The 54435-nt window shown below is 66.8% G+C and carries 58 protein-coding genes and 1 pseudogene (2 of these 59 only partly in view); 32 read left to right on the top strand and 27 right to left on the bottom strand.

From position 1 onward, the window contains the following. The 3 genes in view from EYZ64_RS30995 to EYZ64_RS30985 are tightly spaced (at most 33 nt apart) and all read right to left on the bottom strand, a layout consistent with a single transcriptional unit that may run on beyond the window. Nucleotides 1-396 carry the 5' portion of an SRPBCC family protein gene (locus tag EYZ64_RS30995; RefSeq protein WP_135459563.1) on the bottom strand. Its footprint begins 243 nt before the window's first position, so the window shows 396 of its 639 coding nt (coding positions 1-396); it begins with the start codon at nt 394-396; its stop codon lies beyond the left edge, outside the window. Then, nucleotides 393-746, bottom strand: coding sequence for an ArsR/SmtB family transcription factor (locus tag EYZ64_RS30990; protein WP_135459562.1), 354 nt, complete (start codon nt 744-746; stop codon nt 393-395). Before EYZ64_RS30990 ends, EYZ64_RS30995 begins: the two co-directional genes overlap by 4 nt. Nucleotides 747-779: 33 nt before the next feature. Beyond that, nucleotides 780-1442 (bottom strand): class I SAM-dependent methyltransferase, encoded by a 663-nt coding sequence (locus EYZ64_RS30985; protein ID WP_135459561.1) that lies wholly within the window; start codon nt 1440-1442, stop codon nt 780-782. 62 nt (nt 1443-1504) lie between these two features. On the opposite strand from EYZ64_RS30985, the gene EYZ64_RS30980 reads away from it, so the two are divergent. The 4 genes from EYZ64_RS30980 to EYZ64_RS30965 all read left to right on the top strand — a co-directional run bounded on the left by EYZ64_RS30980 (nt 1505) and on the right by EYZ64_RS30965 (nt 5265). After that, a complete protein-coding gene (locus tag EYZ64_RS30980) occupies nt 1505-2047 on the top strand; it encodes a hypothetical protein (protein WP_135459560.1) in 543 nt (180 codons plus the stop codon). Nucleotides 2048-2155: 108 nt separating this feature from the next. After that, nucleotides 2156-3556 carry a PepSY-associated TM helix domain-containing protein gene (locus EYZ64_RS30975; RefSeq protein WP_135459559.1) on the top strand — a complete coding sequence of 467 codons (1401 nt, stop codon included), beginning with the start codon at nt 2156-2158 and terminating at the stop codon, nt 3554-3556. Continuing rightward, complete coding sequence (locus EYZ64_RS30970) at nt 3549-4052, top strand: copper chaperone PCu(A)C (RefSeq protein ID WP_135459558.1); 504 nt, start codon at nt 3549-3551, stop codon at nt 4050-4052. Before EYZ64_RS30975 ends, EYZ64_RS30970 begins: the two co-directional genes overlap by 8 nt. Beyond that, complete coding sequence (locus tag EYZ64_RS30965; protein ID WP_135459557.1) at nt 4045-5265, top strand: Dyp-type peroxidase; 1221 nt, start codon at nt 4045-4047, stop codon at nt 5263-5265. Before EYZ64_RS30970 ends, EYZ64_RS30965 begins: the two co-directional genes overlap by 8 nt. A 2-nt stretch (nt 5266-5267) precedes the next feature. Here the strand turns inward: EYZ64_RS30965 and EYZ64_RS30960 are convergent, their stop codons facing one another. Continuing rightward, nucleotides 5268-6368 carry a helix-turn-helix transcriptional regulator gene (locus EYZ64_RS30960; protein WP_135459556.1) on the bottom strand — a complete coding sequence of 367 codons (1101 nt, stop codon included), beginning with the start codon at nt 6366-6368 and terminating at the stop codon, nt 5268-5270. 187 nt (nt 6369-6555) lie between these two features. Between EYZ64_RS30960 and EYZ64_RS32160 the strand changes: the two genes are divergently transcribed. Both EYZ64_RS32160 and EYZ64_RS30955 read left to right on the top strand, forming a co-directional pair. Further along, a complete protein-coding gene (locus tag EYZ64_RS32160) occupies nt 6556-6705 on the top strand; it encodes a hypothetical protein (RefSeq protein WP_167857650.1) in 150 nt (49 codons plus the stop codon). 50 nt (nt 6706-6755) lie between these two features. Further along, on the top strand, nt 6756-7424 hold the full coding sequence (locus EYZ64_RS30955; RefSeq protein WP_135459555.1) for a GNAT family N-acetyltransferase: 669 nt from the start codon (nt 6756-6758) through the stop codon (nt 7422-7424). Nucleotides 7425-7435: 11 nt separating this feature from the next. On the opposite strand, the gene EYZ64_RS30950 is transcribed toward EYZ64_RS30955, so the two are convergent. Further along, complete coding sequence (locus EYZ64_RS30950) at nt 7436-8026, bottom strand: TetR/AcrR family transcriptional regulator (RefSeq protein WP_135459554.1); 591 nt, start codon at nt 8024-8026, stop codon at nt 7436-7438. Nucleotides 8027-8146: 120 nt separating this feature from the next. Here EYZ64_RS30950 and EYZ64_RS30945 point away from each other — a divergent pair, with 120 nt between their 5' ends. The 5 genes from EYZ64_RS30945 to EYZ64_RS30925 are packed head-to-tail and all read left to right on the top strand — an operon-like array spanning nt 8147 to nt 13363. Then, on the top strand, nt 8147-9154 hold the full coding sequence (locus EYZ64_RS30945) for an NAD-dependent epimerase/dehydratase family protein (RefSeq protein ID WP_135459553.1): 1008 nt from the start codon (nt 8147-8149) through the stop codon (nt 9152-9154). Next, a complete protein-coding gene (locus EYZ64_RS30940; RefSeq protein WP_135459552.1) occupies nt 9151-11382 on the top strand; it encodes an acyl-CoA dehydrogenase family protein in 2232 nt (743 codons plus the stop codon). Before EYZ64_RS30945 ends, EYZ64_RS30940 begins: the two co-directional genes overlap by 4 nt. Nucleotides 11383-11391: 9 nt before the next feature. After that, entirely contained in the window at nt 11392-12612 is a 1221-nt protein-coding gene (locus EYZ64_RS30935; protein WP_135459551.1) for a thiolase family protein, read from the top strand. 5 nt (nt 12613-12617) lie between these two features. Then, nucleotides 12618-13040, top strand: a complete 423-nt coding sequence (locus EYZ64_RS30930; protein WP_135459550.1) for a Zn-ribbon domain-containing OB-fold protein — start codon at nt 12618-12620, stop codon at nt 13038-13040. 44 nt (nt 13041-13084) lie between these two features. After that, a complete protein-coding gene (locus EYZ64_RS30925; protein WP_167858039.1) occupies nt 13085-13363 on the top strand; it encodes a hypothetical protein in 279 nt (92 codons plus the stop codon). 30 nt (nt 13364-13393) lie between these two features. Here the strand turns inward: EYZ64_RS30925 and EYZ64_RS30920 are convergent, their stop codons facing one another. Genes EYZ64_RS30920 through EYZ64_RS30905 form a run of 4 tightly spaced genes read right to left on the bottom strand, consistent with a single transcriptional unit; the run spans nt 13394 to nt 18196 of the window. After that, on the bottom strand, nt 13394-14584 hold the full coding sequence (locus EYZ64_RS30920; RefSeq protein WP_135459548.1) for a cytochrome P450: 1191 nt from the start codon (nt 14582-14584) through the stop codon (nt 13394-13396). Continuing rightward, on the bottom strand, nt 14581-16128 hold the full coding sequence (gene mhpA, locus EYZ64_RS30915) for a bifunctional 3-(3-hydroxy-phenyl)propionate/3-hydroxycinnamic acid hydroxylase MhpA (protein WP_135459547.1): 1548 nt from the start codon (nt 16126-16128) through the stop codon (nt 14581-14583). The genes EYZ64_RS30920 and mhpA overlap by 4 nt, the downstream gene beginning before the upstream one ends. After that, on the bottom strand, nt 16125-17063 hold the full coding sequence (locus EYZ64_RS30910; RefSeq protein WP_135459546.1) for a fumarylacetoacetate hydrolase family protein: 939 nt from the start codon (nt 17061-17063) through the stop codon (nt 16125-16127). Before EYZ64_RS30910 ends, mhpA begins: the two co-directional genes overlap by 4 nt. After that, nucleotides 17060-18196 carry a VOC family protein gene (locus EYZ64_RS30905; RefSeq protein WP_135459545.1) on the bottom strand — a complete coding sequence of 379 codons (1137 nt, stop codon included), beginning with the start codon at nt 18194-18196 and terminating at the stop codon, nt 17060-17062. The genes EYZ64_RS30910 and EYZ64_RS30905 overlap by 4 nt, the downstream gene beginning before the upstream one ends. A gap of 144 nt (nt 18197-18340) precedes the next feature. On the opposite strand from EYZ64_RS30905, the gene EYZ64_RS30900 reads away from it, so the two are divergent. Further along, on the top strand, nt 18341-19012 hold the full coding sequence (locus tag EYZ64_RS30900) for a TetR/AcrR family transcriptional regulator (RefSeq protein ID WP_135459544.1): 672 nt from the start codon (nt 18341-18343) through the stop codon (nt 19010-19012). 4 nt (nt 19013-19016) lie between these two features. On the opposite strand, the gene EYZ64_RS30895 is transcribed toward EYZ64_RS30900, so the two are convergent. Then, entirely contained in the window at nt 19017-19673 is a 657-nt protein-coding gene (locus tag EYZ64_RS30895; protein ID WP_135459543.1) for an enoyl-CoA hydratase-related protein, read from the bottom strand. Further along, nucleotides 19670-20302: a TetR/AcrR family transcriptional regulator gene (locus EYZ64_RS30890; protein ID WP_135459542.1), complete on the bottom strand. Its 633-nt coding sequence runs from the start codon at nt 20300-20302 to the stop codon at nt 19670-19672. Before EYZ64_RS30890 ends, EYZ64_RS30895 begins: the two co-directional genes overlap by 4 nt. 102 nt (nt 20303-20404) lie before the next feature. On the opposite strand from EYZ64_RS30890, the gene EYZ64_RS30885 reads away from it, so the two are divergent. The 5 genes from EYZ64_RS30885 to EYZ64_RS30865 all read left to right on the top strand — a co-directional run bounded on the left by EYZ64_RS30885 (nt 20405) and on the right by EYZ64_RS30865 (nt 27597). Next, nucleotides 20405-21127 (top strand): TetR/AcrR family transcriptional regulator, encoded by a 723-nt coding sequence (locus tag EYZ64_RS30885; protein WP_135459541.1) that lies wholly within the window; start codon nt 20405-20407, stop codon nt 21125-21127. Beyond that, complete coding sequence (locus tag EYZ64_RS30880) at nt 21127-23706, top strand: ABC transporter ATP-binding protein/permease (RefSeq protein ID WP_135459540.1); 2580 nt, start codon at nt 21127-21129, stop codon at nt 23704-23706. Before EYZ64_RS30885 ends, EYZ64_RS30880 begins: the two co-directional genes overlap by 1 nt. Further along, a complete protein-coding gene (locus tag EYZ64_RS30875; RefSeq protein ID WP_135459539.1) occupies nt 23703-25439 on the top strand; it encodes an ABC transporter ATP-binding protein in 1737 nt (578 codons plus the stop codon). The genes EYZ64_RS30880 and EYZ64_RS30875 overlap by 4 nt, the downstream gene beginning before the upstream one ends. Nucleotides 25440-25489: 50 nt before the next feature. Then, nucleotides 25490-26941, top strand: a complete 1452-nt coding sequence (locus EYZ64_RS30870) for a 9-bladed beta-propeller domain-containing protein (protein ID WP_135459538.1) — start codon at nt 25490-25492, stop codon at nt 26939-26941. Nucleotides 26942-27096: 155 nt separating this feature from the next. After that, entirely contained in the window at nt 27097-27597 is a 501-nt protein-coding gene (locus EYZ64_RS30865; protein WP_135459537.1) for a hypothetical protein, read from the top strand. Nucleotides 27598-27604: 7 nt separating this feature from the next. Here the strand turns inward: EYZ64_RS30865 and EYZ64_RS30860 are convergent, their stop codons facing one another. Further along, nucleotides 27605-28867, bottom strand: a complete 1263-nt coding sequence (locus EYZ64_RS30860; protein ID WP_135459536.1) for an amidohydrolase family protein — start codon at nt 28865-28867, stop codon at nt 27605-27607. Nucleotides 28868-28939: 72 nt separating this feature from the next. Between EYZ64_RS30860 and EYZ64_RS30855 the strand changes: the two genes are divergently transcribed. Next, the gene (locus EYZ64_RS30855; RefSeq protein WP_286175219.1) at nt 28940-29758 is read left to right on the top strand and encodes an AraC family transcriptional regulator; all 819 of its coding nucleotides are present in this window, start codon (nt 28940-28942) and stop codon (nt 29756-29758) included. On the opposite strand, the gene EYZ64_RS30850 is transcribed toward EYZ64_RS30855, so the two are convergent. Both EYZ64_RS30850 and EYZ64_RS30845 read right to left on the bottom strand, forming a co-directional pair. Further along, on the bottom strand, nt 29667-30485 hold the full coding sequence (locus EYZ64_RS30850) for a DUF2127 domain-containing protein (protein WP_135459535.1): 819 nt from the start codon (nt 30483-30485) through the stop codon (nt 29667-29669). The genes EYZ64_RS30855 and EYZ64_RS30850 overlap by 92 nt on opposite strands. A gap of 27 nt (nt 30486-30512) precedes the next feature. After that, entirely contained in the window at nt 30513-31127 is a 615-nt protein-coding gene (locus EYZ64_RS30845) for an O-methyltransferase (RefSeq protein WP_135460347.1), read from the bottom strand. Nucleotides 31128-31201: 74 nt separating this feature from the next. Between EYZ64_RS30845 and EYZ64_RS30840 the strand changes: the two genes are divergently transcribed. The 3 genes from EYZ64_RS30840 (at nt 31202) to EYZ64_RS30830 (ending at nt 33347) form a co-directional block, all read left to right on the top strand. Then, nucleotides 31202-31909 carry a histidine phosphatase family protein gene (locus EYZ64_RS30840; RefSeq protein ID WP_135459534.1) on the top strand — a complete coding sequence of 236 codons (708 nt, stop codon included), beginning with the start codon at nt 31202-31204 and terminating at the stop codon, nt 31907-31909. 117 nt (nt 31910-32026) lie between these two features. Beyond that, nucleotides 32027-32314, top strand: a complete 288-nt coding sequence (locus EYZ64_RS30835; RefSeq protein ID WP_135459533.1) for a hypothetical protein — start codon at nt 32027-32029, stop codon at nt 32312-32314. Between the two features lie 106 nt (nt 32315-32420). Further along, on the top strand, nt 32421-33347 hold the full coding sequence (locus EYZ64_RS30830; protein ID WP_135459532.1) for a DMT family transporter: 927 nt from the start codon (nt 32421-32423) through the stop codon (nt 33345-33347). Between the two features lie 9 nt (nt 33348-33356). Here EYZ64_RS30830 and EYZ64_RS30825 read toward each other — a convergent pair whose 3' ends face one another. The 3 genes from EYZ64_RS30825 to EYZ64_RS30815 form a co-directional block, all read right to left on the bottom strand. Further along, nucleotides 33357-34508, bottom strand: coding sequence for an MCE family protein (locus EYZ64_RS30825; protein WP_135460346.1), 1152 nt, complete (start codon nt 34506-34508; stop codon nt 33357-33359). 232 nt (nt 34509-34740) lie between these two features. Continuing rightward, nucleotides 34741-35448 (bottom strand): SDR family NAD(P)-dependent oxidoreductase, encoded by a 708-nt coding sequence (locus EYZ64_RS30820; protein ID WP_135459531.1) that lies wholly within the window; start codon nt 35446-35448, stop codon nt 34741-34743. Between the two features lie 42 nt (nt 35449-35490). After that, the gene (locus EYZ64_RS30815; RefSeq protein ID WP_135459530.1) at nt 35491-36066 is read right to left on the bottom strand and encodes a TetR/AcrR family transcriptional regulator; all 576 of its coding nucleotides are present in this window, start codon (nt 36064-36066) and stop codon (nt 35491-35493) included. 105 nt (nt 36067-36171) lie between these two features. Here EYZ64_RS30815 and EYZ64_RS30810 point away from each other — a divergent pair, with 105 nt between their 5' ends. From EYZ64_RS30810 to EYZ64_RS30800, 3 genes are read left to right on the top strand one after another with little or no spacing between them, the layout of a single operon-like run. Continuing rightward, nucleotides 36172-36732 carry a carboxymuconolactone decarboxylase family protein gene (locus tag EYZ64_RS30810; protein WP_135459529.1) on the top strand — a complete coding sequence of 187 codons (561 nt, stop codon included), beginning with the start codon at nt 36172-36174 and terminating at the stop codon, nt 36730-36732. 1 nt (nt 36733) lies between these two features. After that, nucleotides 36734-38008, top strand: coding sequence for a cytochrome P450 (locus EYZ64_RS30805; protein WP_135459528.1), 1275 nt, complete (start codon nt 36734-36736; stop codon nt 38006-38008). Continuing rightward, on the top strand, nt 38005-38193 hold the full coding sequence (locus tag EYZ64_RS30800; protein WP_135459527.1) for a ferredoxin: 189 nt from the start codon (nt 38005-38007) through the stop codon (nt 38191-38193). Before EYZ64_RS30805 ends, EYZ64_RS30800 begins: the two co-directional genes overlap by 4 nt. Here the strand turns inward: EYZ64_RS30800 and EYZ64_RS30795 are convergent. After that, nucleotides 38190-40349 (bottom strand): elongation factor G-like protein EF-G2, encoded by a 2160-nt coding sequence (locus EYZ64_RS30795; protein ID WP_135459526.1) that lies wholly within the window; start codon nt 40347-40349, stop codon nt 38190-38192. The genes EYZ64_RS30800 and EYZ64_RS30795 overlap by 4 nt on opposite strands. Before the next feature lie 154 nt (nt 40350-40503). On the opposite strand from EYZ64_RS30795, the gene EYZ64_RS30790 reads away from it, so the two are divergent. Next, nucleotides 40504-41322, top strand: coding sequence for a hypothetical protein (locus EYZ64_RS30790; RefSeq protein ID WP_210115602.1), 819 nt, complete (start codon nt 40504-40506; stop codon nt 41320-41322). Here EYZ64_RS30790 and EYZ64_RS32820 read toward each other — a convergent pair. The 6 genes and pseudogenes from EYZ64_RS32820 to EYZ64_RS30765 all read right to left on the bottom strand — a co-directional run. Then, nucleotides 41261-41401, bottom strand: a pseudogene (locus EYZ64_RS32820) (hypothetical protein); the annotation flags it as partial. The gene EYZ64_RS30790 and the pseudogene EYZ64_RS32820 sit on opposite strands and share 62 nt — an antisense overlap. Continuing rightward, on the bottom strand, nt 41355-42104 hold the full coding sequence (locus EYZ64_RS30785; protein ID WP_135459525.1) for a hypothetical protein: 750 nt from the start codon (nt 42102-42104) through the stop codon (nt 41355-41357). The pseudogene EYZ64_RS32820 and the gene EYZ64_RS30785, both read right to left, overlap by 47 nt. Beyond that, entirely contained in the window at nt 42101-43207 is a 1107-nt protein-coding gene (locus tag EYZ64_RS30780) for a hypothetical protein (RefSeq protein ID WP_286175216.1), read from the bottom strand. The genes EYZ64_RS30785 and EYZ64_RS30780 overlap by 4 nt, the downstream gene beginning before the upstream one ends. A 183-nt stretch (nt 43208-43390) precedes the next feature. After that, a complete protein-coding gene (locus EYZ64_RS30775) occupies nt 43391-43675 on the bottom strand; it encodes a WXG100 family type VII secretion target (protein WP_135459523.1) in 285 nt (94 codons plus the stop codon). Between the two features lie 97 nt (nt 43676-43772). Beyond that, on the bottom strand, nt 43773-44201 hold the full coding sequence (locus EYZ64_RS30770; protein WP_135459522.1) for a TIGR03668 family PPOX class F420-dependent oxidoreductase: 429 nt from the start codon (nt 44199-44201) through the stop codon (nt 43773-43775). 34 nt (nt 44202-44235) lie between these two features. After that, nucleotides 44236-44649, bottom strand: coding sequence for a hypothetical protein (locus EYZ64_RS30765; RefSeq protein ID WP_135459521.1), 414 nt, complete (start codon nt 44647-44649; stop codon nt 44236-44238). 154 nt (nt 44650-44803) lie between these two features. Here EYZ64_RS30765 and EYZ64_RS30760 point away from each other — a divergent pair, with 154 nt between their 5' ends. The 4 genes from EYZ64_RS30760 to EYZ64_RS30745 are packed head-to-tail and all read left to right on the top strand — an operon-like array spanning nt 44804 to nt 48631. Beyond that, nucleotides 44804-45943 (top strand): ABC transporter substrate-binding protein, encoded by a 1140-nt coding sequence (locus EYZ64_RS30760; protein WP_135459520.1) that lies wholly within the window; start codon nt 44804-44806, stop codon nt 45941-45943. Nucleotides 45944-45951: 8 nt separating this feature from the next. Next, nucleotides 45952-46824, top strand: a complete 873-nt coding sequence (locus EYZ64_RS30755) for an ABC transporter permease (protein ID WP_135459519.1) — start codon at nt 45952-45954, stop codon at nt 46822-46824. Beyond that, on the top strand, nt 46821-47594 hold the full coding sequence (locus tag EYZ64_RS30750; RefSeq protein WP_135459518.1) for an ABC transporter permease: 774 nt from the start codon (nt 46821-46823) through the stop codon (nt 47592-47594). The genes EYZ64_RS30755 and EYZ64_RS30750 overlap by 4 nt, the downstream gene beginning before the upstream one ends. Further along, complete coding sequence (locus EYZ64_RS30745) at nt 47591-48631, top strand: ABC transporter ATP-binding protein (RefSeq protein WP_135459517.1); 1041 nt, start codon at nt 47591-47593, stop codon at nt 48629-48631. Before EYZ64_RS30750 ends, EYZ64_RS30745 begins: the two co-directional genes overlap by 4 nt. 105 nt (nt 48632-48736) lie before the next feature. On the opposite strand, the gene pyrE is transcribed toward EYZ64_RS30745, so the two are convergent. Genes pyrE through EYZ64_RS30730 form a run of 3 tightly spaced genes read right to left on the bottom strand, consistent with a single transcriptional unit; the run spans nt 48737 to nt 50559 of the window. Beyond that, entirely contained in the window at nt 48737-49306 is a 570-nt protein-coding gene (gene pyrE, locus EYZ64_RS30740; protein ID WP_135459516.1) for an orotate phosphoribosyltransferase, read from the bottom strand. Between the two features lie 33 nt (nt 49307-49339). Then, nucleotides 49340-50137: a HugZ family pyridoxamine 5'-phosphate oxidase gene (locus tag EYZ64_RS30735; RefSeq protein ID WP_135459515.1), complete on the bottom strand. Its 798-nt coding sequence runs from the start codon at nt 50135-50137 to the stop codon at nt 49340-49342. Nucleotides 50138-50169: 32 nt separating this feature from the next. Beyond that, nucleotides 50170-50559 (bottom strand): hypothetical protein, encoded by a 390-nt coding sequence (locus tag EYZ64_RS30730; RefSeq protein ID WP_135460345.1) that lies wholly within the window; start codon nt 50557-50559, stop codon nt 50170-50172. Between the two features lie 296 nt (nt 50560-50855). Here EYZ64_RS30730 and treS point away from each other — a divergent pair, with 296 nt between their 5' ends. The 3 genes in view from treS to EYZ64_RS30715 are tightly spaced (at most 18 nt apart) and all read left to right on the top strand, a layout consistent with a single transcriptional unit that may run on beyond the window. Next, nucleotides 50856-52604, top strand: coding sequence for a maltose alpha-D-glucosyltransferase (gene treS, locus EYZ64_RS30725; protein WP_135459514.1), 1749 nt, complete (start codon nt 50856-50858; stop codon nt 52602-52604). After that, nucleotides 52601-53923, top strand: a complete 1323-nt coding sequence (locus tag EYZ64_RS30720) for a maltokinase N-terminal cap-like domain-containing protein (protein WP_135459513.1) — start codon at nt 52601-52603, stop codon at nt 53921-53923. Before treS ends, EYZ64_RS30720 begins: the two co-directional genes overlap by 4 nt. An 18-nt stretch (nt 53924-53941) precedes the next feature. Continuing rightward, on the top strand, nt 53942-54435 hold the start of the coding sequence (locus EYZ64_RS30715) for an MFS transporter (RefSeq protein WP_135459512.1). Its footprint extends 991 nt past the window's final position; 494 of the gene's 1485 nt are visible here — the first part of the coding sequence; the start codon lies at nt 53942-53944; the stop codon falls past the right edge of the window.

The raw sequence follows: 54435 nt of genomic DNA, 5'->3' as shown, positions 1-54435 counted from the left end.
GAACTGCAGCCAGAACTCATCGTCGTCGCCGGAGTGCATGATGTGGTCCAGCGTGAAGGTGGCCCGATCCTCGCCCGCGGGAGTGATGGTGACCTCGACCCAGCTCGTCGCCCCCATGGCCTCCCACGTGGTCGTGAACGTGCGCGGCGGATCGCAGCTCAGCACCTCGCCGGACGCGTTACCTTCCAGCTGGAATCGGCCACCCAGCTGCATGTCGCCGGTGACGGGCAGGAACCAGCGGGGGATCCGCTCGATGCTGGTGCAGGCGTCCCACAGGTCAGCGGCATCGGTGTCGTAGGTCTGGCTGACGCTCACGACGCGCGCCTCGCGGGCTTCGAACGTCTTGCGCCCCACACTGCGGCGGACGGCGTTGAGCTGGTGTTGGACGTCGATCACTGGGAAGCCTCCTTGTTCGTGGTTCTTCTTCGTTCACGTTTGCCGCGCGCGATCTCGGTCGCCAGGGCATCCAGGTGCGGTGTCCAGTTGTGCCGGAACCGCTCGAGCCACTGGTCGACCTCGCGCAGTGGTGCGGTGTCGACGCTGTACAGACGACGGGTGCCTTCTGCCCGCACACTGGCGAAACCGTTGTCCCGCAACACCTTGAGGTGTTGTGAAACCGCAGGCTGGGTGATCGCGAACTCGGCTCGGATCACCTCGGTGATGGCGCCGGATGACATCTCACCCGCCTGGATGAGCTCGAGGATCCGCCTGCGCACCGGATCTCCGAGGATGTCGAAGGCGTGCACGTGCTCCAGAGTAAAAGTCTGTACTTATATAAGTCAAGACTGATTTTTCGGAACCGCGAGCCTGCGTGTGTGCGCGATGACCATCGCCTGCGCCGTGGGTTCATCGAGCTGGACCTGACGCGCCCGTTTGGTTGTCGCGTACACGGTGAATCCGGACGCCTCCAGGGCGTCGCACACCACGGGGATGTCGTGTCGCAGGAACGTCAGCGCCACATCCCGGCCGAAGGCATGGTCGTAGACCGCGGTCTCACCGTCGGTCTGGAAACCCAGTAGCAGCCACCCCGGATCGGTCAGGACCCGGCGGAATCGGGTGAACAGCTCGGACAGTGCCTCGGCGGGCGTGTGGATGATCGAGTACCAGGCGCACACCGCGTCGAACGCTCCCGCCTCATACGGGAGGTCGAACATGTCCGCGGTCTGAAACCGCACCTGCGGCCACTGCTGAGTGGCGAGGGAAACCATCGCCGGGGAGCCGTCGATGCCCTCGGCGCGCAGTCCGCAGGAAGCAAGTTCGGCGGCGGCCTCACCGGGCCCACACCCCACGTCCAGCACCGTGCTGCCACCGGACCGCACCACGTGGTCGGCGAAGGACCGTAATACCGCGCGATCGAACGGACGGTCATCGAACTCGCCGGCGAAGGTCCGGGTGTACTCGTTAGCGATCAGGTCGTACTGCTCATATGCCCGGCCATCCACGGCGCCAACTCTAGGTCCGGACGCCGGAAGCCCAGCTCAGGCCACACGGTAAGGTTCCGCAGGTGAGCACGTCAGCCAAGCACGCCGCGCACCTGCGCGGGGGTTTGGTCGGCGCGTGCTCGGCACTCACCGCAACGGTCGCGCACACCGCGGCCGGCGGCATGGCTCCGACGAGTAGCCCGCTGATCGTTCTGCTGCTGCTGTGCGCGGCGCTCGGAGCCGCCGTCGGCGGGCTGAACCCGCAGACGCGCTCGGCCCGGACGGGTGTGTTGGTCGCCGGGCTGGGCGCTGGTCAGCTCGTCGGTCACTTCGCACTGGCGATGTCCGGCGGGCATCATCATGCGGCATCACTTCTGACCGCACCCATGCTGGGTATGCATGTCGCCGCGGCAGTGGGTCTGGGCGTGGTGATCGGTATGGCCGAGTACCTGTTCGTGGTGTGCGCCTCCGTGCTGTGCTGGTTGCGGATCTTCGCCGCCGCCCGGCTCCGCCCGTTGGACCGTGCGCTCTGGTGGCCTTCGAATGTGGTTGTGGCGCGGCCTGTTCTGCTCCGCGCCGGTTTGGGAATGCGGGCGCCGCCGGCGGTGTCCGGTATGGGCTTCTGACGCCCACTACTTTCTTCTGAGCCCGTCGGACCGACGGGCTGTTAGCCGTTTGTGCGCCCGCGCGCACCTTTCTGGTTCTCTCAAGTTCTTTTCCGCGAAGGCGTTTTCATGACCACCACCCCCGACGATCAACTACGCGAGGAATCCCCTCCTCCCGTCAAAACCCGCTCCATCCGTCCCCTTCTGGTGCGGCTGCACTTCTATGCCGGCGTGTTCGTCGGTCCGTTCATCCTGATCGCGGCCGTCACCGGCCTGCTCTACGTGCTGATCCCGCAGATAGACACGTTCGTCTACCGGCACGAGCTGACGGTCGCGCAGGTTGGGACCGAGCGGCTGCCGCTGGCCGACCAGTTGGCCGCGGCGCGCCACGCCCATCCCGAAGGCACGGTGGAGAGCATCCGCCCGCCGGCGGCCCCTGACGAGACCACCCAGATCAGCCTGCTGGTGGGTCCGGAATTCAAGGACGTTCCGCCGGACTACTCGCGCACGGTGTTCGTCGACCCTTACACGGGTGAGGTGCGTGGGGCGCTCACCACCTACGGGCAGTGGATGCCGATGCGGGCCTGGTTCGACGAGCTGCACCGCAACCTGCACCTCGGCGCATTCGGCCGCAACTACAGCGAGCTGGCTGCCAGCTGGATGTGGGTGATCGCCCTGGCCGGGCTCGCCCTGTGGATCATGCGCCGTCGGGAGAACCGCGCGATGCGCGACCTGATCCTGCCCGACCGGACCGCCTCGGGCCGTCGACGCACGCTGTCCTGGCACGGCGCGGTCGGCGTGTGGACGGTGGCGGTCCTGCTCGCGCTGTCGGTTACGGGCATTACCTGGTCCCGTTATGCGGGCGAGACGGTCAACAGCATCCAGGCCCGGCTGAACACCACGGCGCCTGCCGTGGACACCTCGTTGTCCGGGGCCCCGGCCGCTGCCGCGGCACACCACGGACAGCAGGGTGGCCAGTCCGAGCTGCGCGGTGCCGACACCGTGCTGCGGAGCGCAGAGCAGGCCGGGCTGCGCGGCCCGACGTGGATGTACCCGCCGGCCGAGGCCGGTCAGGCCTGGAAAGTTGCTGAGCGTAAACGTGATTGGCCAACCCGTGCTGACGCGGTCGCGGTCGATCCCGATACCGGGGCCGTGACCGATCGAGTGAACTTCGCGCAGTGGCCCTTGCTGGCCAAGCTCACGGACTGGACGATCGATGCCCATATGGGCCTGTTGTTCGGCATCGCCAACCAGATCGTGTTGGCGCTCACCATGGTTGGCCTGATCACCGTCATCGTGCGCGGCTACCGAATGTGGTGGCAGCGCAGGCCCACTCGCGGTTCGGACTGGGCCGTGGGCCGGGCGCCGCTGCGCGGGGCGCTGCGTGATCTGCCGCCCTGGGGCAGCGTGGCGGTCGTCGCCGTCGCTGCCGTCATCGGGTGGTCCCTCCCGCTGTTCGGGTTGAGCCTGGTGGCTTTTTTGCTGGTAGACGTGGCTGTGGCGTGGTGGAAGGAAAGATCAAATGTCTAAGGTTGCAGCTGTTCTGACGGGGGCCGCATTGGCCCTGGCGGTAGGACTGGGCGCTTGCACACAGAGTCGTCACGACGAGACGATGGCCGAGAGGGTCAAGGTGAGCGAGCAGTGGGCCAGTGCGGCCGACGCGGGGATGACCGCCGTCTTCGGCACCCTCACCAACACCGGGCACCACGATGTGCGCATCGTCTCGGCGACCTCGCCCGCCGCCGGAATGGTGGAACTGCACGAGGTCGTCGGCGCCGGCGGGTCGAAAACCATGCGGCCCAAGGAAGGTGGGTTCGCCATTGCGGCCGGCGGTACTCATGAGCTGGCCCCCGGTGGGGACCACCTGATGCTGATGGATCTCAAGGCGCCACTGCAGCCCGGTGCCGATGTCCCGGTGTCCTTGGTGTTCGAGGACGGGTCCTCACTCCCGGTCACAGCCCAGGTGCGGGACTTTGCCGGCGCCAATGAGAACTATCAGCCGCCGTCGCCGCACGGGCATGGCTGATCCGTCCCGCCTGTCGGTCAACCGGCGGCGCCTCCTCACCGGCGCCGCCGCCGCGCTGGCCGCCGGTGCGGTGCTGAACCAATCCGGCGCGGCCCATTCCGCCACCGTGCAAAAGGGTTTCGGTGTCGACGTGGAACCCTTCTACGGACCGCACCAGGGTGGGATAGCGACCGCGCCGCAGTCACACGGGCTGTTCGTGGCCTTCGATCTGAACCATGGCGGAAAGGCCGAGACCGGGCGCACCGAGCGCGAGACTGTCGCCGCGATTCTACGGTTGTGGACGGCCGACGCGGCGCGGTTGACCCGCGGTGCGCCTGCGCTGGCCGATACGGAACCCGAACTCGCCACCCGTCCAGCCAGATTGACGATCACGGTCGGCCTGGGAATCGGGCTGTTCGACCGGATCGGTCCGGCGGGACCCCGGCCGGCCTCGGCCCGTGAGCTGCCGGTCTTTGACGTGGACCGGCTCGAAGACAGGTGGTCCGGCGGTGATCTGTTGCTGCAGATCTGTGCCGACGATCCGGTGACAGTGGCCCACGCAAACCGGGTGCTGACCAAGAACATCCGGTCGATGGCGACCCCGCGCTGGCGGCAGGCCGGGTTCCGCAACGCCCGCGGCGCCGACGCGACCGGCACCACCATGCGCAACCTGATGGGACAGGTGGACGGCACCGCGAACCTCACGGCGGCCGACTTCGACGACCTGGTCTGGATGTCCGGTCCGGTCCACCCGGGACTGGTCGGTGGCACGTTGATGGTCATCCGGCGCATCGCCATGCACCTGGACACCTGGGATGAACTGGACCGCGAGAGCAAGGAGTTCACCGTCGGCCGCACGTTGGATTCCGGGGCTCCACTGACCGGCACCCGTGAGACGGACGAACCGGATTTTGCGTTGATGCACAATGGAATTCCGGTGATTCCGCAGAACTCCCACGTTGCGCTGGCGCACCATCGCGGCACCACCGAACGATTCCTGCGCAGGCCCTACAACTACGACGATCCGCCAGAGCCCGGCCAGACGTCGAACACCGGGTTGATCTTTGCGACGTTCCAGCGCGACATCGACGAACAGTTCCTCCCGGTGCAGCGGCGCCTTGCCCGGTTCGATGCGCTCAACCAGTGGACCACCGCGATCGGCTCGTCGGTGTTCGTGGTGCCCGGCGGGGTGCGGGCACCCGACGACTACCTGGGGCAGGAGCTGGTGGGCTGAGCTCAGGTCACCGGATCCAGGGTGAGCAGCAGCCGCACCAGTTCCACCTGGCGGTGCGCGCCGGTCTTGTCGAACACCCGGTGCAGGTGGGTGCGCACGGTGGTGATCGAGACAGACAGATCCTCGGCGATGTGTTTGGGATCGGTTCCGTGGGCGACCCGCAGTGCGATGTCGGCCTCGGTGCGGGTCAGGTGGTACAGGCGTTGCAGGAGTGCCGCACTGGGTTCGGGCTCGTGGGCCGGATCGACCAGCACCACCAGCGCCCGTCGCCGGTCGGGCTGGTCGAGACGGTGCAGCGGCAGGATGTGGATGATGAACGGTCTTGTATCCGAAGGTCTTTGGACTGTGAACGAGTAGCCGCCGCGAATGTTGTCGGAGGTGCCGGTCAGCGCCGAGTGCAGGGCGCGGTTGAGGGTTCGGTTTGTCGAGGTGTTGGTCGCGGTGATGCGGCCGGAGACCACCTGGAGGCCGTCGTCGCCGCGCAGGATCGCTTCGGCGGCTGCGTTGAGGTTGAGCACCTGGCCGTTGGGCCCGGCGACGACGATGCCGTGGACCACCGAATCCAGCGCCGCGTGCAGGTCGGCGTCCTCGTGGGCGAAGTCGTCGAGTGCGCGCTGCGCCCGTAGTGCCTGCTGCAGGTGCGGGACCAGGCCGCTGAACTGCCGGACACGGTCCCTCGCGCCGAACGGCTCGGACGTCACCGCGGAATGCAGGAGAAAGCACACCGGGCGGTGCCCCTGGGACAGGCGGACGAACAGTCCGTCTTCCAGTTCGTTGGGGTGCAGCCAGTCGGTGTAGAACTCGGAATTTCGGTACGGGATGACCAGTTCCGATCCGGTGCGGACGGTACCCACCGCGCCCTTCTCGACTGCGGCCATGGGGGAGTCGAGTCGGTGGTAGTACGTCGCGTAGCTGGCGGCGGCGCCGACCGGCAGGATCGAGTTCTGAATCGACCAGATCGACTTTTCGGCGGTGAGCAACGCTCCGCCGTTACCGCCGATTTCGCGATGGATGTCGCGGATCGAGGACTCCCAGTGCTGGGGAGCGATCGCGGCGGCGTAGATGCCGGCTACAAGGCGTGAGAATCCTTCGACCGTGACCATGTCACAGATCCCGATTCGTTCGTCGGCGTATGCATCTGACGTCAGACTAACCCCAGATCAATATCAATCGGATGGATGATGTGTCGCCGCGATCGGGATGGTTCCCTTCGGAGATGAACGGCGTGCCCGCCGCCGACATCGGGTCCGCCGACAACGGAGCCGGCGAAGGGGGCTTGCCATGTTCTCGATGACCCCGCTGCGACCCATGGTGGTTGCCCACAGCCCGTGGCATCAGCCGATCGACGGCCACGACCACGGCCGCCATCCGTTCGAGTGCGCATCGCGGTTGATCTATTTCGAGTGGTCGGAGATGGCGCGAGAAATGGACCGACTCTGAGCTGACGGTTGCTCTGCACAGAGCGCACATTGCTGATCTACGCTCGCGGTATGACCGATCACGACAAAGCCGCGGCCCGGCGCGAAATTGCCGACGCTCTGCTCAACGCCCTCAACCGGCGCCACGAAGTGCTCGATGTGATCGTGGACGCCGACGATCGCCCGGCGGCCATCGACGCGGTTGCCGGCCTGCTCGGCACCTCGCACGCCGCGGCCGAAGCCGTGGTCGGGTTGTCGTTCGCGCAGATCACCAAGGATTCGCGTCGCGCCATCGCTGCCGAACTCGATGATCTGAATTCCCAGCTCAGCTTCACGGTGTTGGAACGTCCGGCGGCCTCGGGTGAATCTCTGGATCTGCGGCCGTTCGCCGCCGACACCGACCGCGACATCTTCGTGGCCAGGACCACCGACGTCGGTGCCTCCGGTGACGGGTCGGGTGCGCCCGCAGCCGATGTCGACGACGAGATTCGTGCGGCCCTGGGCCGGGTGGAGGCCGAAGAAGCCGCCTGGTTCGTGGCCCTGGAGGGCGACCAGAAGGTCGGCATGGTGTTCGGCGAACTGACCCACGGTGAGGTCAATGTCCGGATCTGGATCCACCCCGACTTCCGTAAGCGCGGCTACGGCACCGCCGCCCTGCGTAAGTGCCGCTCGGAGATGGCGACGTACTTTCCCGCCGTGCCGATGGTGGTGCGGGCGCCGGGGGCCGTTCCCGGGGCGTAGCGCGTCAGCTCTCAGCCGGCCTGGCCGCGCAGGCTCGCGACGATGATGTGGGCCAGGCCTTCGGCTCGCTGCCGGGAGTAGTTCCGTCCCTCCGACAGCATCGGATAGACCACGCCGCCGAGGAGGGCGTCGGCAGCGGCGGACGCCAGGTCGGCGTTGATGTGTTCGGCGATCAGCCGGTTGCGCACGGAATCGACCAGCGGTCGGCTGAAACCTGCCCGCAGCCGTGCGGCGGTGTCCTCGTGTTCGAGTGAGGCTGCCGTCAGGATGCGCAGCATCGCGTTGCCGCGCTTCGTGGTCAGCGCCGAGGCCAGGGTTCCGGCCCAGGAAACCAGGTCCGCGGTGACATCGTCGGTGTGCGGCATGGTGGCCAGGATCTTGTCGGCGTCCTCCAGCAGGACATCGGCGACCAGCGCGGGCCGGCTCGGCCACCAGCGGTAGATGGTCTGCTTGCCGACCCCGGCCCGTGCGGCGACGGCCTCGATGCTCAGCCCGTCAAAGCCCCGCTCCAGTAGTAGTGCGCGGGTGGCCTCGATGATGGCCACCCGCGACTTCTCGCTGCGTCGCCGCGGAGGCGTCACCTCATCGGTAGTGGGGATCATCGGTCCGTCCTCGTCGGTCCTCTGCACGGATCTTTACACGGCAAGCTACCCGTCGTAGTCTCCCACAAGACGAGACGTAGCGTCTCGTAAATATCGTGAGAACGGCGAATGCAAGGGCGCATGGCAACAAAGAAACTGGTCATCGGGGCCAGCGGATTCCTCGGTTCGCATGTCGCCAGGCGGCTGGTCGAGCGCGGCGAGGACGTACGGGTGCTCATCCGCAGCACCAGCTCCACCCGCGGTATCGATGACCTCGACGTGGAGCGGGTCTACGGCGACATCTTCGACCCCGATTCGGTGCGCGACGCGATGGACGACTGCGACGTCGTGTACTACTGCGTCGTCGACGCCCGGGCCTGGATGAGCGACCCCGCACCGCTGTGGAGAACCAATATCGAAGGGCTGCAAGAGGTCCTGGATGTCGCGGTGGAGGCTGGGCTGAGCAAGTTCGTCTTCACCAGCTCGATCGCCACGATCGGCATCGCCGAATCCGGCCTGGCCACTGAGGATCTGCCGCACAACTGGCTCGACGTGGGCGGCGACTATGTGCATACCAGGGTGCTCGCCGAACAGATGGTGCTGCGGTACGCCCGTGAGCACGGACTGCCCGCGGTGGCGATGTGTGTGTCCAACACCTATGGCCCAGGCGACTGGCTGCCGACCCCGCACGGGGGACTGGTCGCCGCTGCGGTACGGGGCAAGATGCCGTTCTACGTCAACGGCGCGGCCGCCGAGACCGTGGGCATCGCCGATGCCGCCGAGGCGCTGGTCCTGGCCGGTGAGCGGGGCCGGGTCGGTGAGCGCTACATCGTGTCCGAACGTTTCATGTCGGCCGGGGAGATCTACCGAACCGCCTGTGCTGCTGTCGATGTCGAGCCGCCGCGGCGCGGGGTCCCGATCCGCCTGCTGGCAGCGGCGGGCGCGGTGGTCGACCCCCTGGCCCGGCTGCGCAAGAAGGAGAACCAGCTCAGCCCGCTGACCGTGCGGTTGATGCACGTGATGTCGCCGATGGACCACGGCAAGGCGGTCCGCGAACTCGGATGGAAACCGAGACCGACCACCGAGGCCATCGCCGAGGGCGCACGATTCTTCACATCCGGTCTCTTCCGATCGAGGCGGCGCGCATGACCACCTACGTCTCCATCGCACTGACACCCGAACAGCAGCAGCTGAGCGAAGCCGTCGGGCAGTTCGCGGCCCGGCACGCACCCATCGACGCGACCCGGGCCGCGCTGGACGACCTGGCCGCGGGGCGGTTGCCGTCATGGTGGGGCGCATTGGTGGAGAACGGCTTTCATGCCGTACACCTGCCCGAGGCGGTGGGCGGGCAGGGCGGCGGCCTGGAAGACATGGCCTGCGTGCTGGAGGCCGCGGGTGCGGCGCTGCTGCCGGGCCCGCTGCTCACCACCGCGATCGCCGGGGCCGCGCTGGCCTCGCAGCAGTGCCCCGGCGCCGAGACGTTGCTCAAGGAGATCGCCGAAGGTGCGACCGCCGTCATGGTGTCCAGCGAGCGCGCCGACATCGCCGGCCGCCGCGACGGGGACGGCTGGCGCCTGACCGGTTCGACCGGCCTGACCTTGGGCCTGTGCTCGGCGCAGCGCGTCGTGGTGCCCTTTGCCGACGAGACCGGCGCCCTGCGCTGGGCAGCGCTGAATCCGGCTGAGGGTCAGGTCGAATCGCGCCGCGGCACCGACCTGACCACGGATCTGGGCCTCCTGCGGCTGAGCGATCACGCGGTGCCCGCCGCCGCGGTCCTGACCGGGGTGGACGCCGAGCTGGTCACCGACCTGACCGTGGCGTTCACCGCCTCGATGGCGGCCGGCATCACCCAGTGGTGTGTGGAAACCGTCACCGAACATCTACGGACCCGGGAACAGTTCGGCAAGCCGATCGGGACGTTCCAGGCGTTGCAGCACAAGGCGGCGATGCTGCTGGTGAACAGCGCGCTGGCGACGGCAGCGGCCTGGGATGCGGTGCGGGCGCTCAATGGGTCCGTGGATACCGACCAGCACCGGCTGACCGCCTGCTCGGCCGCGGTGATGGCGGTCATGCCGGTTCCCGGTCTGGTGCTCGAGGCGCTCACCATGCTCGGAGCAATCGGATTCACCTGGGAACACGATCTGCACCTGTACTGGCGCCGGGCCACCAGCCTGGCCGCATCGATCGGTCCGGTGTCACGCTGGACCCGCACCCTCGGCCGGCTGTCGGCCACCGCCACGCGGGACGTGACGGTCAACCTCGGCGAGTCCGACGCCGAATTCCGGGCCCGGGTCGGTGAAACCCTGGACCGTGCACTCACCCTGTCCGACAACGGTTTCGGACGACAAGGCGAGTACCCGGAGTTCACGATCGGGGCACGGCGTGACTTGCTGGCCGACGCGGGGTTGATCGCCCCGCACTGGCCCGCGCCGTGGGGATGCGACGCGACCGTACGCCAACAGCTCATCGTCGACGAGGAATTCGGTAAGCGCGCAGCCCTGGTGCGACCGTCGGTGGGCATCGCCGAGTGGATCCTGCCGAGCCTCATCGCGGCCGGAACCCCGGAACTGCAAGAGCGTTTCGTGCCCGGCTCGCTACGCGGGGACCTGTCCTGGTGTCAGCTGTTCAGTGAGCCGGGAGCAGGATCGGACCTGGCCTCGCTGAGTACTCGGGCCGTGCGGGTCGAGGGCGGGTGGCGGATCAACGGACACAAGATCTGGACCTCGTTGGCGCATCGAGCCGATTTCGGTGCGTTGCTGGCCCGTACCGATCCCGAGGCTCCCAAGCACCGCGGTATCGGCTACTTCATTCTCGACATGCGTTCACCCGGAGTCGAATTCCGCCAGATCACCCAATCCAGCGGGCGGGCCGAGTTCAACGAAGTGTTCCTCACCGACGTCTTCGTACCCGATGACATGCTGCTGGGCGATCCGGCGTCGGGCTGGCAGTTGGCCATCAGCACCATGGCCCACGAACGGGTGGCGATCAGCGGCTACGTCAACATCGACCGGATGGGGGCGCTACGCGAGCTCGTCGGGGTGAGCCCTGATCCGGATCCGGTGTTGCACGCCATCGGCGAGATCGACTCCTACACAAACGCTCTCAAGGCGCTCGGGGTGCGTGAGACGCTGCGTCTGCTCGACGGACAGCCCCCGGGGCCGGCGTCGAGCATCGCCAAGGTGGCCACCAACGTGATGCTGCGCCGCGCATCCGAACTCACCCTCGGACTCACCGGACCGCTTGCCCTGGAACAGGACAGCCAACCCGCGGTGGTGGCGCCCTACCTGGACCTTCCCGCCGAGCTGATCGGCGGCGGCACCACTGAGATCCAGCTCAACATCATTGCCCAGCTGATTCTGGGATTACCCCGCAAGTGAGGAGCGAGTATGGGAGCGCGTAGGGGACTACAGGGCGAAGCCGCGATCGTCGGCTACGTCGAGTTGCCGCCGGAGCGGATGAGCAAAGCCGCGCCGGCTCCGTTTACCTTGGAGCAGTGGGCCCTGCTGGCAGCGGCAGCCTTGGAGGATGCCGGCCTGTCGGCCGAGCAGGTCGACGGCATCGTCACCTCTCACCTGGGCGAGTCGGAGATCTTCGTGCCGTCGACCGTGGCCGAATATCTGGGCGTGCGAGCGAACTTCGCAGAGTTGCTCGACCTCGGCGGGGCCAGCGCCGCGGGCATGGTGTGGCGGGCGGCCGCCGCGATCGAGCTCGGCCTGTGTGACGTGGTGCTGTGCGCCCTACCGGCGCGTTACATCACCCCGAGCTCGGAGCTGAAACCGAAGACGTTGACCGACGCGGTGTTCTTCGGCTCGTCCAGCAACCAATTCGGCTCGCCGCAGGCCGAATTCGAGATTCCCTATGGCAACCTCGGCCAGAACGGGCCGTACGGTCAGGTGGCGCAGCGCTATGCCTATGAGTACGGCTACGACGAGCGGGCGATGGCCAAGATCGTGGTGGACCAGCGGGTCAACGCCAATCACACCGACGGCGCCATCTGGAAAGACACCCCGCTGAGCGTCGAGGACGTGCTGAACAGCCCGGTGATCGCCGACCCGTTGCACATGCTGGAGATCGTGATGCCGTGTGTCGGTGGCGCCGCCGTGGTCGTGGCGAGTGCCGAGGTCGCCGCCCGAGCCCGCAACCGGCCGGTGTGGGTCAAGGGTTTTGGCGAGCACGTGCCGTTCAAGACGCCCACGTACGCCGAGGATCTGCTCGACACACCGATCCGCAAGGCGGCCGACACGGCGTTCGGGATGACCGGGCTGACCCGCGACCAGATGGACATGGTGTCGATCTATGACTGCTACACCATCACGGTGCTGCTCAGCCTGGAGGACGCCGGGTTCTGCGAGAAGGGCAAGGGTATGTCCTTCGTGTCCGACCACGACCTGACCTTCCGCGGCGATTTCCCGCTGAACACCGCGGGCGGCCAACTCGGTTTCGGCCAGGCCGGATTAGCCGGCGGCATGCACCACGTTTGCGATGCCACCCGTCAGATCATGGGCCGAGCGGGGGCCGCCCAGGTCGCCGATTGCAATCGCGCATTCGTCTCCGGCAACGGCGGCATCCTGTCCGAGCAAACCACCCTGATCCTGGAAGGCGAGTGAGACCGATGACCGGATTCGCCCGGCCCATGCCGGTGAAAACCCCTACCAGCACGCCGTTCTGGGACGCACTCGCGGAGCATCGCATCGTCATCCAGTACTCGCCGTCGACGCAGGCCTATGTGTTCTACCCCCGCGTGTTGGCGCCCCGCACGCTGGCCGATGATCTCGAGTGGCGGGAGATCTCGGGGATGGGCACGCTGTATTCGTTCACCGTGGCCCGGCGCCCGGTCGGCCCGCACTTCGCCGACGCCGTTCCGCAAATTTTGGGTATCGTGGAATGGGATGAGGGTCCGCGGTTCTCGACGGAAATCGTTGACGTCGCACCCGGGGAACTCAGTGTCGGAATGCGGCTCAAGCCTGTTTTCTGCGACTACCCGGACGCCCTTGCCGGAGCTGGTGTGACGCTGCTGCGCTACACGCGGGCTTGATCACACCACTTGGCAGGAGGCTCACAGGAGAGGAGTATGGAGTCATGCTAACCATACGAAAACTCATGGGATCAGTGTTCGTAGCGGGAGCCGCATTGGCGATTGCAGCAGGACCGACCGCCGCGCTTATGACTGACGCGCCCGCGACGACGATCAGTGCTCAACCCAGCGGCGGCGGTGACGCCGGCGGTGGCGGTGGCTGTGACAGCGGGCCCGGCTGGAACGGCTGTGGCGGTTGGAACCCGGTCCAGGGTGGCTTCGGCCATGGCTGCATCAACGGAATCTGCGGTGGCTGGGACGGCCAGCGCGGCTGGGGTAACTGACCCCTACCGCTGACCCCGTCACCGACGGGGTCAGACGGCGGTCAGCTTGACCGGCAGCGATGAGTGCCGGCGGATGATGTTGTTGAGCGCCCAGACCGGGGTTGCCGTCAGTTCGATGCGGTCCACCCGCTCGACGAGTGCGCGCAGCATCGCCTGGGTCTCCAGACGCGCGAGCCCCTGCCCGGCGCAGGCGTGGGCGCCATTGCCGAAGCCGAGCTGACGGCCCGCGTCGTTGCGGATGTCGAACACGTCCGGGTCATCCCACTCGAGTTCGTCGCGGTTCGCGGAAGCGTAGATCACCAGTACCCGGGCCCCGCCCGGCACGGTGGCGCCACCGACTTCGATGTCGTGGCGTGCCTTTCGGGTGAACGCGCGCAGCGGAGACGAGTACCGGATGATCTCGTTGACGGCATTCGGGATCAACTCGGGCTGACGCTTGAGCAACTCGAACTGTTCGGGGTGGGTGGCCAGCAGGTGTACCGCGTTGGCGATGGCGCTGATCGTGGTGTCCAGCGACGGGACGATGTAGTCCACCATCAGGGATGCGCAGTCGGCGTCGGAGAGTTCACCGTTGTCGGCAGCGAGCAGGAGGTCGTGCCCGAGGCTGCCGTCGAGGACAGCGCGTTTCTTGACGACGCCGCGAGCGAAGCGCAGCATCCGCGCGGAGTCGGGGATGGCTCGCGCGGCCCGCCGGTTGAGCGGGCCGAGCAGGTCAAAAGTCGCTCCGCCCCAGGCCATCAGGTCGGCGCGCTGGTCCCGCGGCCAGCCGACCAGGTCAGGGACGATCGCCAGCGGTAGCGCCGACGCGATGTCGTCGATGCCATCGACCGAACCCTTCGCGACGGCCCGGTCGACGATGTCGGCGGCCATTCGGTCGACGTCGTCGGCCATCGCGCGCAGCGCCCGCGGGAGTAGGCGGTGGGCGACGAGCTTGCGACGTGCGTCGTGTGTCGCACCGTCGCTGGTGAGGGTGGTGCCCTTGGAGAGCGTATTCGGGATCGGGTTCAGCCCGACCCCGTCGCCGGAGATGAAGGTCTTGTCGTCGCGCAGGATCGATTTGCACTCGGCATAGCGCGGGATTGCGTAGGCCCGATGGCGGGTGAGTCGCACCACGGGGCCGAGTGCCCGCAACCGGGCGTAGTGCGGGTAGGGGTCGATGATCGCCGCGGTGGAGTAGATGTCGGAGCGGTAGGTGGGAATGGCGTTGCGTGTCAGCGTCATTGCGGTGGCGTCACTTTCCGGATGGTCCCGCTGCAGGACTTGGGCAGCGAGTCGAACAGGGCGTCCAGATCCCGTCCCGCGCGCATCACGGTGCGGTCGGGCCGGATGATGGCTGCGTCGGCGCGACCACGGCGCAGCCAGTTCGCGAGCTCGGAACCCGGCGCGGCGACGTGAATGACGGCGCCGCGCTCATCGGCGAGGGCGCGCCCGGCGGCACTCGGCGCGGTGCGGGTGATCACGGCGAAGCCGTCTGAAAGGTCGGAGTCGAGCCGTATGCCGTCCGCCACCAGAGGATTCGGACAGAGGCTGCCGGCCAGTTGCCGTGGCGCCCGGGACTTCTGGACCAGCGCCGAGCGATGCAACGCCGGCGTCTCGCTGTCGACGAGATTGGTGCTCAGGCCCGGCAACCAGTGCAGGCGTGGCACGAGTATCCGACGGATCAGGTTCCCGAACTCACCGCCCGCGGTCATCGCCCGCCCGACCGCGAGGGCCAGCCGGATCATATGCCGGGCATGTGGCTTCCGTTCCTGCTCATAGGTTTCCAGGACGTCGCCGGGCAAGGACCCGGTCAGCACACCGGCGAGTTTCCAGGCCAGGTTCATCGCATCGCGCAGCCCCGCGCCCATGCCTTGCCCGATGAACGGTGGGGTGAGATGGGCGGCGTCGCCGAGCAGGAAGATCCGGCCCCGCCGCCATTGATCGGCAAGCTGCGCGCGAAAGGTGTACTCGGTGACGCGCACCAGGTGCAGCTCGGCGCTCGAAACCTGCTGGACCCAGGGGCGAATCAGCGGGCGGAGGGCGTCGAGAGTGGCGAAGTCAGCGGAGGTCTCGCCGTCGCGCAGTTGGAATTCCCACCGGTAGCGTGCCTCGCCGATCCGCATGTACGTGCCCGCCCGGTCCGGGTCGCAGACCTGATCGACGCCCTCCCAGTTGGCCAGATCTGCGGTGGTGGCGACGTCGACGACGAGCCAGCGTTGCTCGAATCCGAGATCCTCCATGCGGGAGCCGATTCGGGACCGCACGATGCTGTTGGCTCCGTCGCAGCCCAGCACGTAGTCCGCCTCGACGACGTGCTCGCCGCCGTCGGTGCGGTCGGCGTAGGTGACGCGGACCCGGCCGCGCGCATCCTCGGCGACGTCGGTGACCTCGACGCCGCCACGTAGTTCCGCGTGCGAATGGCGGGTCAGGTTGGTCCGCAACACGGCCTCGAATTCGGGCTGGTCGAACATGTTGGCCTGGGGAAAACCGTTGCGGCCCAGGGCGGCATCACGTCTGAACTCGGCGAGCACATGCCTCGAGCTGTCGAGCAACCGAAGCCCCAGGGTGGGGCGCGAGATCGCGGCGAACTCGTCGGCGATGCCGAGACGGGCCACGATGCGGAAGATCTCGTCGTCCAGGTGCACAGCCCGCGGTTGCGGATACACCTGAGCCCAGCGGTCCAGGACCAGGCAGTCGATGCCGTACTGCGCGAGCAGGGTGGCCGCCGTTACCCCGGTGGGCCCCGCCCCGATGACGACGACGGGGACGTGCGGCACCGCCGTCATGCGTAGCGGACCACCGCGCGCTGGGTGCCCAGGTCGATCGCCTTGTCGTCGGTGGCCACGCTGGTCTCGACGATGTCGCCGTCGCGCAGGTACCTCGCGTTCTTGGCCTGGGCCTTGAAGAACGCCTTCCACTTCAGTGCAGGTGGCAACAGCGCACCGATCATCTCGATCGGCTTGGGCGGTGCACTCAACGCGGTCCCGACAGGGGTACCGGTCAGGAGCAGATCACCGACGTCCATCCGCTGGAATCGCGTCAGTTCCTGAAGCGCGCGCAGCGGGAGGTAGATCATGTCGCCGGCCACCTTGGCGTCCTGACGAAGTTCGCCGTTGACCCGCAACTGGAGGCGCAGCTCGCCGAAGCGCTTGAGCTCGTCGGCATCGAGCAGCACCAGAGCCGGTCCGACCGGCGTGAACGTGGGATACGACTTGGCCTCGTAGAACTGGGTTTTCGGCAACTGGACGTCGCGGGCCGACACGTCATTGGTGACCACCAGCCCGGCGATGTAGGTGGGCAGATCCGTTTCGGTCAGGTGGGTGCCGACCGGGAGCTCACGTCCGAAGACCAGGCCGATCTCCACCTCGTAGTCCAGGAGCCTGACGTGTTCGGGCTTGACGATGTCGTCGGTCGGACCGTTGATCGACCCGGAGGCCTTACGGAAGAACGCCAGTGGGAGTGTCTCGGGATTCAGGCCCGCGTCCTTGGCGTGCGATGCGAAGTTGGCCATCTGGGCGACGACCCGGCACGGTGCGGTCACCGGTGAGAGGAGGTCGAGGGTGTCGACCGGTACCGGGTCGGTGCCGGTGGTGGCTGTGTCGATGGCGGCCCGGTCGCCGAGCAGTTCGGCCGTGGTGGTGGCCGAGGTGTCGATCTTCACTGCGCCACGGTCGGTTTGGACGTACCAGGCGTCGGCGGTGCGGAGGACGGTGGTGGTCATGAACTGGCTACTTTCAGCAGGCCGCGCAGGCGGGTGAGGGTGAATTCGTTGTCGTGGTCTCGGATGGCGGCGAGCATCGAGCGCAGTTCGTCGATCGACTCTTGATTGGGGGCGATCCCGAGGAAGTCCTTGGTGACGGGCGGCCCCCACTGGGCCAGCCCGGACGCGGTGAACGGCGCCCACCCGGGTTCGAGGGTGTTGTCGAACATGTCGCCGTCGGCGAAGTGTTCGACGAGGAAGCCGTCCGGGTCGCGCCAGTAGTCGAACAGTTGGCTGCCCTGGACGTGGCGGCCGATGCCCCACGATCGGTGGTAGCCGTGTTCGCGCAGGTATTCGCCGCCGGCGGCCAACGCATCGAGATCGGCCACCTGGTAGGCGGAGTGCACGTAGCGGTTGCGCGGGCCGAGTGTCATCGCCAGCGTGTGGTGATCGGTGGGTACCTCGCCGCGGTCGCAGCGGATGAAGCTCATCGTCGGACCGCGGTCGCGCTGGCCGGGGTAGTACTGGAAGTCGCTGACGATCATCCCGAGGTTGTCCAGATACCAGTTCAGCGTCTCGGTGTACTTGGTGCTTTGCAGCACGACGTGGCCCAGGCGTTGCACGGCGGCGGGAACCCGTGGCGGACGCTGGGTTGCGTTGGTGCGTCGCAGATCATGCCCGACGTTCAGGACCAGCGAGTTCTGCGACGGCAGGGCAGCCAAGTCGTGGGTGCCGGCGATGACGTGGACCGGGACACCGCTGGGGTCGATCAGGTCGACGGCGAGTCCGCCGATGCTCTCGGGCAGTGCGCGCGTCGGTGCACCCGTTGTCTCGGCCAGCCGACGCACGTCACCTTCGTCGCGGGCGGCGAAGGCCACGCCGGCGAATCTCGACCGGGGACCCCGCCGCACGATCAGACACGGTGCACCGGCATCAGTGCCACGCAGGTGCAGTTGGTCGGATGTCCTTGCCGCCGTGGCGAAGCCGAACGCCTGCGTGAAGGCCTCGGCGCGGACGAGGTCCGGCTTCTCGAACTCCAGCCAAGCGATGTCGCGCACCTTGATCACCGGATTGCGGGACCGGCCCGGGTGCTCGCCTCGGCGCGCGCCCTGGTCGCTGTGCAGGTCGTGATGGGTGCCTGCGGTATCCGCCATGGCCGCCTCCCGTTGATTCTGACGAAATCGTCACATGCGCCGCGATCGTCAGTCAAGGTGTTCTGACGAAATCTTCAGAATTGATGAGGCGGTTAGAATCAACGGAATCCCGGAAGGATCTGCGCGGGGAAGGGGGCCATCACGATGACGACGCAGCCGGCTGATGGGCCTGGCGATCAGCCGAACCGGTTGGCTCGGCGCAAACAGCGCACCCGCGCGGCCCTGCTCGCCGCGGCGCAATCCTTCATCGCGGCGGGCAAGCTCAACGTGCCGGTTCTGGAGATCACCCAGGCTGCCGACGTCGGCATGGGGTCGTTCTACAACCACTTCGACAGCAAGGAAGAGTTGTTCGAAGCCGCCCTCACCGAGGCGCTCGACGTGCACGCCGACCTGTTGGACGCGTACGCCAAATCGCTCGGTGACCCGGCCGAGGCGTTCGCCTGCAGCTTTCGCCTGACCGGGCGGATGTTTCGTCGGCGACCTCAGGAAAGCCGGGTACTGCTGTCCAGTGGACTGTCCCTACTGTCCTCGGACAAGGGCCTGGCCCCGCGGGCCCGGCGCGATATCAGCGCCGCCGTCGAGGCCGGCCGATTCCACGTCACAGATCTGAACCTGGCTCTGGCCGTGGTCGGAGGGGCGCTGCTCGGGCTGGGGCAGCTACTTCACGACGAACCGGATCGCGATGACGCACAGGCCGCGGACACAGTGACGCAGAACCTGCTCATGCTGCTCGGCATGTCCGCCGAGGAAGCCGGCCGTCTCTGCAGGCAGCCGCTGCCCGATCTCAGCGCGATCGATCAATCGGGCCCGGCCTGAGGGGCTAGACGGATTGCAGCGCTTGGACCGCCGGTCCGAACATGCCCTGCTTGATCGCACCCAGGGTGCCGGAATCCTTGCCGCCCAACGGACGCAGCAGATCAATGGCCGCCGTCGTCACCGAGCCCTCGGGTGCCGTGGCGTCGACGATCCCGTAGGCCTGGGCATCGACGCCGCCGAACCGGCGGCCGGTGGTCATGGACGCGACGGCCGCCTGCGGGGTCAGTTTGGCCTGGATCAGCGCGGCCATTCCCGGGGTGAATGGAATACGGATGTCCACCTCGGGGAAGCAGAAGAACCCGCGGTCGTCACGCATCACCCGGAAGTCGTGGGAGACGGCCAGCATCGCGCCGGCACCGAAGGCGTGCCCGACCACCGCGGCGGCCGTCGGGATCGGCAGCGTCAACACCCGCGCAAACAGGCCCTGTACCCGGCCGACGTACCAATCGCCCTGATCGCTGTGGGCGCCAAGCCAATCCAGATCCAGACCGTTGGAATAGAACTTGCTGTCGGCCGTCGTCACCAGGCCGTGTGCGCCCTTGGCCAGGACCGCGTCGAGGTGTGCGTCGACCGTATCGAGGAACTCGGGGGTGAACCGGTTCTCGTCGTCGCCCAGGTCGAGGATGGCGATCTCGCCGTCGTAATCCAGGGTGGGGGTCATGAGATTCCTTTCTTGAGGGGGAGTTTCGGCGTATGCCTGGGGCCAGGTCCCACCGTCAGTACGGCGGCCACCGCCGCATTGAGATGATCGCGGGCGGTCGGATCGCCGAGGCGGTTGCGGTGTAGCAGGACGGCCGTGGGCAGGTCCACGATGCACGTTGTCACGGCATCCACCGCGGCCCGGTCACGCCGGTCCCATGCGGCCGCAGCGAGTTCGATCATCAAGTCCACCAACTGCTTTTCCAGCTCGCGCGCCTGCTCGGCCAGGTCCGCCGGCAGGTCGTGGCCGAGCACCTGCTCACGCCGGACCTGCAGGAGTAGCCGCGCCGACGCCGGGTGGCGCTCGGCGAAGACCGCCGGTGCGTAGGCGGCCGCGGCGATCGCGTCGGTACCCGGTTGCGCAGCCTCGACCAGTTCCCGCTGCAGAGCCAGAAACCGCCGCCCGGCACGGAGCCAGACCTGGCCGAGCAGACCCGCCCGTGAGCCGAACGAGTGATACAGCGCGCCGTTGGACAGCCCGATCGCATCGCTGATCGCCCGGATCGTCACCGCTGCCGGTCCTGAGCGCACAGCCAGGGATTCCGTCGCATCGAGGACCGCATCCGGGTCGTAGACGCGAGGACGTGGCACCGCGACACCATAACAGAGCGAATGCTCCGTAACTCAGGGGGCGGTTGACGTGCACTAAGGCGACCCTTAGTTTGTGGGGGTAACTTTCCTGTGGAGGTGATCGTGGCCGGATCCGGGGTCCCGGCGCGGGTAGCGCGCATAGGTGGGCGCCCGCCGCTGATCGCGGTATCCGACATCGTCTCCGCGGGACGCGAGCTCGGCATGCGAAATCTGAGCATCAACGCCGTCGCCGCCCGGCTCGGCGTGTCAGCGACCGCGCTGTACCGCCACATCAGCGGCCGCTGGGAACTGGAACGGCTGGTCGGGGAGAGCCTGCTCGCCGAGCTCGAGTTCACCGATGATCCGGCCCGGTCCGTCGAAGACCACCTGCTGGCGTTCGGGGCGAACCTGCACCGCTACGCCCTGGCCAATCCCGGACTGGCCACCTACATGCAGGTGCTGTTCCCGCGCGGGGAGGCCGGCGCCAGGCTGCTGGCCGACGAGATCGCCGTATTGGGCCGCCGCGGCTACACCGCGGAGGCCGCGGCACTGTTGAGCAGTTCGGTGGCCGTACTGGCCATCGGGCTGGCCGCCCAACACGAACTCAAGGCCGAGGCCAGCGGCGGTGACGACGGATTCGTCCTGGAACGCGATGCCGCCGCCGAGCGGTTGGCCGGCGACGCCGCGCTGGGACCGGTGCACACCGCGGGCATGCAACTGCGTAGTCCGCAGTACCTGGAACTTCTGCTGAACGCGCTGATCCGGGGACTGTTGACGTCCGTCGTGCCCGGCAAGGCGATCACCGACATCGTGGCGGATCTGACCGCCAAGGGAGAGGACCGCTGATGGCACGCGGATTTCAGGGAGTGATGATGCGCGGCTTCGGCGCGCGTGATCACCAGGCGACCGTGGTCGAGACCACCTACCTGACGCCGAACATGGTGCGCCTGCGCTTGGTGTCGCCAACGGTGTTCGAGGACGCCGTGGCCGAGCCCACGTCCTACCTGAGATTCTGGGTACCGGACCCCGACGGCTCGAAAACCGAGTTCCAGCGGGGCTACACCATGTCCGAAATGGAGCCGGCCACCGGCCATTTCGCGGTCGACGTGGTGCTCCACGAACCATCCGGCCCGGCGTCGAAGTGGGCTAGATCGGCCAAGCCGGGCGACACCATCCCGGTGATGGCCCTGGGCTCGACGGGATTCACTGTGCCCGAGGATCTGCCCGCCGGATACCTGCTGATCGGTGACGCGGCGGCCACGCCGGCCATCAACGGCATCATCGGCGTTCTACCGCATGACATTCCGATCGAGGTCTATCTCGAGCAGCATGACGAGAACGACCTGCTGATCCCGATCGCCGAGCACCCGCGGCTGCGGGTGCACTGGGTCAAGCGCCATGACACGACGTCACTGGCCGCCGCGATCGAGACCCGGGACTGGTCGGACTGGTACTGCTGGGTGACGCCGGAGGCCGGCTCGCTCAAGCTCCTGCGCACGCGGTTGAAAGACGAGTTCGGCTTTCCCAAGTCCGAACTGCACGCCCAGGCCTATTGGACCGAGGGCCGGGCGATGGGCACCGATCGCACCGAAGCCGAGGCCGAAACCCGGGACGAGTCCGAAGCCGCTGTGGCCGAACCTGTTCCCGCACCGGCTGCCGCCACCCCCGCCCGCGGGACCTGGCGGGCGCAGGGCGCGGGACGGCTGCTGTCCCCGCTGAAAACCCCGCTGATCGTGTCGGGTGTGCTGCAGGCGATCATCACCCTGATCCAGCTCACGCCGTTCGTGCTGCTGGTTGAGCTGGCACGGCTGTTGCTGGCCGGGGCCGAGGAATCCCGCTTGTGGACACTGGGTTTGACCGCGGTCTGGCTGTTGGGCCTGGGCGCATTGTTGGGTGCCGGGCTCACCCTGTGGCTGCACCGCCTCGACGCACAGTTCGCCCGTGAGCTGCGGACCCGGCTGCTGACCAAGATGGCCCGCCTGCCGCTGGGCTGGTTCACCGCGCGTGGGTCGGGCTCGATCAAGCAACTGGTGCAGGACGACACCCTGTCGCTGCACTACCTGGTGACCCACGCGATACCGGATGCCGTGGCGGCGGTGGTCGCGCCGGTGGCCGTGCTGGTCTACCTGTTCACCGTCGATTGGCGGCTGGCCCTGGTCCTGTTCATCCCGGTGCTCACCTACCTGGTGCTGATGTCGGTGATGACCATCCAGTCCGGTGCCAAGATCGGTCAGGCGCAACGCTGGGCAGACCGGATGAGCGGGGAGGCCGGCGCCTATCTCGAGGGCCAGCCCGTCGTCCGGGTGTTCGGCGGTGCCGCGTCGTCGAGTTTCCGTCGTCGTCTCGATGAGTACATCGGGTTCCTGGTCGGCTGGCAGCGTCCCTTCACCGGCAAGAAGTCGTTGATGGACCTGGTGACCCGGCCCAGCACCTTCCTGTGGCTGATCGCCGCCGTCGGCACCCCGATGATCATCGGCGGCTCGATGGATCCGGTCGACCTGCTGCCGTTCCTGTTGCTGGGCACCACATTCGGCGTTCGGCTGCTGGGCGTGGGCTACGGGCTGGGCGGGATCCGCGGCGGCATGCTGGCCGCGCGTCGCATCCAGAACGCCCTCGACGAGGCGGACCTGGCGCTGCTCGAGCACCAGGGCGGACCGGGTGACCCGGGTGCCGTGGTGTTCGACGGGGTGACCTTCGGCTACCGGCCGAGCGTGCCGGTGATCCAGGACGTGTCGTTGACGTTGCGCCCGGGCACCGTGACCGCACTGGTCGGCCCGTCGGGCTCGGGAAAGTCCACGCTCGCCGCGCTGCTCGCGCGCTTCCATGACATCGACTCGGGATCGATCAGATTGGACGGCACGGATATTCGATCATTGTCGGCCGACGAGCTGTACCGCCGAGTCGGGTTCGTGCTGCAGGAGACCCAGCTCGTGGCCGGTACGATCGCCGAGAACATCGCGCTGGCCGACCCAGAAGCCGATCAGGCACGGATCGAGCAGGCCGCGCGCGACGCCCAGATCCACGAACGCATTCTGCGGCTACCCGACGGGTATCAGAACGTGCTTTCGGCGTCGTCGGCATTGTCGGGCGGTGAACGGCAGCGGCTCACCATCGCCAGGGCCATCCTGGCCGACACCCCGGTGCTGATCCTGGACGAGGCCACAGCCTTCGCCGATCCGGAATCGGAATACCTTGTGCAGCAGGCACTCAACCGGCTGACCCGGGACCGAACCGTTCTGGTGATCGCACACCGGCTGCACACCATCACCCACGCCGACCAGATCGTCGTCCTCGAAACCGGCCGCATCGCCGAAACCGGCACGCATGAGGAACTGCTGGCCGCAGGCGGGCGCTACCACCAACTCTGGCAGACCGGACAATCGCTGCGCCCCGGCGATGCCGTCACCGCAGGAGAGGCACGATGATCCGCACCCTGATCGCCCTCATCCCGGCCGACCGCCGCGGCAAGGTCGGCATCTATGCCGCGCTCACGTTGGTCTCAGTGGTGATCCGGGCGGCAGGCACGGTGCTGCTGATTCCCCTCGTGGCTGCGTTGTTCAGCGATGCGCCGCGCGACGCGCTGCCGTGGCTCGGCTGGCTCACCGCCGCGACGGTCATCGGCTGGATCGTCGACACCGCGACCTCGCGGCTCGGATTCGATCTCGGCTTCGCACTTCTCGACCACACCCAGCACGACGTGGCCGACCGGCTGCCCGGCATCCGGATGGATTGGCTGGGCGGCGACGGCGGCGCGAACACCGCCAATGCCCGCCAGGCGATCGCCGCCACCGGACCCGAACTGGTCGGCATGGTGGTCAACCTGCTGACGCCGTTGATCGGGGCGATCCTGCTGCCCGCGGCCATTGCGCTTGCGCTGCTGTTCATCTCGGTCCCGCTGGGATTGGCTGCCCTGGCCGGCGTGGTGATTCTGCTGGGGGCGTTCTGGGCCTCGGGCCGGCTGAGCCGCAAGGCCGACGCGGTCGCCGACGAGACGAACCGGGCGTTCACCGAACGCATCATCGAGTTCGCCCGCACCCAGCAGGCGCTGCGCGCGGCCCGGCGGGTCGAGCCCGCCCGCAGCATGGTCGGCGACGCGCTGGCCGCGCAGCACGGCGCCAGCATGCGACTGCTGCTGATGCAGGTGCCGGGACAGCTGTTGTTCAGCCTGGCCAGCCAACTGGCCCTGCTGATCCTGGCCGGGATGGCCACCTTCCTGACCGTGCGCGGTACTCTCGGTGTGCCCGAGGCGATTGCGATGATCGTCGTCGCAGCGCGCTATCTCGAGCCGTTCACGTCATTGGCAGAGTTGGCCCCGGCGATCGAATCCACCCGGGCCACGCTGGGCCGGATCCGCGCCGTGCTCGACGCCCCGGTGATGGCCACCGGCACCGCCACGTTGACCACGGACGCCGCGCCCCGGATCGAATTCGAGGGCGTGACGTTCGGTTACGGAACCACCCCGGTGCTGCAGGATGTCAGCTTCGTCCTGGAGCCCGGCGGCACTACCGCGATCGTCGGGCCGTCCGGGTCGGGCAAGAGCACCATCCTGTCGCTCATCGCCGGGCTGCACCAACCCAGCGCCGGACGGGTGTTGATCGACGGCGTCGACACCGCCCAGATGGACACCGAAACCCGCAGGGCGGTAACGAGTGTGGTGTTCCAGCATCCCTATCTGTTCGACGGGACGATCCGGGACAACATCCTGGTCGGCGACCCGGATGCCGATGCCGAGCAACTGGCCACCGCGGCGCGGCTGGCTCGCGTGGACGAGCTGACGGGGCGGTTGCCCGACGGTGACGGCACCAAGGTCGGTGAGGCCGGGACGGCCTTGTCGGGTGGTGAGCGGCAGCGGGTCAGTATCGCTCGCGCGCTGGTCAAGCCGGCGCCTGTGCTGCTGGTGGACGAGGCGACCAGTGCGCTGGACACAGAGAACGAGGCCGCGGTGGTCGACGCCCTGACGGCCGACGAACGGTCCCGGACCCGGGTGATCGTCGCGCACCGGCTGGCCAGCATCCGCCATGCCGACCGCGTGCTGTTCCTCGACGGCGGCCGGGTCGTCGAGGACGGCAGCATCGATGAACTGCTGGCCGCGCGTGGACGCTTTGACGAGTTCTGGAACCAGCAACGTGAGGCGGCCGACTGGCAGATCACGCACTAGCCGCCAAATTCGTGACCGGCGTGCGTACGGCGCATTGCTAGGGTCGGTGGGTGGATGATTCCCGGCCTGGATTTCGCGAATGGCTGCACCAAATGCGCTGGTGGCACTGGCTTATCCTGGTTTTCGTCGTCGTCTGGACGGCGGGGTTGGTGTGGCTCATGCCCGGTCTGGCCAACGACGACCCCAAACGGGGGGTACCTTCGCCCGTAAGTTTCGCCGGCGACGTCGGGGTGCCCGGTCAGGTGTTGTTGCCGTCGCTGCGTCAGCAGCCGGTGCCGGGCTGGCGCATGAACCTCAAGACCGTGCTCGCTGATGTCACCCGGCCACGCGTTGAACACGTCGGTGATGTAGGCACGCGTGCCTATTTCACCGTGGCCGGTACGGAGCGGACCACCGGTCAGCGCAGCGCCTGGCTACTGGGTATTGATGTGGCGCAAGGTGTTCCGTCCTTCGCCCCGGTGTCGATCGGCAACCCGGTAGAGGTCACCTGCCTTCCCAACGGTGCCGCCAGGGTGCTCTGTCTCAACAAGGCTTACGGCCTGACGCCCGGTGAAGCCTGGGTGATAGATGCGCAAACCGGTGCGGTCCTCTCCCGCACGGTGAGCGCGCTGCAGTTCGACACCAGCAGTCTCAGTGACAAGGCCAGAGTCATGCAGGTCGGCTCCTATGCGGTGGCCTACGAACCGGGGACAGGCTGGCACGGTATCGACGATCAGGCTCGGTTCACCTGGACGGTCAAGGCAGTTGCAGGCGACATGACCGTGTTGAAACGGCAGCCGGGTATGCCGCCGAGCGACATCGGAGTGGCCAAGATCGACAAGGACCGCAGTGCGGTGTTCTCGGCCGTCGACGGCAAGGTGCTCAGGAAGTCCGGGGGCAAGTTGCTGCCGGTGGTCGGTGGGTTCGTGGAGCAGGAACGGCAGAACAAGGCTGCCCGTCGTAGTCCGACGACGTTCGCGTTCTTCGACGAAAGCGGGAATCGGGTCGGCCGGTACGACAATCAGGACGGCGGTCCCGGCTTGTTCGATCCCGCCCTGCAGGGTGCCGAGCTTCCGGTGTTGTCACTGTCATTGAGCGATCAGATGCTGGTGCTGGACAGTCGCGGTACACCGATGACGGTGGTCCACGTCGACCAGGAAGTCACGCCGAATTCGATCGGGTTCCTCGGCGGCAGCATGTACCTCACCGACAACAACTGGAGTTCCGGCAACCGATCGACAACATGGCAGAAGTTCGATCTGCGCAGCGGCAATCGGGTGTCGTCGTGTACCGGTCTTCCGGTGGAGGAGGACGGGTACATCGGAACCGATGGAACGGTCGTGGTCGCGCCGCAAGCGGGCGTCGACAAAGACGACGCGCCGACGGTCGCGGTCGATCTCGATACCTGCGCAGTGCTGTGGAAGATCCCCGAACCCGGACCGATGTGGGCGGTCGGGTCCACGTTGGTGCAGGCGCTGCCCGCGTCCGGTGAACTGATCTCACTGGTGCCACCTGCGCGCTAGCCAGGTACTAGCCGATCGGATAGTTGAAACGAACCTACTGTAACTATTACAGTTGGTCGTCCCGGAGTGGTGAGCGGGGCAGGTACCTATCCGGCGGGAGGTCACGTTGACGACGTGGCAGGTGGTTTCGGCCCATTCTCGGCGCGGGCAGCGCGATGAAGAGTGAAAAGGGCAGTGGCGCCCTGACATACCGCATGCACGTGATAGCCGGTGATGCCGCGGAACTGGCGGCGAACGCCGGGGGACTGATCGTCGACCGGATGATGAGCGGCTGGCGAGTCAGCGTGCAGCTCCTGCAGGATGCTGCGTCCGGGGCCAACCGGTCGGTGCAGATCCTGGGTGCCGAGTTGGTCGATGAGATGGAACCATCGGCCGGCGCCGAAGGTGAGCAGTGCGTCCTGGTCATGGGCGCCGACTCGTACGACCGCGTGATTTCGGCTGACAGCCGGCAGTTCCCGGCCGGGTGGACCGAGGTTCTGGTCTGGGGTGAATCACCGGACGCCGCTCAGATGTTCGGGCACACCCTGAGCGCGGCAGCACTGGCGTTCAAAACCCAGGCTGTCGCTGCGGCTCACCTCCCGGTCGGGGAGGTGGACATCGTTGAGGCATTCACGTCGATGAACGCGAAGGCGCGGGCGGTCACCCGGCGCGCGTAACGACAGGTCAGGCCTTCGTGAGCTGCTTCTGCTCGTACAGCTGCGCCCATTCGGCCCGTGGCCGGATCGAGGTGTCGACGTCGGTGGCCTTGGCGCGCAGTGCGCCGACGGAGGCCTGATCACGCGCGGTGTGCTGGAACGGATCCCAGCTGAAGAACCGCGCCGAGTTCTCCCAGGTGATCTTGTTGATGTCGGAATCGCTCGCGCCGGCGGCATTCAACTCCGCCAGCACCTGCTCGGGTGCGTCGGGCCAGAAGCAGTCCGAGTGCGGGTAATCGCACTCCCAGGCGATGTTGTCGATGCCGATCTCGTGGCGGAGCTTCAGCGAGGTCTTGTCGGTGACGTAGCAGGCCAGCGAGTGCTCGCGGAACACGTCGGAAGGCAGCTTGTCGCCGAAGTCGCGGCGTAGCCACTTCTGGTTGGTGTAGTGCCGGTCGCTGCGGTCCAGATAGAAAGGAATCCAACCGATTCCGCCCTCGGAGAAGGCGAACTTGAGGTCCGGGTAGTTGCGCATCGCCGGTCCCCACAACAGGTCCTGGGCACACATCGCCGAGACCTGGGTGGCCAGGATGATCAGGTTGTCGATGGGGGCGTTGGGGGCCATGCTGATCGCGCCGAAACCCGTGCCGATGTGCAGGCACATCACCACGTTCTCCTCGGACAGGGTCGAGAACACCGGACCCCAGTAGTCCTCGTCGTGGTAACTCGGCAGACCCTCGAGGTGTGGCAGTTCGGGCATCGTCACCGCGCGGCAGCCCTTGGCGGCCACGCGGCGGATCTCGGCGCACATCCCCTCGGGAGTCCACGTCGGCAGGATCGCGATCGGGATGAACCGATCCGGGTAACTGCCCGCCCACTCGTCGATGTGCCAGTCGTTGTAGGCCGACACCATCACCAGCGTGACGTCTTCACGGGTCATGTTGAGGTGCCGGGCGGAGAACCCGGTGAAGGTCGGGAAGCACATCGACGCCAGGATGCCGTTGCGGTTCATGTCGCGGACGCGCTCGTGCACGTCGTACACGCCGGGGCGCATCTCGGCGAACCCGGCCGGATCACGTCCCCACTCTTCGGCCGGCCATGACACCACTGCGTTGAGACCGGACACGCCCTGCGGCCGTCCCTGATACATCCACTGGTCGACGCCCTTGTCGTCGGTCACCACGATGGGTGCCTCCGGCTTGTACTTGGCCGGCACGTGGTTGAGGAACATGTCGGGCGGCTCGACGACGTGGTCGTCGATGCTGATCAGGATCAGGTCGTCGGTCTGCATATCTAACTAGTACCCTCGGGAGGCGTGACCGTCTCTGCACTTTCGGACAGAGGTTTGACTCAATCGGCCAACATGTCCAGGCCGGTCATCGAGTTGCGCCGGGGGGGTCATGCGCTGGCCGGCAGCTACCTCTACGAGGGCGATGGGCTGATCACCGGCTGGCACTCCCACGAGGTGCACCAGATCGAATACGCACTGCACGGCGTCGTCGAGGTGGAGACCGACGCCGCGCACTATCTGCTGCCGCCGCAGCAGGCCGCCTGGATTCCGGCCGGCCTGCAGCATCAGGCGGTGATGAACCCCGACGTCAAGACCGTCGCGGTGATGTTCGATACGCAGTTGATCGCCGATCCGGGGGACCGGGCCAGGATCATCGCGGTCTCACCGCTGATCCGCGAGATGATGATCTACGGGTTGCGCTGGCCGGTCGACCGTGCCCACGGCGACGACACGTCCGACACCTTCTTCCGGACCCTGGCCAACCTCGTCGCCGACGCGCTCGATCACGAGGCCCCGCTGAGCCTGCCGACCACTGAGCACCCGATCGTGGCGGCCGCACTGGCCTACACAAAGGAGCACCTCGCCTCGGTGACGGCCGAGGACGTCAGCCGGGCTGTTGCGGTGTCCGAGCGGACGCTGCGGCGCCTGTTCACCGAGACCATCGGAATCTCTTGGCGGACTTACCTTCTGCATGCCCGGATGCTGCGGGCCATGGCCTTGCTGGCCGGGCCGGATCAATCGGTGCAGGCCACCGCGACGGCGGTGGGATTCGAGAACCTCAGCTCGTTCACCCGGTGCTTCAGTCAGTTCTGCGGTGAGACTCCGTCGGCGTACCGGAATCGCGCCCGTGAGGAACACCTGGAGCAGCCAACCCGGCCCGCTCGACACTGAGCAGGCTCTCGGTGTGATGCTCGGCGCGGTAGGCCGCACCGCCGCCGTTGATCCCGAAAAGCCGCTTGCTCCAGAGCAACCAGATCACCGCGGCGAGGTTGATCACCAGCGCACCGAGGCGCAGGACGGTCACCTTCTCGGTCAACTCGTAGATCTCCAGCGGTAGGAAGACGCCGGTTGCGATCACCGCGAAGTACTCGCCCCACCGTTTCATCAGCCACAGCCCGACGGCCTCGGTGAACTCGATGAGGGCATAGGCGGCCACCCCGACGGCGATCCACAGCAAGGTGGTGGACGACAACGTGAAGGCCTCACCGATGTGCCGCACGATCTTGGAATCGTCGATGTTCCATCCGATTTGGTCGGCCAGCGGACGCATCAGCGGGATGTCCTTCTCGAATGCGTCTTGCAGCTGGCTGCGGGACGCACGGACCTTGAGGATGCCCACTGCCAGCAGCGTGAACACGATCCCGCGCACCGCCCGCTCGGTGGCCAGCAGTCGCATGATGGTGCGGTCGCGCAGCAGCCGCCCGCGCGGGATCTCCGGTGCGGTGTCAGCAGGCCCGTGACCGCGCGGCGGGCCGACGACGAACGTCTCGCAGCGCAGGCAGCGCCAGGCCTCCCCGACCGGGGTTTCCACCCGCAACCGCTCTCGTAGCTCCGGTTCATCGGGGGCGAATGTCGCATGCCCGCGCAGCCCGCACGACCGCAGGGCGAAATCCACCATGTCAGCACCGTAGCCGTGCGATGTCCGCTAGGCGCGGCAGCTCAGCTCCATGCTGTCGCTGTCACGCGCCAGGAAGTTGACGCTGACATAACCGTTCGACGGATCGCGGACACGATCCAGATACGGCTGGGTGTCCGCCATCGACGTGTTGTCCGCGACCACCAGCGCACCCGTGGTCAGCTGGGGCTCCAGGAGTTGGAGCACCGGGAGATAGAGCTCCTTCCAACCGTCGAGAAGGACGAAACCGATGTCGCCGGTCACCGATTTCAACGTCTCCAACGCATCACCTTCGAGCACGGTGATGACGTCGTCGAGGCCTGTCTCGGCGAATGTCCGCTTGGCCGCCGCGATCTTGGCGGCGCTGAGCTCGGTGGTGAAAACCCGCCCAGAACCGTTGTCGCGCACGGCGGATGCCAGGTGAAGGGTCGAGAGCCCGAAGGACATCCCGAACTCGACCACGATCGCCGGCTTGGTCGCCCGAACCAGGGAGTACAACAACCGGCCGGCCTCCCGCGTCACCGGCATGTAGATGTCACCGAGCGCATCCGCGCGTTCCTGCGCGGTGGCATCGGACAGATCGGCGAATCGACGAGAGCCGTCTTCGCGCAATTTTGCAAACTGTTGATCGGCCGCGGCGTACATCCGATCCAGCGCGCCGGCGACCCTGTCTTCGTTGAGGGTAGTCACGCTGACGAACCTACGCCCGAGGGTGGAATATGGCCGGTGTGCGAAAACTACGAGCGCTCCCGTTTCTGGCCGCAATCGTCCTTGTCCTCACCACGTTGTTGGCCCCGAGCGCGGCCGCGGGCGGCTACCGCTCCATCACGTTGACCTTCGTCCGGCACGCCCAGTCGGCGGGCAATGCCTCGGGGCTTGTCGACAGCTCTACGCCGGGTCCGTCGCTCACCGACCTGGGCCGGACACAGGCCGTCGCCAGCGCGCAACGCCTGGCGCCCAACCATTACGACGGCATCTTCGCCTCGACCATGATCCGGACCCAGCAGACCGCCCAACCCATGGCCGACACCCTCCACGAGCCGATCACCGTGCTGCCCGGGCTCCACGAGGTCGAGGCAGGCATCTACGAGGGCCAGCCCGAGGCGAGCGCGATGGACACCTACTTCTCCGCGCCCGAGCAGTGGCTGCGTGGCGACCGGAATGCCCGGATACCCGGATCGATCGACGGCAACGAGTTCGACACCCGGTTCGACGAGGCGGTGCAGCAGATCTACGACAGCGGCGACGACAACCCCGTCGCGTACTCGCACGGCGCCGCGATCATGTTGTGGGTCCAGATGAACGTCGCCAATCCCAACTCCCAACTGCTCATGCAACACCCGCTCGACAACACCGGCTATGTCGTCATCAAGGGCAATCCGACCGACGGCTGGACCCTGACGGACTGGGACGGGGCGGGAAGCTAGCTGCCGATGTGATCCGCCGGCCATAAACTGCCGGAATGCGGCGCCGGTCACGTCTGGCTCGAACCACGGCCGGGCGCGGATACTGTGTGCCAAGCAATCGGAGATGGGAGCGGGGCTATGAGATTTCGGTTGTTGCCATACGTGACCGTCGAGGTCGACGACCGGGTACGGCTGCGGGCCCGCAGGGCCGGTGAGCGGCTGCGGGTCAACCTCAGAGCCTATCTGCGCAGTGCCGCCGATGAGGTCGAGACCGCCAGCGGCCGGGTCCGCGACCTGTGCGACAACGCGGTGAACCGCGTCGACCTGGCGGTGGCCAGCGTCAACGACAAGATCGCTCCCGCCCCGCCGACCGATCCCGCGGACTCCTCCGACGAGCCACCGAAGCGGCATCTGCAGGTCGTCTGACCCCGGGCACAGCGCGACAACCGTCAGCGCTCTACGGTTGGAGGGCACTGGCCTTCTCCCCGCTCAGAGAGGGCCGACACACTGGCCCGAAAGGGGTTGACGAGGCTTGCTCGGCAACGGTCTTGCGGTGCTGTTCGCCCTGTGCGCAGCCGTTTTCGCAGCTGTCGGCATTGTGGTGCGGCAGCGCGCCACCATGGACGTCCCGCCCGAGAAGGGCGTCAGCACAGTCATGCTGCGGACGCTGCTGCGCCGCAGGCTGTGGTGGGCGGGCACCGCGTCCGCGGTCGCCGGGTACGCGTTCCAGGCGCTGGCGCTGGGTTTCGGCTCACTGCTGCTCGTCCAACCGGTGCTGGTGTCGGCGCTGCTGTTCGCGCTCCCGCTGAGCGCGCGGCTGGCCCACCGGAAAGTCAGCCGCGCGGAATGGGCCTGGGCCCTGCTGCTGACCGGGGCGTTGACCGTGTTCGTGGCGCTGGCCAGGGCCAGCACCGGAACGTATGGGGTATCCGTGGCCACCACGGTCACCGTCGTCGTGGTGTGCGCAGCGGCGGTCGGCCTGTGTGTCCTGGCCGCCACGCGGAGCACCAACTGGCGCCGCGCGGTCCTGCTGGCACTCGCCGTGGGCGTGATGTTCGGTGTGGTCGCCGTGCTGACGAAGATTGTGATGCACACGATCGCCGTGGACGGTGTGCTCGCTGTGCTGACCACGCCCGCCCTGTACCTGGTCGTGATCCTCGGGGTGATCGCGACGCTGCTGCAGCAGTCGGCGTTCCACGCCGGATCGCTGCAGACCTCGGTGCCGACCATGCTGGTGCTCGAGCCGGTGGTGGCGGTGGTGCTCGGCTCGGTCGTCCTGGGCGAGCACCTGTCGATCACCGGTTGGGAACCGGTGGCCCTCTCGGTGGCGGTCGGCGCGATGGCCGCGGCCACCATTGCGCTGGGCCGTGACGAGGGCGCCTACGAAGAGACGCTCGAAGCCGAACTGGAAGTCAAGACGGCCGGACAGCCCATCCAGATAGCCGGCGAGGACCGCTAGGGGCAACCGCTACGGGTTGATCGTGTTCTCGCCGATCTGGCGGCCCCACACGTACTCGGTCATGAGAGGTTGGCCGAGTTCCAAGTGGTTGTACGGCGCGACCGACGCCCCGACGTCCAACACCAGATACGGAGCCGGCCACAGGTCCTTTGTGATCGGTTGCCAGCAGCCGGGCCGGCCCTCGGGCCCGCCGGTGGCGTTCACCCGGGGCAGGTTGTCCGGGTACACCCACGGGTTGCCCACGCCGACCACGAAGTTCTGCAGCTCGAACGCATAGCCGTTGCGAGTCTGCTGGGCGAACTTCGGCGAGGCCTCGGCGTAGTTGTGGATCATGCAGTACAGCGCGGGGCTGTTGCGGTCCAGCATCGCGCTGACCGGCACCAGATCCTGGGCGCCGCGGACCAGATACGGGCCGCCGCGCTCGAAGATGTCGCCGCCGGTGTTGCCGAAACCGACCGCGGCCACCAAGGCTTGGTCCAGATTTCCGCGCTGCTCGTTCAGGGTGCGGGCGGTGGTGACGGCGTTGGCCAGGCCGTCGAACAAATCCGGGGCCGCGTTGGCGTAGACCTCGCCCAGGTCGGCCAGTCCCGAGATGTCGCGGCGGATCTGGGGCATGCGCGGGTTCAGATCGGCCAGGATGTCGTTGCCGTTGACGATCGACTTGCCGAACTTGTCGCCCAGCCCGTCGAGGGCCTGGGCGGTGGCAGTCAGGGTTTCGTTGAGCTTGATCGGGTCGATCTGTTCGGAGATCGCGGTGATCGTCTCGAACAGGGTGTTGAACTCCGTCGTCACGCCCTTGGCGCGGATCGGCGTGCCCGGGGAGACCCGCTGCGGTGACGGATTGTCCGGTGCGACGAACGAGATGTACTTGTTGCCGAACACCGTGGTGGCCTTCAGCTCGGCGGTCACGTTCTCCGGGATCAGCTTCACGTATTGGGGCTTGACGTCCAGGGTCAGCTTGGCCTGCGGCTCGCCGTCGACCTCCGCCACGTCCACGGCGGTCAGCCGGCCGATGGGCACCCCGTTGAAGGTGACCTTCGAGCCCGGGTCCATCGACAGGCCCGAACGATTGGACAGCACGGTGAGCTGCGTCTTTTGCTCGAATGCGCCCCGGAACTGCATCCACGTCAACGTCAGCACCGCGACCAGCAGAATGACCATCCCCGCGCACGCGGTCTTGTACGGCGGGTCGTACCGCCAGTGCTTGAACCGGTCCTGCCATGCCGCCGTGGATGAGGCCACGCGCAAACCTCCGAATTTATTGACGCAGCCAAAAACTCAAGTGAGCAAACCTTCCCAAACAACCAGAGACAAGTGCAACTAACAGGACCCCGGTGCGGCGAATATCAAACCGCCGGTACTGGGTGACCCCCGTCACAAGGGTAGGCCCTGATCAGGTATTTCGACCGCCGTTCACGCCCACGATCTGGCCGGTGATGTAGCCGGCTTCTTCTGAGATCAAGAATGAACACGTGGCAGCAATGTCCTCGGGCCTGCCCATTCGGCGCACCGGCGTGGCTTTGATGGTGTCGCGAATGTCGCCGAGCTCGCCCCGGGATTCGGCGGCACGGAGCATCGGCGTGTCGATGAAACCCGGCGGCACGGCGTTGACGGTGATCCCGGCCGGACCGAACTCCAGCGCCAAGGACTTGGTCAGGCCGTTGACGCCGGACTTGGCGGCCACGTAGTCGCACATGTACGGCACGCCGGAGTGGGTGCTCGATGAGGAGATGTTGACGATGCGGCCCCATCCGGCCTCGATCATGTCGGGCAGGGCGGCCTGCACGACGTGGAAGACGCCGTGAAGGTTGACGTCGATGACCTTCTGCCAACGTTCGAAGGTGAGCTCGGTGAACGGGGTGAAATCGCTGAGACCGGCTGAGTTGACCAGGATCGTGACGGGGCCCAGTTGCTCGCGGACCGCCTTGAAGACGGCGTCGACCTGGGACCGGTCGGTGACGTCGGCCGCGTAGGAGTGCTCGTCGTCAGTTGAGTTGAGGTCGAGGGTCGCCACCCGATACCCGTCGGCGGCGAGGCGGTCGGCGATCGCCTTGCCGATTCCGGATGCGCCTCCGGTCACCAATGCGGTTTTGACTGTCATGTCGATCCTTTCGGTAAAACACTTCGATTGCAACGCTTTTCGTCAGCGTCGGGGAGCGCGCAGGCCGAGGGTGCGGCGTGCCGCGTCGACCAGGTAGTGGGAGAGGTCCTCATCGGAGATGTCCGCGACGGCGACGCCCGCGCCCCCGGCGATGCCGGAGAACACCATGGCCGCCTTGACCGTCCCGGCCGGACCCGGATCGACATCGGCCAGCAGGGCCATCTGCCGGTTGATCACGCCGTCCCATTCCGGCCGGTTCCGCAGCGCCTCGTTCACGCTCGGATCGCTGGCCAGAACCGACACCAGGGCGCGGTTGTCGACCGCCAGGTCGGCGTAGCCGCGCACCATCTGATCCGCACGGGCGGACGCGCTGCGCTGGCGCTCGGCGTCTTCGATCACGGTCTGCAACCGGGCCAGGAACGGCTCGACGACCGCGCTCAACAACTGTTCGCGGGTCCGGAAGTGGTAGTAGATCGCGGCCTTGGTGAAACCCAGCTCGTCGGCGATCATCTGCAGCGATGTGCCGGCGAAGCCGTGCCGGGTGATCAGCCGGACGGCAGCTTCGACGAGCCGCTCGCGGGTGGCGCCAGTGCCTGCCGCGTCGTCGGCGTGGTCCATTCGGCCCTCCCTCCCGTGTGCATTCTTAGTGGATCTACTTTACGATCGTAAAGTACGTTACTAGTCGATCGTAAAGCAGATCGACATGTTGGAAGGACTGTGCGGATGCTTACGCCGTTGCCGGCAGACGATTGGGACGATCAGGCGCGCGAGGCGCTGGCCTCCACGGTGCCGCCGGAGCGGCGCAACCCCGACAATGCGGGCAACGCGCTCTCGACCCTGGTCCGCCATCCGGTCCTGGCCGGCGCGTTCCTGCCGTTCAACACCTACCTGCAGAGAGACTCCACGCTGCCCGAGCGGCTGCGCGAACTCGTGATCCTGCGGACCGCGTTCCACCACGGGTGCGTGTACGAGTGGGGACATCACAGCGCGATGGCCCTGCAGGCCGGACTGACCGAAGCTGATGTCGAGTCGACCCGAAGTGGTTCAGCAGCAGACGAATTCGATCAGGCCGTGCTCGATGCGGTAGACGAGTTGCGCGCCGGCTCGCGGATCTCCGCGCAGACCTGGGAGCGCCTTGGCCAGCGCCTCGACGACCGGCAGCGGATGGACCTGATGTTCACCTTCGGCGGTTACAGCACGCTGGCCTTCGCCCTGAACACGTTCGACGTCCAACTCGAGGACGGCGCGGGCACCGACGAGTTCTACGCCTCATTGGGGAGCTGAGATGACTGATACCCGGGACTTTTTTCGCGACGAGAGCCTCGTACCGGACCCGTATCCATTCCTGGCCGGGCTGCGGGAGCGTTGTCCGGTGCAGCGGGAACCGCATCAGAACGTGGTGATGGTGACCGGTTACGACGAGGCCGTCGCGGTGTGCGGCGACCCCGAGACCTTCTCTTCGGCCACCTCGGTGACCGGACCGTTTCCCGGATTTCCGGTCGCGTTGGAGGGACATTCCGACCAAGAGGTCAGCGACCTCATCGACCGGCACCGTGACGAACTGCCGATGAGCGACCAGATCACCACGTTCGACCCGCCCACCCACACCCAGCACCGCGCGCTGTTGATGGGGCTGATCACACCGAAGCGCCTCAAGCAGAACGAGGACTTCATGTGGCGGCTGGCCGATCAGACGCTGGAGCCCTACCTGGCCCGCGGTGGCGGCGAGTTCATCTCCGAATTCGCCGGTCCGTTCACGCTTCTGGTGATCGCCGATCTGCTCGGTGTCCCGGAGGACGACCGCGACGAGTTCGCGGCCCGGATGGGTGGACACGATCAGGCCGGCATCGGCAGCACCGCCGAGCAGTCCGTCCAACAGAATCCACTGGAGTACCTGTACGAGAAGTTCTCGGCCTACATCGCCGAGCGCCGGGCGAACCCGCGTGAGGACACCCTCACCGAGATGGCCGCCGCGAAGTTCCCGGACGGGTCCACCCCGGAGGTCATCGACGTGGTGCGGTTGGCAGCCAACCTCTATCTGGCCGGCCAGGAAACCACGGTGCGGCTGCTGAGTTCCGCGCTCAAACTGCTTGCCGAACGCCAGGATCTGCAGGATCTGCTGCGCGCCGAACCCGCCAGGATCCCGAACTTCATCGAGGAGGCGTTGCGGTGGGAGAGCCCCATCAAGGGCGACTTCCGGCTGGCGCGCAGCGCGGCCACGATCGGCGGGGTCGACGTGCCGGCCGGGGCCACGCTGATGGTGTGCAACGGTGCGGCCAACCGGGACCCGCGCCAGTTCGAGAACCCGGACACCTTCGACGTCGACCGTCCGAATGCCCGCAGGCACATCGCCTTCGGCCGCGGCGTGCACTCCTGCCCGGGGGCGCCACTGGCCCGAGCCGAGGCCCGGGTGTGCCTGGAGCGAATCCTGGCCCGCACCACCCAGATCCGGCTGTCAGAAGCTGAACACGGCCCCGAGGCAGACCGCCGGTTCGACTACGTTCCGACCTACATCCTGCGTGGCCTGACCGTGCTGCACCTCGAGGTCACCCCGCGATGAAGGTTAACGTCGACGACGACCGCTGCCGTGGGCACGGCGTCTGCGTGGCGGTGTGCCCGGACGTGTTCACCCTGACCGACGACGGTTATGCCGAGGCGCTGACGCCCGAGGTGGGTGACGAGTTGCGAGCTCCGGTCACCGAGGCGGTCGAAGGTTGCCCGGAGCACGCGATCACGCTTGATTAGACCGCCTTGCGCACCCGGGCGGCGGCTGCGTCGGGCATCGGCTCGTAACGGGCGAACGCGCGGGTGAACGCCCCGGCGCCGTGGGACAGCGACCGCAGATCGATCGCATACCGGGTCAGCTCGACCTCGGGGATCTCCGCCTTCACCAGGGTTCGGTTCTCGTCGGCCTGGTCGGTACCCAGCACCCGGCCGCGCCGGCTGGCCAGATCGCTCATCACCGCGCCGACCAGATCGTCGGGCACCACCACGGTGACATCGTCGATCGGCTCGAGCAGGTTCACGCCGGCGGCCGCGGCGGCCTCCCGCAGCGCCAGTCCGCCGGCCATCTGGAACGCGAAATCCGACGAGTCGACGCTGTGCGCCTTCCCGTCGACCAGCGTCACGCGGATGTCGACGACGGGGTAGCCGGCCTCCCCGTGGTCACTGATCCCCTTCTCCATCTGGGCCCGCACGCCCTTCTCGACGCTCGGGATGAACTGGCGTGGCACAGCCCCGCCGACGACCTTGTCGACGAACTCGAATCCGCTGCCCTCGGGTAGCGGCTCAACCTCGATATCGCAGACCGCGTACTGACCGTGCCCACCGGACTGCTTGACGTGCCTGCCGTGTCCTTTTGCCTTGCTGCCGAGCGTCTCTCGGAGCGGTACTCGCAACTCGACGGTGTCCACCGACACCCCATAACGTCGCGACAGCGCATCGAGCACCACCCCGGCATGCGCCTCACCCATGCACCACAGCACGATCTGGTGGGTTTCCGGATTCTGTTCGATCCGCAGGGTCGGATCCTCGGCGGCCAACCGCTGCAACCCGACCGAGAGTTTGTCCTCGTCGGTCTTGGCGCGGGGCTGCACCGCGATGGGCAGCAGTGGGTCGGGCATCGTCCACGGGCGCAGCACCAACGGATCGGCCTTGTCGCTGAGGGTGTCCCCGGTCTCGGCCCGGCTGAGCCGGCCGATCGCACAGATGTCCCCGGCCACCACCGCCGGGGCCGGGCGCTGCTGCTTGCCCAGCGGGAAGGACAGGGTGCCGATGCGCTCGTCCTCATCGTGGTCGGCGTGGCCGTGCGAGCCCTCGGCTGCCACTGAGTCGTCGAAGGCAGAAAAATGGCCCGACACATGCACGGTGGCGTCGGGCCTGATGGTGCCGGAGAACACCCGGACCAGGCTGACCCTGCCGACGTAGGGATCCGACGTCGTCTTCACCACCTCGGCCAGCAGCGGCCCGGACGGATCGCAGTCCATCGGCTTGCGGGCGGCGCCACTGGCGGCGAACACCTCGGGTAGGCGGTGCTCGGGCGGTGACGGGAAGCCGCGCGTGGCGATCTCGAGTAGCTCCAGCGTGCCGACCCCGGATCCGCTGCACACCGGGATCACCGGGTAGAACGAGCCGCGGGCCACCGCCTTCTCCAGGTCGGCGATCAACACCGACTCATCGATCTCCTCGCCGCCGAGGTAACGCTCCATGAGCGACTCGTCCTCGGATTCCTCGATGATTCCCTCGATCAGGGAGCCGCGCAGTTCGGCGATCTGATCGTCGTAGGCGCCGTCGGGTGGGCGGGTGGTGCGGGTGCCGTCGTTGTAGCAGTAGTACGTCCGGGTGAGCAGCCCGATCACCCCATCGCCGGCCGGGAAGTACAGGGGCGCCACCTTGTCGCCGAAGGCCCGCTGGGCGCCGGCGAGCGCATTGGCGTAGTTGGCCCGGGCGTGGTCGAGCTTGGTGATGACGACGGCACGTGGCATACCCACGGTCGCGCATTCCTGCCACAGCGACTTCGTCGGCTCGTCGATGTTCTCGTTGGCCGCGATGACAAACAGTGCGCAGTCGGCGGCACGCAGCCCGGCGCGCAGCTCCCCGACGAAATCGGCGTATCCGGGGGTGTCGATCAGATTGACCTTGATCCCGTTGTGCTGCAACGGTGCCAGCGCCAGGCCGACAGAACGCTGCTGACTGATTTCGGCCTCGTCGAAATCGCACACCGTCGACCCGTCGACCACCGAACCCGCCCGGGTCAGCACCCCCGCGGCGACCAGGAGCGCCTCCACCAGGGTGGTCTTGCCCGCACCCGACGGGCCGACGAGCGCCACGTTGCGAATGGCAGTGGGACTGTCCGCGGTGGGAACAGCCCCGTTGCCGGCTGAGTGTGTCTTGTCCGCCATGGCATTCCTCCTGGTGTCCCCGGGGCGCCCCACTACGGCCCGCCGGACCTGCACTCCACCATTCCCTGATGTGACCTACGACACAAGATGTGCCCGATCGGGCTGCAGGTGAACATTCCGAGGAAGCGCACAGCACGCTGTCAGAATGAGGTCCATGACGCATACGCCGAGTCTCGAGACGACAGTGCCGTTGGAACTGGTCGGCACAGCTGCGGTGGTCGACCTTGAGGCGGCGTGCGAGCTGTACGGCCGTGACATGTTGCCGTATCCGCTGGGCCGTAGCCGGCCGGTTGGGTCGGTGTGGCTCCTCACCAGAGAAGTGGGAGCGATCGAAAATCGCCTCAACGGTGGCGATCTTTTTGGTGTCCGAGCGTGGGTGGAAGCCTTTGTGCGGGCTGATGATTGCGTGGGATGCCGGGTGAGCTTCTCCGCTGAGGGCGCCCCCGATCTTCGTGTGAGCGGGTTGCGGGCCGCCGAGTCGGGGTTTGTTGCGGTGCAGCACAGTGACTCTGATGGCATCGACGTTGTTGATCTCTACGCGGTATCACCAGCGGATTTGGCTGCAGCCACAGCTGATTCGGTCGGCTTGGTCGGCGCCGGCTCTCATGCGCGTATTGCGGTCGTAGGCTTGGAGGATCGGCTTCCGGCCCCGACCGAGTTGGCCGACGAGTACGACGACCTGGGTTTCCCGATTCCACGTGCTGAGCCGGATGGTCCGGCAGTGCACGTTGTGGATGGGAGTGATGTCGCAGCGATCGGGACAGTGCAGTCGCTCTCCGGCTCGACTCGGTACTGGGTGCAGGTCGACGGTGATGGCGACTATCTATATGCGCCCGATGATGCCGGCTATGCCGAACCGCTTGATGCCGAGACGCTAACCCGAGTGTGGCTGCGCCGATCCTCCAACCCGGCACCGGTTGGCGGCGCATCGGCATCGCCAGCCGGGCCTGTTCAGACAAACTCAGCTCCGTAGCCAGTCGAGACCGGGTACGCATCGCGGATTCATCAGACGGTGAACTTCTCGCCCTCAAGCCGCTGTAGGGCACGACCATCGGTCAGTTCGTTGCGGCAGTCGGGATGCAGCCAATAGAACCTCACCCACTCGCGGAGCGCGTCGCTGTTGGCGGTGATGGTGCCGGAGCCCAGCTTTGCGGTGCGTTTTTTGGGGAGGACGAAGACAATCAGTTCGGTGAATGATGTCTTGCCCTTGAGGGGGTGATCCAGGATCTGTTGAACATCTTCCCACGTTCCACGTGCGAATGAATTCCACTGGCCGTCCCACACCTCGACCCCGTGCGGATACAGGTGTAGATGTTTCGCGCCCCGGTATTTGAAAATTCGATACAGGACCGGCGCGCCGTAGATGACGTAGAAAATGAAACCGGCCGGCACAATCAGTCGGTTGGTGCTGGACGGAATGAAATCGACCATGTCGAATTGCGCGAAGATGAGAAATGCACCCGCAGACAAGACGCCCAATAAAAGGCCGATGCTGAATATCCGATCGGCATATCTCTGCGGACGGATTTTAGTGCCTTCGGGGCCGTACTCCCCCCTCGGATGGGCTCTCCCTGACAGTGGGTAGGAGAGGTGAAACAGCAAGCTGAAGAGCAAGAGCGATGCGCCTAGGCAGAGGGCTGCCGTCAAATAGCTGCCGCGGATGAACCAGATGACAACCCAGGCAGTGACGAAACCGCCGCCGCCTATCAATATTGCGAAGATGAACGCCAGCCGGAGGTAACCGGAGGTCGTCATCGGGGACAGAAGGTGTTGCCGATCCAGTTGCCGAGGGCTTCGCCGCCGAGTGCTGCGGCCAGGCCGATCGGGATGGCGGCCGGGCCTGTCTCTGAGGCCGCGATGCCCGCGAGCGTACCGGCGGTAACCGAGGTGACACCCTCAGCTGTGGCGACGCATTTCTGGAAACTCGTCTCTGCCACAGCGATGTCCCACAAGGAGGTGGCAATACTCACGCCCGGCCCGAAGTATTTCCCGGTAGCACCGAGCGGGCTCAAAATGGGATGGTCGATGAGATTGATGGGGACGTCTGCCTGACGACCATCCGGCGTACGGACGTAGGCGGTTTCCTTACCGTCTGGCCACTTCGTTACTTCGGCAATAGTGCCGTTCGCGTATTGGGTAGTGCTGATGGTCTTTCCGGCCATACCGTACTGAGCCCAGTCCTCGAAAGTGACCGTCGTTGTCCGGGAAACCTCGTTGCCGTTCTTGTCGATATGCACGTCGGTGGTGAGCGGCCCTCGATCTGAGAAATTTGGTTTGGCATCGACAGTGTGCACGTGCTTGCTGCCGTCCATCATGTACCTGGTCGTGGTTGTCCCGACCGGCTCTCCGGTGGCGGGGTTGTACTGGGTCTCGACCTTCGTTTCCCGGACCGTTTGCGACATGTCGGTGTCGCGGAGGACGCCCTGCTGCAGCATTCCGACCGTTGACAGCGGGTTCGGCACCTCGTCCCCGGGCTTCTGAATTCCGGGAAACAGACTGCCCAGGCCGCCCGGGTTGGGGACCTCGAATCCATGCTGTTGCGCCGCGCTCGTCACTTTCCCGGCGACGCTCTCGTCGGCCGCACCCACCTTCGCCAGCAGTAGGTTGACATTGACCTGCTCGGACTGAGCACGCTTCTCCAGCTCGGCAGCCTGTTCGACCGTCATCTGACCGCCGTGGATCAACACCACCCATTGATCGCTGACATGCAATTGGCCGGTTGCGTCGATCTCGTCGGCCTTGTTCAGCAGTGGGGTGCGGGCACCTCCGATGGTGCCGGCACCCTCTTTGAACGCATCGCCCACGGCGGTGGTGTATTTCGAGAAGTCGTCGGTCTGTTTCTTCGCCCGGTCGAACATCGACGTGGCCGCGTTGTGCGCATCACCTGACCATGCCTTGGTCTCCGGCATGGTCTTGAGGTTGGAGCTGATCCGGGATACCGCGTCACCGACGGCTGTACCGGAAGTCTTGATGGCTTCCCCAGCGGGAGTCAGAGAGTCGGGATTCCAGCGTTCGAGACGGGGACGCGAGGGCAACACGGGTCAGAAGATCTTTCCGAAGCTGCCGGCCAGACCGCCGTCGGTGACCTCATAGCTGTTGCCCGCGCCGCGCACCGCGGTACCCATGTCGTTGACACTTGTGGCGATTTTCTCGGCCACCTGTTTGACGTGTGCACCGACGAGCTGAGCTGCCCACTGCGTGGTCGATCCGTCCAAGCCGTCGGCCGCGGTGGAGACCTTGCTGCCGACGTCCGCCTCGCGGATCAGGCCCGACGCGATATCCACCTGACCGGCAAAGGCGCGCAGGACCTCGGGGTCAACCTCCATGACGGCCTCCGTTCAGCTGTTGCCTCGTTGCATCATCAATGATGTTAAGGCAGGTCGGGGACCCCGCTGAGCAGCAATTCGGCTGCTTGGCGCGCTGTCACACCTGCCAGGACGACCAGTGGGTGACCTCGACGGTGATCACCGGGCCGTTGAGCGCGATGCGCTCGTACTGTGGGTATTTCGCGCGTAACAGCCCGTAACCGGTGGCCATCGCATCACCGCTGTGATGGACCGCGGCCCGCCCGTCGGCCCGTACCCACCACAGGTGCGCCCACTCGTCGGTGTAGTGGTCCACGAGCAGGCTGACCCTGGAATCCCGCTCGATGTTGGCCAGCCGGCGCAGGCGTTGAGTGGATTTCGGTTTGGCGTCGACGGCGCTGTAGATGGTGGCCGCGGCGTGCGCGTCGGCAGGCATGTGGACCGCGAACACCACCGGCACCAGGTGCGGCGCGCCGTCGGAACCCAGCGTCGCGAGCACCGCGCAGGGTGCCGTGGCGAATCGCGTTGCGGCATCGAGATCGGCCATCACTCCAGACTATGTGGATGACGTCGGCAACGTCTCAGGGCGGCGGTACATCGCCGGGCAGCGCGCCGTCATCTGGGAGTGGTGGCAGCTTCATCAGCTCGTCGTAGGTCAGGTCGTCACCCTCACCCGGTGGCGAGGGTCGGCTTGGCATGACGATCGTGGGCCGGTAATCCTCTGGCGGATTCTCGATGGGCGCGAGGCAGCCTACGCCGTAGGTGGTGTTGGCAGGGACGCCGGCGTTATCGACGCAGCAGGTCGTGGCGACGGTGTCGAAGTTCTGGTCGGGACCGGGTGCCGCCATCGAGGTACACGCCTCGTATCCCTGCACGTCGAAGGCCGCCGAGGCGGGTGCGATCGCCGCCTGACCTGCGGCGCAGACGGCCACGAAGATGGCAGCTGTGGTGAGCGGACGCCGCCGACGTGTGAGGCTGGTGCGGATGGGCGTCATGAGCGCCAACCCTAATCAGCCGGTATCGCCACCGTCCACTGCCGGGCGGCCCGCGGTGCGATTCGGGTCCAACGGATTTCGATGAGTCTCGCGTTCGCTGAGGTCGCGATAGGGTGCCGGTGCGCGCGCTTGGTGGCCAATGGAGGGTTTCGTAATGATCACGTCCCGGATCGTGACAGCATCTGCGGCTCTGGCCGCATCGACACTCGTCGCGGTGGGTCTGGCGGCGTGCGCACCGCCGCAGAAGGGCGCGGCCGGTGGTGACACCGATACCGGGGTGAAGGTCGCCGAAGCCAGGTCGGCCGGCGACTTCGGCGGGATGGACAAGCTCATCGAGGCGGCCAAGGCCGAAGGTGAGCTCAATGTGATTGCGTTGCCCCCGGATTGGGCAAACTACGGCGCCATCATCAAGGCCTTCTCGGACAAGTACGGCATCGAGGTGCACTCGGCGCTGCCCGACGGTTCCAGTCAGGAAGAGATCAACGCCGCCAACCAGCAGAAGGGCAAGAGCACCGCGCCCGACGTGTTCGACCTGGGGCAGTCGGTGGCGCTGGCGAATACGTCGATGTTCGCTCCCTACAAGGTGGCCACGTTCGACGACATCCCGGAGAAGCTCAAGGATCCTGACGGCACCTGGGTCAACGACTACGGCGGCTTCATGTCGATCGGGTTCGATTCGACCAAGGTTCCGCCGATCACGGCCATCGACGACCTGCTCAAACCCGAGTACCACGGCATGGTCGCGCTCAACGGCGACCCGACCCAGGCCGGAGCCGCGTTCGCCGGGGTACTGATGGCGGCGGTGTCCCAGGGCGGATCGGCCGATGACATCGCCCCCGGGGTCGAATTCTTCGCAAAGCTCAATGAGGTGGGCAACTTCCTGCCTCTGGACCCGACGCCGGCCACGATCGCATCGGGACAGACGCCGGTGGTGATCGACTGGAACTACCTCAACGGCACCGAAAGCCAGAAGGTCCCCGGCTGGCAGGTGATAGTTCCCCACGAGGCCCTGGTCGCCGGGTACTACTTCCAAGCGATCAACAAGGACGCGCCGCATCCGGCGGCGGCCCGGCTGTGGCAGGAATTCCTGTTCAGCGACGAGGGGCAGAACCTGTACGCCAAGGGCGGGGTGCGCCCGGTGCGCGCCGACAAGATGATCCTGGCCGGCACCGCCGACCGCGCGGCGTTCGGTCAGTTGCCCCCCATCGACGGCCCGGTGACCGTCGCGACCCAGGCCCAAACCGATACCGCCAACAAGTATCTGGCCGACAACTGGGCCAAGGCGATTGGCTGAGGTCGCCCATGCCGGTTAGGACTTCTCGCCGGGAACTGCGTGCGGACATCCGTGACGCCCTGCCATTGCTGCCGTTCGTGGCAGTGGTGACGGTGTTCCTGATCGTGCCCACGGTGACGGTGATCGTCATGGCGTTCTTCGCCGACGGATCGTTCTCGCTGGAGCGGATCGCCGCGCTGTTCTCCGGCACCGCGCTGGCGGCGCTGGCCAAGAGTATTGCGCTGTCCGCGAGTACGGCACTGATCGGCGCCGTACTCGGTGCGCTTCTGGCCTGGTTGATCTTCAGCAGCCCGCCGGAGTCGATGATTCGGCGTGGGGTCCTGGCGCTGTGCAGTGTGCTGGCTCAGTTCGGCGGCGTGGCACTGGCTTTCGCGTTCCTGGCCACCATCGGGCTCAACGGTGTGCTGACGTTGTGGGTCAAGGAACACCTCGGCTGGAACTTGGCCGGCTCCGGCTGGTTGTACGGACTGGCCGGGCTCATCCTGGTCTACACCTACTTCCAGATCCCGCTGATGGTGATCGTCTTCCTTCCCGCCCTCGAGGGATTGCGTGAACAGTGGCGCGAGGCCGCGGTGAGCCTCGGTGCGTCACAGTGGCAGTACCTGCGGGAGGTCGCCGTGCCGCTGCTGGCCCCGGCGTTCCTGGGATCGATGCTGTTGTTGTTCGCCAATGCTTTTGCCGCCTACGCCACCGCGGCCGCGCTGGTCAGCCAAGGCAGTCCGATCGTGCCGCTGCTGATCCGGGCCGCACTCACCAGCGAGGTCGTGCTGGGTCAGTCCGGCTTCGCCTATGCACTGGCGCTGGAGATGATCGTGGTGGTGGCCCTGGTGATGTTCGCCTACAACGCGCTGGTGCGCCGGACGGCGAGGTGGCTCAAATGAACCGGGTGTATCGGCCGGTTCTGTGGGTGCTGTTCGGCCTGTTCTTTCTGTTCCCGCTGTATGCCATGGCCGATTTCTCGACCCGTAACCTGATCGCCGGCGGGCGCACCGCCGCGGCCTGGCGCAATCTGGTGGCCGACGAGGAGTTGTATCACGCCATCCTGATCTCGCTGCTGCTCGCGGTGTTCACCGTCATCGCGATGCTGGCGCTGCTGGTGCCGACGATGATCTGGGTGCGGCTGCGGGCCCGCTGGGCCGGGCGGTTCGTCGAGTTTCTCTGCCTGCTGCCGCTGATCATCCCGGCCCTGGTGATCGTGGTGGGCCTGCGCAACGTGTACTTGTGGGTGACTTACCTTCTCGGCGAATCGGCGCTCACCCTGACATTCGTGTACGTGGTGCTGGTGCTGCCGTTCGCCTACCGGTCGATCGATTCCGCGCTGGCCGCGATTGACCTGCAGACGTTGTCGGAGGCCTCCAGATCATTGGGCGCGGGCTGGTGGTCGACGATCAGCCGGGTGATCGTGCCCAACATCTGGTCCGGGATCCTGTCCGCCGCGTTCATCTCCATCGCGGTGGTGCTCGGCGAGTACACCGTCGCCTCGCTCAGCGGCTTCCAGACGCTGCCGGTTCAGATCGTCGCGATCGGCAAGAGCGATGGCCCGACCTCGGTGGCGGCCTCGCTGGCCACCCTGCTGCTCGGATTCGCGTTGTTGGTGGTGTTGGCGGCCCTCACCCGTGGGCGCCGCAGAAGGTTAGGAGTCCAAGAGTGAGTGCGAGTGCCGGTGTGCGGGTTCAACTTCGTGAGCTCACGCGCACTTATGGCAACGTCAACGCGCTCGATGGGCTGAGCCTGACGATCGAGCCGGGCGAGTTGGTCGCGCTGCTCGGGCCATCGGGGTGCGGCAAGACCACGGCGATGCGGATCCTGGCCGGATTGGAAGAGGCCACCTCCGGTGCCGTGCTGGTCGGCGGGCGGGACATCAGCTCGGTGCCGGCCAACAAGCGGGACATGGGCATGGTGTTCCAGGCCTACAGCCTGTTCCCGCACCTCACCGTGCTGGACAATGTCGCGTTCGGTTTGAAGATGCGCGGAAAATCCAAGCGGGACAGGCTGTTCCGAGCTGCAGACATGCTCGATCTGGTAGGCCTGGCCGCGCACAAAGGCAAGTTCGCCAGCGAGTTGTCCGGCGGTGAACAGCAGCGGGTGGCGCTGGCCCGGGCCCTGGCGATCGAGCCGAGGGTGCTGCTGCTCGATGAGCCGCTGTCGGCACTCGATGCCAAGGTGCGTTCTCAACTGCGCGACGAGATCCGCCGGGTGCAGCTGGAAGTGGGGACCACGACACTGTTCGTCACCCACGACCAGGAGGAGGCCCTGGCCGTTGCGGATCGGGTCGGGGTGATGAGTCACGGCAAACTTGAGCAGCTCGCAACTCCGGCCGTGCTCTACGCCCGTCCGTCGACCCCGTTCGTCGCCGAGTTCGTCGGTCTGCACAACAAGGTCCGCGCGCGGGTGGCGGGCGGACGGGCCCGACTGCTGGGCGCAGAGTTGCCGACCCTGCCCGGGTCGATCAGTGCGGGTGCCGGTACCGCGATGCTGCGTCCGGAATCGATCAGGGTGCGCGCCGATCCGGACGGGCCGGCCGTGGTGGAGTCCGTCGCGTTCCTGGGGCCGACGTCCCATGTGTACCTGAGCCTGCCGGACGGTTCACTGATCCACGCGCAGCTGCCCAGCTCGCGGGCGCGTGTCTTCAGGCCCGGCGTTGCGGTGAGCCTCGCGCTGGAGCGGGCCCCGGTGCTGGTGATCTAGTTCGTAACGTCACGGCGAAAAATTTCGCCTGTGACCGCCATGGCGTTACGAACGTGACGCCACCGAAGTGTGACAGGGGTTCGTTTCCCGGTTCAGGCGTCGGCCCTAAACATCCTTGACCGGTTCGATGCCCAGATCGCGGTAGGTGACCAGCGCCGCGAACGGCACGCCGCGCTTGGCGAACCGGCCCGTCGCGACGTCGCCACGGTCGACCATCGGGATGACGCCGGTGACGACGGCCCCGACGGCGGTGACGCGTTCGTAGGCGATCTCGGTGGAGCCGCCGGTGCTGATCACGTCGTCGACCAGCAGTACGCGGGTGCCGGGCTCGAGCCGGGTGCCTTCGATCCACTGCTCGCGGCCGCGCGACTTCTGTTCCTTGCGCACCGAGAACCAGGCCTTGCCGGTCACCATCGCCACACCGTGGGCCAGTGGGTCGGCCCCCATGGTCAGCCCGCCCACGGCGTCGAACTCGATGCCGCTGGCCGCGGCCAGATCGGCGACCGCCCGGCTGACGATGGCCATCCGCTCGCCGGTGTCGATGGCGAACTTGCCGTCGATGTAGTCGTGGCTCATCTGCCCGCTGGCCAGACGGAACGGTTCCTCGCGGTGTTCGTACCCGCGGGTGCGGATCAGGTCGAAGGCGGCTTGCCAGGTCTCCGGGCGCTCAGGCATACCCGCGATCGTATTGCACGGGTCGGCGGGGTCTCAGCCCTGCCTGGCGCGCTGGGCCAACTCGACTGTGGCCGCCCGCAACTCGTTGTACGAGCTGATCGGTGCGGCGTAGCCGACCCGGATGTAGGCCATCCCGCGCTCGGTGGTGACCCGCAGATCCAGGCCGTAGCGGTCGGCGCCGGTGCACACTGCCGTGCTTGCGTCGGGATAGCCGCCGAGGGTGCGGGCCATATCGGCCAGCGAATCGGCGTGGTCGGCGTTGAGATGTTCGATCGCCGCTGCGGCGTGTGGCGAGACCGGATCGGGTTCGGCATGGGAGTAGGCCTCGCCGGTTGTCGAGTCCATCCGGCCGTATCCGCCGACCCAGCGCACCCGCTGCACGCGCAGTACCCAGAGGGAGAAGTCGCTGTAATCGATGTAATAGCGGGCGGCAGCCACCGCGTCCAGGTGGGCCTGGCGGGCCGCGGCGAGCTCGTCGCCGGTGGGCCGCTCGGCGACCCCGGCCAGTGTGATGCGGCTGCTGGCCAACGGATCTGACCCGGCGTCGGGGGCGACGATGGAGATGCTGGCCCGAGGATCGCCTGCGAGGTTGCGGCCGTGCTCGGCCATGTTCGACACACACAGCACCGGTGCACCGGCCAGGAGCCCGTAGGTGATGAAGGACGCCCATGGGTCGCCGCCGGCGGTGAGTGAGGCCAGTGTGCCTGCGTTCGTCGACGCCGCGACCGTGCGGGCTTCCTCGGCCGCAGACGGACGTGCCCCCTCGATCACCTCCGTCAATGGGGGAGGAACCGAAGGGGCATCACCGGGGGCGCCATGATCGCGTGTCACGCAGCGACCCTATCGTTCGGGTGTCGGCCGGCTCAGCCGCCGAGGGCGGCGATCAGATCCTTGATCTGAGCGGTCTCGGCCTCGGTCGCGGGCTCCTCGGCCTCGACGGCCTCGATGAGGTCCTTGCGCAGGCCGACGCCGTTGGCAGCTTCCTGAGTGGACAGCTTCGCGCGGCCACGCGCGACATAGAGACGCTGACCGAGCGTGGCGGCAGGGCCCTCGGACGCCGTCGTCATCAGCTCGTCGTAGCGGTGCCGCACACCGCTGAGCGCGACGATGACGGACGGGGTGACGCGGCTGCGTCCCGCCGCCTCCGACAGCGACGTCTGCAGCTTGCGCAGACCGCTGAGGACGACCGCGGCGCGGTCGGCGTACTCAGGGTCGCTGATCGGCGGTAGCGCGTCGATCGCTGCGATGTACATGTGCATCGCCGCATCAGACAGACCAACGATTACTGGTGCTTCACCGTCATTTGGTGCGGACTCACCCACAGGCCATCCCTCGTCGAATGTTCGTGATCGCCGGCCCATAGCCGACGAGGAGATCAAATGCGGGGAAAACGTAACCCGTCGCCGTCTCTTATTCAACCGTTAGTTTTTCCGCAAACATGCCCGCGCCGGCGAAAAACGTTGCTGCAGGATCGTTTCGGGGCGCCGTGGCCCGGCAGAGGTTCCGAGCGGGTGTCGAGGGGCGATGAAGTGGGTACCTTGGGAGGCTGATGGACAACGTTCAGGACGGCCACCAGGTGGTCGAGCATCCGACCGCCGAGGACTTCGGTCATGCCAGAACGCTGCCGACCGACCGGGACTGGTTCAAGAGGGCCGTGTTCTACGAGGTTCTGGTCCGTGCGTTCTATGACTCCAACGCCGACGGCGTGGGCGATCTGCAGGGCCTGACCCAACAGCTCGATTACCTGAAGTGGCTGGGCGTGGACTGCCTCTGGCTGCCGCCGTTCTACGATTCGCCGCTGCGCGACGGCGGTTATGACATCCGGGACTTCTACAAGGTGCTGCCCGAGTTCGGCACCGTGGACGACTTCGTCACGCTGCTCGACGGCGCCCACCGCAGGGGTATTCGCGTCATCACCGACCTGGTGATGAACCACACCTCCGATTCCCACGCGTGGTTCCAGGAGTCGCGGCACAACCCCGACGGTCCGTACGGCGACTTCTATGTCTGGAGCGACAGCAGCGACAAGTACGCCGACGCGCGCATCATCTTCGTCGACACCGAGGAGTCGAACTGGACGTTCGACCCGGTGCGCCGGCAGTTCTACTGGCACCGGTTCTTCTCGCACCAGCCCGATCTGAACTACGACAACCCGGCCGTGCAGGAAGCGATGATCGACGTCCTGCGGTTCTGGCTGGATCTGGGCATCGACGGCTTCCGGCTCGACGCGGTGCCCTACCTGTTCGAGCGGGAGGGCACCAATTGCGAGAACCTGCCCGAGACCCACGCCTTCCTCAAACGCTGCCGCAAGGTGGTCGACGACGAGTTCCCCGGCCGGGTGCTGCTGGCCGAGGCCAATCAGTGGCCGGCCGACGTGGTGGAGTACTTCGGCGATCCGGACACCGGCGGCGACGAGTGCCACATGGCCTTCCACTTCCCGCTGATGCCGCGGATCTTCATGGCGGTGCGCCGGGAGTCGCGGTTCCCGATCTCGGAGATCCTGGCGCAGACGCCGGCGATCCCGGACATGGCGCACTGGGCGATCTTCCTGCGCAACCACGACGAGCTGACCCTGGAGATGGTCACCGACGACGAGCGTGACTACATGTACGCCGAGTACGCCAAGGATCCACGGATGAAGGCCAACGTCGGCATCCGGCGCCGGCTGGCCCCGCTCCTGGAGAACGACCGCAACCAGATCGAACTGTTCACCGCGCTGCTGCTGTCCCTGCCCGGGTCCCCGATGTTGTACTACGGAGACGAGATCGGGATGGGCGACATCATCTGGCTCGGCGATCGCGACAGTGTGCGCACGCCGATGCAATGGACGCCGGACCGCAACACCGGATTCTCCACGGCCAACCCGGGGCGGCTGTACCTGCCGCCGAACCAGGACGCGGTCTACGGGTACCAGTCGGTCAATGTCGAGGCCCAGCGGGACAGCTCGACGTCACTGCTGAACTGGACCCGAAGCATGCTGGCCATGCGGGGCCGCCACGAGGCATTCGCGGTCGGGGAGTTCCGCGAGCTCGGCGGTTCCAATCCGTCGGTGCTGGCGTATGTGCGGCAGATCGACGGGTCCGGGGATGCGGTGCTGTGCGTCAACAACCTGTCCAGGTTCCCGCAGCCCATCGAACTGAATCTGCAGGAGTGGAACGGGTATACACCTATCGAGATGTCCGGCTACGTGGAATTCCCCAGCATCGGCCAGCTGCCGTACCTGCTGACCCTGCCGGGGCACGGGTTCTACTGGTTCCAGCTCCGCGAGCCCGAGCATGACCCTGGAGCGCAGCAATGAGTGTCGAATTCGGAGACTGGCTCGGCCAGCAACGGTGGTATGCCGGCCGCGGCCGCGAGTTGGTCTCCGCCGCACCGGGTTTGGTGGTCGAGCTCGGGCCCGACCTCGAACTCACGTTGCTGAAGGTGTCCTATGCCGACGGCGGCACCGAGCGGTACCAGGTGCTGGTGAAGTGGGATGCCGAACCGATGGAGGAATACAGCTCGGTGGCCACGATCGGTGGTGCCGACGGGCGGACCGCCTATGACGCCCTCTATGACCAGGACGCGGCGCAGCATCTGCTGCAGCTGATCGACCGTTCGGCCACGGTGGACGGGCTCAGGTGCGGCAAGGAGCCGGGGGCGATCCTGCCGCTGGATGCCCCGCCCCGGGTGTCGGCGGCCGAACAGAGCAACACCAGCGTGGTGTTCGGGCAGGATGCCGTGCTGAAGGTGTTCCGCCGGATCACCCCGGGCGTCAACCCCGACATCGAACTCAACCGGGTACTGGCGAGGGCGGGCAACCCGCACGTGGCGACACTGCTCGGATCGATGGATATCGACTGGAACGGTGAGACTTTCGCGCTGGGGATGGTGACCGAATTCGCCGACAACTCCGCTGAGGGTTGGGATATGGCCACCGCGAGCACCCGGGATCTGTTCGCCGAGGGGGACCTGTATGCCGACGAGGTGGGTGGTGACTTCGCGGCCGAGTCCTACCGCCTGGGCGAGGCGGTCGCCTCCGTGCACGCCTGCCTGGCGGAGCAACTCGGCACCGAGTCGGTGCCGTTCCCGGCAGACCTCATGTCTGCCCGCCTGGCGTCCGCCGCGGAGGCGGTACCCGCACTGCGCCAGCATGTTTCATTGATCGAAGACCGCTACCGCAAGCTGGCCGACGAGCACGTGAGCGTGCAGCGGATCCACGGCGATCTGCATCTGGGCCAGGTGTTGCGGACCCCGGAGCGCTGGCTGCTGATCGACTTCGAAGGGGAGCCCGGCCAGCCGCTGCAGCTGCGCCGCAGCCCGGATTCCCCGATGCGCGACGTCGCGGGCATGGTGCGGTCGTTCGAATACGCGGCGTATGCGCGGCTGGTGGAGTTGGCCGCCGACGATGACCGGGCCCGGCAGGTGGCTGCCAGGGCGCGGGAATGGGCCGACCGCAACAGTGCCGCGTTCTGTGACGGGTATGCCGCGGTGGCCGGCGCCGATCCGCGCGAGCATGCCGCCCTGCTGGCGGCCTATGAACTGGACAAGGCGGTGTACGAGGCGGCCTATGAGGCCCGGTACCGGCCGAGTTGGTTGCCCATCCCGCTGGGGTCGGTGGCGCGCCTGCTCAGCTAGTCACCTATCTTCATTAGTATGCCTAATCAGCCCACGCGCCGATCGGCGTCCGGTGGGCTGCTGATCGCGGTGCTCGCGGCCGCGGGCATCAGCGTCTCGCTCATGCAGACCCTGATGATCCCGCTCATCCCGCAATTGCCCGCGCTGCTCGACACCAGCCCGGCCAACGCGTCGTGGGCGATCACCGCGACCCTGCTGACCGGTGCCGTCGCCACGCCCGTGCTGGGCCGGCTCGGAGACATGTACGGCCCCAAACGGATCCTGGTGCTGTGCGCCGCAATGCTGTTCGCCGGATCGGTCATCGCAGCCACCACCACGTCGCTCATCCCGTTGGTCATCGGGCGCGGCCTGCAGGGATTCGGCGCCCCGGTGATCCCGCTGGGCATCAGCGTGCTGCGCTCCGCCCTGCCCGCCGAGCGGGTGGCCTCGGCGATGGGTCTGATGAGCGCGTCGCTGGGCGTGGGCGGTGCGATGGGTCTGCCGCTGTCGGCGGTGATCGCCGAACACTTCAA

Source organism: Mycobacterium sp. DL99 (assembly GCF_004762045.1).
In the GTDB taxonomy this organism is placed as follows: Bacteria; Actinomycetota; Actinomycetes; order Mycobacteriales; family Mycobacteriaceae; genus Mycobacterium.
Note: the sequence above shows the minus strand (reverse complement) of the source record. Positions and strands in the feature narration are given on the sequence as shown.

Coding starts and splice junctions, on each gene's coding strand:
- EYZ64_RS30975 (WP_135459559.1), top strand. CDS start 2,156: ATGACCACCACCCCCGACGATCAACTACGCGAGGAATCCCCTCCTCCC.
- EYZ64_RS30970 (WP_135459558.1), top strand. CDS start 3,549: ATGTCTAAGGTTGCAGCTGTTCTGACGGGGGCCGCATTGGCCCTGGCG.
- EYZ64_RS30965 (WP_135459557.1), top strand. CDS start 4,045: ATGGCTGATCCGTCCCGCCTGTCGGTCAACCGGCGGCGCCTCCTCACC.
- EYZ64_RS30960 (WP_135459556.1), bottom strand. CDS start 6,368: ATGGTCACGGTCGAAGGATTCTCACGCCTTGTAGCCGGCATCTACGCC.
- EYZ64_RS32160 (WP_167857650.1), top strand. CDS start 6,556: ATGACCCCGCTGCGACCCATGGTGGTTGCCCACAGCCCGTGGCATCAG.
- EYZ64_RS30955 (WP_135459555.1), top strand. CDS start 6,756: ATGACCGATCACGACAAAGCCGCGGCCCGGCGCGAAATTGCCGACGCT.
- EYZ64_RS30950 (WP_135459554.1), bottom strand. CDS start 8,026: ATGATCCCCACTACCGATGAGGTGACGCCTCCGCGGCGACGCAGCGAG.
- EYZ64_RS30945 (WP_135459553.1), top strand. CDS start 8,147: ATGGCAACAAAGAAACTGGTCATCGGGGCCAGCGGATTCCTCGGTTCG.
- EYZ64_RS30940 (WP_135459552.1), top strand. CDS start 9,151: ATGACCACCTACGTCTCCATCGCACTGACACCCGAACAGCAGCAGCTG.
- EYZ64_RS30935 (WP_135459551.1), top strand. CDS start 11,392: ATGGGAGCGCGTAGGGGACTACAGGGCGAAGCCGCGATCGTCGGCTAC.
- EYZ64_RS30930 (WP_135459550.1), top strand. CDS start 12,618: ATGACCGGATTCGCCCGGCCCATGCCGGTGAAAACCCCTACCAGCACG.
- EYZ64_RS30925 (WP_167858039.1), top strand. CDS start 13,085: ATGCTAACCATACGAAAACTCATGGGATCAGTGTTCGTAGCGGGAGCC.
- EYZ64_RS30920 (WP_135459548.1), bottom strand. CDS start 14,584: ATGACGCTGACACGCAACGCCATTCCCACCTACCGCTCCGACATCTAC.
- mhpA (WP_135459547.1), bottom strand. CDS start 16,128: ATGACGGCGGTGCCGCACGTCCCCGTCGTCGTCATCGGGGCGGGGCCC.
- EYZ64_RS30910 (WP_135459546.1), bottom strand. CDS start 17,063: ATGACCACCACCGTCCTCCGCACCGCCGACGCCTGGTACGTCCAAACC.
- EYZ64_RS30905 (WP_135459545.1), bottom strand. CDS start 18,196: ATGGCGGATACCGCAGGCACCCATCACGACCTGCACAGCGACCAGGGC.
- EYZ64_RS30900 (WP_135459544.1), top strand. CDS start 18,341: ATGACGACGCAGCCGGCTGATGGGCCTGGCGATCAGCCGAACCGGTTG.
- EYZ64_RS30895 (WP_135459543.1), bottom strand. CDS start 19,673: ATGACCCCCACCCTGGATTACGACGGCGAGATCGCCATCCTCGACCTG.
- EYZ64_RS30880 (WP_135459540.1), top strand. CDS start 21,127: ATGGCACGCGGATTTCAGGGAGTGATGATGCGCGGCTTCGGCGCGCGT.
- EYZ64_RS30875 (WP_135459539.1), top strand. CDS start 23,703: ATGATCCGCACCCTGATCGCCCTCATCCCGGCCGACCGCCGCGGCAAG.
- EYZ64_RS30865 (WP_135459537.1), top strand. CDS start 27,097: ATGAAGAGTGAAAAGGGCAGTGGCGCCCTGACATACCGCATGCACGTG.
- EYZ64_RS30860 (WP_135459536.1), bottom strand. CDS start 28,867: ATGCAGACCGACGACCTGATCCTGATCAGCATCGACGACCACGTCGTC.
- EYZ64_RS30855 (WP_286175219.1), top strand. CDS start 28,940: ATGTCCAGGCCGGTCATCGAGTTGCGCCGGGGGGGTCATGCGCTGGCC.
- EYZ64_RS30850 (WP_135459535.1), bottom strand. CDS start 30,485: ATGGTGGATTTCGCCCTGCGGTCGTGCGGGCTGCGCGGGCATGCGACA.
- EYZ64_RS30845 (WP_135460347.1), bottom strand. CDS start 31,127: ATGTACGCCGCGGCCGATCAACAGTTTGCAAAATTGCGCGAAGACGGC.
- EYZ64_RS30840 (WP_135459534.1), top strand. CDS start 31,202: ATGGCCGGTGTGCGAAAACTACGAGCGCTCCCGTTTCTGGCCGCAATC.
- EYZ64_RS30835 (WP_135459533.1), top strand. CDS start 32,027: ATGAGATTTCGGTTGTTGCCATACGTGACCGTCGAGGTCGACGACCGG.
- EYZ64_RS30825 (WP_135460346.1), bottom strand. CDS start 34,508: ATGGTCATTCTGCTGGTCGCGGTGCTGACGTTGACGTGGATGCAGTTC.
- EYZ64_RS30820 (WP_135459531.1), bottom strand. CDS start 35,448: ATGACAGTCAAAACCGCATTGGTGACCGGAGGCGCATCCGGAATCGGC.
- EYZ64_RS30815 (WP_135459530.1), bottom strand. CDS start 36,066: ATGGACCACGCCGACGACGCGGCAGGCACTGGCGCCACCCGCGAGCGG.
- EYZ64_RS30810 (WP_135459529.1), top strand. CDS start 36,172: ATGCTTACGCCGTTGCCGGCAGACGATTGGGACGATCAGGCGCGCGAG.
- EYZ64_RS30805 (WP_135459528.1), top strand. CDS start 36,734: ATGACTGATACCCGGGACTTTTTTCGCGACGAGAGCCTCGTACCGGAC.
- EYZ64_RS30800 (WP_135459527.1), top strand. CDS start 38,005: ATGAAGGTTAACGTCGACGACGACCGCTGCCGTGGGCACGGCGTCTGC.
- EYZ64_RS30795 (WP_135459526.1), bottom strand. CDS start 40,349: ATGGCGGACAAGACACACTCAGCCGGCAACGGGGCTGTTCCCACCGCG.
- EYZ64_RS30790 (WP_210115602.1), top strand. CDS start 40,504: ATGACGCATACGCCGAGTCTCGAGACGACAGTGCCGTTGGAACTGGTC.
- EYZ64_RS30785 (WP_135459525.1), bottom strand. CDS start 42,104: ATGACGACCTCCGGTTACCTCCGGCTGGCGTTCATCTTCGCAATATTG.
- EYZ64_RS30780 (WP_286175216.1), bottom strand. CDS start 43,207: ATGTTCGACCGGGCGAAGAAACAGACCGACGACTTCTCGAAATACACC.
- EYZ64_RS30775 (WP_135459523.1), bottom strand. CDS start 43,675: ATGGAGGTTGACCCCGAGGTCCTGCGCGCCTTTGCCGGTCAGGTGGAT.
- EYZ64_RS30770 (WP_135459522.1), bottom strand. CDS start 44,201: ATGGCCGATCTCGATGCCGCAACGCGATTCGCCACGGCACCCTGCGCG.
- EYZ64_RS30765 (WP_135459521.1), bottom strand. CDS start 44,649: ATGACGCCCATCCGCACCAGCCTCACACGTCGGCGGCGTCCGCTCACC.
- EYZ64_RS30760 (WP_135459520.1), top strand. CDS start 44,804: ATGATCACGTCCCGGATCGTGACAGCATCTGCGGCTCTGGCCGCATCG.
- EYZ64_RS30755 (WP_135459519.1), top strand. CDS start 45,952: ATGCCGGTTAGGACTTCTCGCCGGGAACTGCGTGCGGACATCCGTGAC.
- EYZ64_RS30750 (WP_135459518.1), top strand. CDS start 46,821: ATGAACCGGGTGTATCGGCCGGTTCTGTGGGTGCTGTTCGGCCTGTTC.
- pyrE (WP_135459516.1), bottom strand. CDS start 49,306: ATGCCTGAGCGCCCGGAGACCTGGCAAGCCGCCTTCGACCTGATCCGC.
- EYZ64_RS30730 (WP_135460345.1), bottom strand. CDS start 50,559: ATGTACATCGCAGCGATCGACGCGCTACCGCCGATCAGCGACCCTGAG.
- treS (WP_135459514.1), top strand. CDS start 50,856: ATGGACAACGTTCAGGACGGCCACCAGGTGGTCGAGCATCCGACCGCC.
- EYZ64_RS30720 (WP_135459513.1), top strand. CDS start 52,601: ATGAGTGTCGAATTCGGAGACTGGCTCGGCCAGCAACGGTGGTATGCC.